This is a genomic window from Streptococcus sp. SG1 (genome assembly GCF_030439935.1).
Classification (GTDB): Bacteria; Bacillota; Bacilli; order Lactobacillales; family Streptococcaceae; genus Streptococcus; species Streptococcus gordonii.
Window position 1 is genome coordinate 57,672 of sequence record NZ_JAQFJC010000006.1, and the last position, 57,671, is coordinate 115,342.

The window sequence follows — 57,671 nt, forward strand, 5'->3', positions numbered from 1 at the left end:
TCTAGCGAAAGCTGATTGCCATCTTGTTTTTCGACAGAAAATTGGTAAACGTTCATAGTTTTGGACCTCCAATCAGTTGTTTTCTTTTATTCTAGCATAAGATTTTAGTGAATTGTGAAAAGGATATGGCTTTTTTTTCGTTGTGAAAAATGATATAATGTACAATGAAATTTTAGAAAATCTAGGTGAAGTATGAAGATTGACAAACGACACCTATTAAACTACTCTATCTTAATTCCCTATTTGATTTTATCAGTTTTAGGCTTGATTATTGTCTATTCAACAACCAGTGCGACCTTGGTTCAGTCAGGTGCTAATTCTTTTAAATCAGTTATAAGCCAAGGCATATTTTGGATTCTGAGTTTAATAGCAATTGTTTTTATATATAAGGTAAAGATCGATATTTTTAAGAAACAAGAGGTTTTGTTCGGTTTCATTTTAGTGGAAGTGATCCTGTTACTCTTATCGCGTTTTATAACTCGTGCAGTAAACGGAGCACATGGTTGGCTTTTTATTGGCGGGGTTAGTATTCAGCCTGCCGAATATCTGAAAATTCTGCTGGTCTGGTTCTTAGCACTGAGGTTTTCAAGAAAGCAGGAAGAGATTGAAATATATGATTATCAAGCTTTAACTTTTAACCGTTGGTTACCTAGAACGTTAAGTGATTGGCGTACTATCACAGGAATTTTGATAGGTATCGTTGTTATCATGCCGGACTTGGGGAATGCTACTATTTTAGCTTTGACTGTCCTGATAATGGTTTCTGTAAGTGGTATTGGACATCGATGGTTCTCAGCCATGCTAGGAATACTGGTAGGAACTTCGACCTTGATCCTATCCAGTATTTGGCTGCTTGGTGTAGAAAAAGTCTCCAAGGTTCCTTTGTTTGGATATGTTGCCAAGAGGTTTAGTGCCTTCTTTAATCCCTTTACAGATGTGTCAGGAGCAGGGCATCAGCTTGCGAATTCATATTATGCGATTGTAAACGGAGGCTGGTTTGGATTAGGACTTGGAAATTCAATTGAAAAACGAGGCTATTTACCCGAAGCGCAGACAGATTTTGTTTTTTCAATTGTTATCGAGGAATTGGGCTTTATTGGTGCTAGCTTAATTTTAGCCCTACTGTTTTTCCTAATCTTGCGAATCATTTTGGTAGGTATTCGAGCTAGGGACCCTTTTAATTCAATGGTGGCTTTGGGAATTGGAGGCATGATGCTGACCCAAACCTTTATAAATATTGGAGGGATCTCAGGATTGATTCCTTCAACAGGGGTGACTTTTCCATTCCTATCACAAGGTGGGAATAGTCTCTTAGTTCTGTCAGTTGGAATTGCCTTTGTACTCAATATTGATGCCAACGAAAAACGAAACAATATCAATCGTGTTTTAGAAGAAACTTTGTGAGACCGGCTGGTTGTTAGCTAGTCTTTGTCCTTAAATAGAAAGGTTCAGACCATGTCATTTAATAAGTTAGAAAGCTTTAGTAATAAAGATGTTATTCGAGAAGAAGTTTCCATTTTGACGGACTTACTTACTGATGTTACGCGTAAAATTCTTAGTCCTGAGACATTCGAAAAGATTGAAATGATGCAGGACTTAGCTGTTCACTCCAAATACCAGGAACTAAAGGGAATCGTAGAAGAACTAACAACAGAAGAAATGGTCTATATTTCTCGTTATTTTTCTATTCTGCCACTCTTGATTAATATTTCTGAAGACGTTGATCTAGCCTATGAAATCAACCATCAGAACAATATCGACCAAGATTATCTTGGAAAGCTGTCAACAACTATTGACTTGATTTCAACGCGGGAGAATGCAAAAGAAATTCTAGAGAATTTAAATGTTGTTCCGGTACTGACAGCTCACCCAACTCAGGTTCAAAGAAAGACAATGCTGGATCTGACAAATCATATTCACACCCTTTTACGTCAGCATCGAGATGTTAAGGCTGGTCTGGTTAATGAGAAGAAGTGGCTAGGCAACCTTCGTCGTTACATCGAGCTCATGATGCAGACAGATATGATTCGGGATAAGAAACTAAAAGTAACCAATGAGATTACCAATGTCATGGAATACTACAATAGCTCTTTTCTACAAGCCATTACCAACTTTATGGTCGAATACAAACGCTTGGCAGAAGAGCGGGGTATCAAGTTGGATAATCCTAAACCTATTACCATGGGAATGTGGATTGGTGGTGACCGGGATGGGAATCCTTTTGTAACGGCAGAAACTTTGAAACTATCAGCCACTCTCCAGAGTGAAGTCATTCTCAACTATTACATTGACAAGGTTTATACACTTTATCGTACTTTTTCTCTGTCAACAAATCTCTCAGAAACTAGTCAGGCAGTAGCAGAAATGGCTGCTTTGTCAACTGATAAATCTGTTTATCGTGAAAATGAACCTTACCGCCGTGCCTTCCACTATATTCAGTCCAAGCTGATTCAGACCTTGCTGTACCTGAAAGAAGGAAACTTTTCTAATGAAGGTCAGCGCTTGACTGATCGAGCTGAGAAAACATTATCTGCCAAGACAACTCCTTCTTTGAGTAATAAAGGACGGGAAATTATTCCAAACTATATTCAGTCTCGTATCAGTGAAACCTTAACTGAGTTGAAGAAGGAGGAAACACCTTCTTACAAAACTGCAAAAGAATTCAAAGAAGACTTACAGGTCATTTATGATTCTCTTATCGAACATCATGGTGAGGCTTTAGTGACAGGAGACCTGACAGAACTTTTACAAGCAGTGGATGTTTTTGGTTTCTTCTTAGCCAGCATTGATATGCGTCAGGATTCTAGTGTTCATGAAGCTTGTGTGGCTGAGCTCTTGGCATCAGCAAACATTGTAAAAGATTACAGCAGCTTATCTGAAGAAGAAAAATGTCAGGTACTACTTAAGCAATTGCTTGAGGATCCTCGCATTTTATCAGCTACTCATGAGCCCAAGTCCGAACTTTTGCAAAAAGAATTAGAAATTTTCAAGACTGCTCGACAGCTGAAAGATGCACTTGGTGAAGAAGTCATCAAGCAGAACATCATTTCTCACTCGACCAGTGTATCAGACCTACTGGAGTTGGCTATTATGTTGAAAGAAGTAGGGCTGATTGATGAAAATGGGACTCGAGTACAGATTGTTCCTCTTTTTGAGACAATTGAAGATTTGGACAATTCATGCGAAACAATGGAGAAGTATCTATCTTTGCCTATTGCTCAGAAATGGATTGCCTCTAAGAATAATTACCAAGAAATCATGTTGGGTTACTCAGACAGTAATAAAGATGGTGGTTACCTATCTTCTTGCTGGACTCTCTATAAGGCTCAGCAACAGCTGACTGCTATCGGTGATAAATTTGGTGTTAAAATTACCTTCTTCCATGGTCGTGGAGGTACAGTTGGCCGTGGTGGCGGTCCAACCTATGAAGCGATCACCTCACAACCCCTACGAAGTATCAACGACCGGATCCGCCTTACTGAGCAAGGGGAAGTTATTGGAAACAAATATGGTAATAAAGATGCAGCCTACTATAATTTGGAAATGCTCGTTTCTGCAGCAATCAATCGAATGGTAACACATAAGAAAAGTGATGCCCATACATCCAATAAATATGAGCGGATCATGGATCAAGTTGTCGAGCGAAGCTATCAGATTTATCGTGATTTAGTCTTTGGCGACGAACGCTTTTATGATTATTTCTTTGAATCTAGTCCAATCAAAGCGATTTCTAGCTTTAATATTGGCTCTCGTCCTGCAGCTCGTAAAACGATTACTGAAATCGGTGGTCTTCGAGCGATCCCATGGGTCTTCTCATGGTCTCAAAGTCGAGTGATGTTCCCTGGTTGGTACGGTGTTGGCTCGAGTTTCAAGGAATTTATTGATCAAGATCCAGAAAATAACCTTGCCTTTCTACAACTTATGTACAAGAGATGGCCATTCTTCAAATCTCTATTATCAAATGTAGACATGGTCCTTTCTAAGTCCAATATGAACATTGCTTTTGAATATGCTCAGTTATGCGAAGATCAGAATGTTCGGGATATTTTCAATATTATCTTGGATGAGTGGCAACTAACTAAGAATGTTATTCTTGAGATTGAAGGACACGATGAACTCTTGGCTGAAAATACTTATCTAAGAGACAGCTTGGACTATCGTATGCCTTACTTTAATGTTTTGAACTATATTCAACTAGAGCTGATTAAACGTCAACGCAATGGTCAGCTCACGCCTGATCAAGAGAAGCTGATTCACATCACTATTAATGGTATTGCGACTGGTTTGCGAAACTCAGGTTAATACGAAGAAAAATCGGAAATATTTCCGATTTTTTTTAATCGATTAAATCATTTTTGTAGTTTTCTTAGATCTTTCAAGGAAGTAAGAAGAGAAGCAGATGATGAGTTTTAGAATATACGCTAGCAGTTAACTTGTCTGATATAAGTTGAGCTTTCTATTAGAAAAGGTTAATTCACAAAAAATGTGTAAAAGGCTTGCAATTTCACTAGAATTTGATAAAATAGTAAGGAAAGTTAGACTGTATTGCCTACTGTCTATCTATAAAATATATTTTATTGGAGGCTTTTACTCAAATGGCAAAAGAAAAATACGATCGTAGTAAACCACACGTTAACATTGGTACTATCGGACACGTTGACCACGGTAAAACTACTTTGACAGCAGCTATCACAACTGTATTGGCACGTCGCTTGCCTTCAGCAGTTAACCAACCAAAAGACTATGCGTCTATCGATGCTGCTCCAGAAGAACGCGAACGCGGTATCACTATCAACACTGCGCACGTTGAGTATGAAACTGAAAAACGTCACTACGCTCACATCGACGCTCCAGGACACGCGGACTACGTTAAAAACATGATCACTGGTGCCGCTCAAATGGACGGAGCTATCCTTGTAGTAGCTTCAACTGATGGTCCTATGCCACAAACTCGTGAGCACATCCTTCTTTCTCGCCAAGTTGGTGTTAAACACTTGATCGTGTTCATGAACAAAGTTGACTTGGTTGACGACGAAGAATTGCTTGAATTGGTTGAAATGGAAATCCGTGACCTCTTGTCAGAATACGACTTCCCAGGTGACGATCTTCCAGTTATCCAAGGTTCAGCTCTTAAGGCTCTTGAAGGTGACTCTAAATACGAAGATATCATCATGGAATTGATGAACACTGTTGATGAGTACATTCCAGAACCAGAACGCGATACTGACAAACCATTGCTTCTTCCAGTCGAAGACGTATTCTCAATCACTGGACGTGGTACAGTTGCTTCAGGACGTATCGACCGTGGTATCGTTAAAGTCAACGACGAAATCGAAATCGTTGGTATCAAAGAAGAAATCCAAAAAGCAGTTGTTACTGGTGTTGAAATGTTCCGTAAACAGCTTGACGAAGGTCTTGCAGGGGACAACGTAGGTGTGCTTCTCCGTGGTATCCAACGTGATGAAATCGAACGTGGACAAGTTATTGCTAAACCAGGTTCAATCAACCCACACACTAAATTCAAAGGTGAAGTTTATATCCTTACTAAAGAAGAAGGTGGACGTCACACTCCATTCTTCAACAACTACCGTCCACAGTTCTACTTCCGTACAACTGACGTTACAGGTTCAATCGAACTTCCAGCAGGTACTGAAATGGTAATGCCTGGTGATAACGTAACTATCGAAGTTGAATTGATCCACCCAATCGCCGTTGAACAAGGTACTACTTTCTCTATCCGTGAAGGTGGACGTACTGTTGGTTCAGGTATGGTTACAGAAATCGAAGCTTAATTCAATTAAGTTACCAGATTAACAATTTAAGTCAGACACGAAACCCGCTTATGCGGGTTTTTTTATATTTTTTTGAAAGAAGGATTTGTTTACTAATATTCCTAACACCAATGTATTTAGCTTCATAATGGACATATAGCAAGGTCTTTTATAAAATAGAGAGCAGTATTTTAGCCGTTTCAATTTGATAAAAACTTAGCAAGCGCCTTTATTTATTGAGCCAACTGTGATACAATGGAACATGAAAATAAAATGAAAAAAGAGGTATGTGAAATGTCACGTAAACCATTTATCGCTGGTAACTGGAAAATGAACAAAAATCCAGAAGAAGCAAAAGCATTCGTTGAAGCCGTTGCATCAAAACTTCCTTCATCAGACCTTGTTGAAGCAGGTATCGCAGCTCCTGCAGTTGATTTGACAGCTGTTCTTGCTGCTGCTAAAGGTTCAAACCTTAGAGTTGCTGCTCAAAACTGCTACTTTGAAAATGCAGGTGCTTTTACTGGTGAAACTAGCCCACAAGTTTTGAAAGAAATTGGTACTGACTATGTAGTTATCGGTCACTCAGAACGTCGTGACTACTTCCATGAAACTGACGAAGATATCAACAAAAAAGCAAAAGCTATCTTTGCAAACGGTATGCTTCCAATCATCTGTTGTGGTGAGTCACTTGAAACTTACGAAGCTGGTAAAGCTGCTGAATTTGTAGGTGCTCAAGTATCTGCTGCATTGGCTGGATTGACAGCTGAACAAGTTGCTTCAACCGTTATCGCTTATGAGCCAATCTGGGCTATCGGTACTGGTAAATCAGCTTCACAAGACGATGCACAAAAAATGTGTAAAGTTGTTCGTGACGTTGTAGCTGCAGACTTCGGTCAAGAAGTTGCTGACAAAGTTCGTGTTCAATACGGTGGTTCTGTTAAACCTGAAAACGTTGCTTCATACATGGCTTGCCCTGACGTTGACGGTGCGCTTGTTGGTGGAGCTTCACTTGAAGCTGAAAGCTTCTTGGCATTGCTTGACTTTGTAAAATAATGATTAGATATAAGCTTGTTGCTGTTAGGCAACAAGCTTTTTTCTGTTAGAACTTGCTTCAAGAACAAGGCGAGAGGGGATAAGTAAAGGTCATTTCCCATTATTTAGTATTTTTGGTATAATAGGTCTATGATTCAAATAGTTTTTACGCTTAGCAGTCATTTACTATTTATTTTTTTGTCTCATCAGTTATTATCTAGTCTTGTTAACTGGGAGAGGCTCTTGAAAGTAAATGCTGATAATGCTTTAAAAATTCGCTTACTCATTCTATTCTTGAGTATTGCGCTTGGTTATCTGGTTAGTCTTTTTTTCCTAAGTATTTATCAAGTAAGTTTTGATATTTTGAATGGAAACGTAAAATAAGAGAGAAACTAGAAACAATGAATGAGTAAGGGAGTATATATGGATAAAATTATTATTCAAGGTGGAAATAATCGCTTAGTTGGAACAGTACAAATCGAGGGTGCAAAGAATGCAGTCTTGCCTCTTTTGGCTGCAACAGTTTTGGCAAGTAAAGGAAAAACGATTTTAACAAATGTACCTGTTCTATCAGACGTCTTTACCATGAACAATGTTGTTCGCGGTTTAAATACTACTGTAGACTTCAATCAGGATGAGCATGAGATTGTGGTCGATGCTAGTCAAGATATTACAGAAGAAGCGCCCTATAAGTATGTCAGCAAGATGAGGGCATCTATTGTTGTCCTAGGACCTATCTTGGCACGTAATGGACACGCTAAGGTATCAATGCCTGGTGGCTGTACGATTGGGAGTCGTCCGATCGATTTGCATCTGAAAGGCCTTGAAGCAATGGGGGCTGAGATTACTCAGACAGCCGGCTATATTGAAGCAAAAGCAGATAAGTTACATGGGGCCCATATTTATATGGATTTTCCAAGTGTAGGTGCGACTCAGAATATTATGATGGCTGCGACACTGGCTGAAGGGACAACTGTTATTGAAAATGCTGCTCGGGAACCAGAGATTGTTGATCTAGCTGTCTTGCTCAATAAAATGGGGGCAAAGATCCGTGGTGCAGGGACTGAAACATTAACCATTCTTGGAGTCAAAGAATTAACAGGAACCAAACATAGTGTTGTTCAGGATCGAATTGAAGCGGGAACATTTATGGTTGCTGCTGCTATGACAGGTGGTAATGTTCTGATTCAGGATGCAATCTGGGAACACAATCGTCCTTTGCTAGCTAAGCTTCAAGAAATGGGTGTATCCGTAACTGAAGAAGAAGAGGGAATCCGGATCCAATCAGATCTATCACGCTTAAAAGCTGTTAGTGTTAAAACCCTGCCTCACCCAGGTTTTCCAACGGATATGCAAGCTCAATTTACTGCCTTGATGACGGTAGTTCGTGGCGAATCAACTATGATTGAGACAGTCTTTGAAAATCGCTTCCAACATCTAGAAGAGATGCGTCGTATGGGCTTGCACTCTGAAATTATGCGGGATACAGCAAGAATTGTTGGTGGGCAGAAGCTTCAAGGAGCAGAGGTTATGTCTACTGACTTGAGAGCTAGCGCGGCCTTAATTTTGACGGGCCTTATTGCTAGTGGAGAAACCAAGGTTAGCAAATTAGAGCATTTAGATCGTGGTTACTATCTTTTCCATGAGAAATTGGCTGCTCTAGGAGCCAACATTAAGCGTGTGAAGGAAGATGACGATGAATGATGAGTTGAAATATGTAGCGAAACAAGTTGGGATTGTTTTCTTAGTGATTTTATTGGGGCTCCTTGTCTTTGCTATTGGTTTAGTTATTGGTTATGGTGTGATTGGTGGTGGCGATAATCCTTGGTCCATCTTATCACCTGATAAATGGCAGAGCATTATTAATAAGTTTACAGGTAAATAAGGAGTATAGGGCAGTTTGTCCGCTCCTATTTTTATGAGGAAAAAATGAAGAAGAAACAAGAAGAGAAACTTTTTCAAAGCATAGTAGGACTGATTCTGGCACTTGTTCTGATAGCTGGTGCTAATTATTTCTCAAACCATCAGAATCAGGATAACATAAAGTCTAATCCACAGGTTCAAAGAACAGGAAGAAGGGATATCTCAACTCCCGAGCAAGCACTATCTCAGAGTGTATTGACTGATTCTGTTCGCAAGCAATTAAAAGGCAACATAGAATGGAATCAGGCAGGTGCATTTATTATTAATGGCAACAAGACAGACCTAAATGCTGATATTGCCAGTCAGCCTTATGCACAAAACCAGACAAAGTCAGTTCAGGGACAGTTAGTACCAATAATTGGGAATGCTCTGCTTTCTAAACAGACTAGACAATACAAAAATCGAGAAGAAACCGGAAACGGAACGACAAGTTGGGTTCCTGCCGGCTGGCATCAAGTGAGAAATCTTACTGGAGATTTTAATCATGCTGTTGACCGAGGGCATTTATTAGCTTATTCTTTAGTCGGAGGCTTAAAGAACTTTGATGCTTCTACAAGTAACCCAGAGAATATCGCTGTTCAAACAGCTTGGGCAAATCAGGCAAACAGTTCTTCGTCTACTGGACAAAATTTTTATGAAAGCTTGATTCGGAAGGCTTTGGATAAAAAGAAGCGAGTCCGTTATCGAGTTACCTTGATTTATGCTAATCCTGATGACTTAATAGCAGCGGGCTCTCATTTAGAAGCAAAGTCTAGCGATGGAAGTCTTGAGTTTAATGTCTTCGTTCCAAATATTCAAACCGGGATTCGTATTAACTATAGAACTGGAGAAGTAACAGTAGAGTAGTTATATAGTAAAACAGAAAAAGCACCAATTTTACCAGACCCTAATCTTTAGATTATTTCAATCTAACTTTTAGGGTCGATAAATCTGGTGCTTTTTTATTTACTTTCTAAAATTAGAAGAGAGGAAGAAAGTTAGAAGCTATCTACTTTGATATGAATTAAAAGTGTTTCTCAATATAGTTCCTTGATTAGATTAAATTTTTTCAAGAAAGATAGTTAACTAGTTGTTTCTAAATTCCAGTATTGAACTAACCATTTTATAAAGGAATCATACCTTGATTGAAGAGCTTCATGATGTCCATAAGGGTCAAAGATGGAGCAGGTGGTAAGGATTTCTTTCTGAATCAAGCGATGAATTTCTTCAGCATAGAAAGGAGCCTTGGAAAGTCGGTTCGAGTGATTCGCACCTTCTGTCTTTCCATTCTGTAAATAGACTAGACAGTCCTTGTTTTTCAAGTCCTGTGTCTGGCAATAGTCGGTAAAACCTGGATACCAAAAGGAGCCGCAGATAGAAAAGACACAGGGGATCTTGCAGTCGCTATAGAGACTGTAAACAGCCGCGAGTCCACCAAGAGAGTAGCCACCATAGGCAATTCTCTTGTCATCCAGTAGGTAGTGCTGTCTGATTTCTGTTAATATACCGCTGAAGAGCTTTTGATGGTAACTATCTGCTTTGCCACCAAAATCAGGATTGCCAGGCTTTAGAGCATTGGCTTTCCAGGGTGTAAAATCGTCCAGCCTATTGTTCGGTATCAGTCCAATCAAGATTACCGATGGAGAAAGCTTGCTTAGGTAGTTTATCTGGCCATCATTTAGCAAGATTGCTGGATAAGGTCGTGATCCGTCATAATCTTGGGGCAGAGTAATATTGACAGTGATACCCTCCCAGACAAAGGCCTTATTTATTGATAAAGTCATTGATTTTCTCGAGTGAGTCGATTACAGCAGGACCATAATCCATAAACTCATCATAGGAGATGGTCATAATTTTCTGATTTTTGACCGCTGGGACATCTTCCAGAACTGGATTGGCTTTCATTAGATCAACTGCTTGCTCATCCATGGACTTGTTGCGGTCGCTGGTTACGTAGATGATGAGTTCTGGATCCATAGAAACCAGGTTTTCCAAGGTTAAGCCAGAGGTTCCAGTCGCTACATTGGTATAGCCGAGCTGGTTTAGCAGACTTTCTTGCAGAGCAGATTTATAAGCACCGAAAGTCTCATCGTTATATGCACACATGATGAGCGCTTTTTTCTTTTCTCCTTGGCTAGCCTTATTCGCCTTCTTGACAGTGTCAATTCTTGCCTGTAGCTGGTTGGCATACTGATTGGCCTTATCTTGAACGTTAAAGATGGTTCCTATATTCTTGACATCTTCAACGATATTGCCTAGATCTTGCTTGGTATTGGACAGGGAAGCCTTTTGTGTATAGACAGGGATTTTATTTTCATTCCAGGCACTAACTGTCCCCAGAGATTTTTCGGAAAACATCATGTTTCGTCCAAGAAGAGCGTCTGGCTCATAGGATAGCACAGTTTCTTGTGATACAGTTTTCTTGTCGCCGACCTGCGGAATGGTGGCAATATCAGCCTTGTATTTATCTGTGACATCATTGTCTGGATTGAGCATACCAGCAATCTTGTCTTTTAAGCCTAGTTCAATCAAGATTTCGGTCGTTGAAAGGTTATTGGTGATGACCTTTTCCGGTACCTTTTCAAAGATCTGATCAATCTCCTTGCCTTCGGCATCGTAGGTTTTGATTGTCACTGGATATTTTGTCTCTGCTGTGCTCTTTTTCGCGCTTTGTGTTTTTGAGGAAGATTGCGAAGTTGAGCTTTCTTTCGTACTTTCCTTAGATGAAGAATTGCAGGCTACCATTGTCAGTGCAGCTGTTGTGACGAGTAAGATACTGAGAGTTTTTTTCATATACATTTCCTTTCATGTGTTGAGAATATAGCTAGATTAGGCTAAGGTTTTCAAAAAGTGGCTACCCAAAAGTTTCCATTAATTATAAGAAAGTCACATTGGAAACAATTTTTTCTTCAACTATTCATCTCTGAAAATAGTTTCTTAGAGATACTGAATCATTGCTTGTTGATCGCTGGTCCAAGCGACCTTGCTTTGAACACCATAAATGGCTTGCAGTGATTCTTGACAAATTACTTCTTCAGGGCTGCCCTGGTATAGGATTTCACCTCCTTTCATAAGATACAGATAATCTGAGTAGCGACAGGCTAATTGAATATCGTGTAGAACAGCCAATACGTTGATATCTAAGTCTTTAACAATACTTAGAATATCCAGCTGGTATTTGATATCCAGATGATTGGTAGGCTCGTCTAGGAGTAGCAAGCTTGGTTGCTGGGCTAGAGCTCTAGCCAACAAGACTCTTTGCTTTTCTCCTCCAGATAGGGAGGAGTAGGAGCGTTTGGCTTTGTCAGCCATGTCTACTTTAAGTAAAGATTGGTGAACCAAGTCATAATCTTCTTCTTGTTCCCTCTGTAAAAAAGATAGGTGGGGGATTCGCCCCAGTAACACGATTTCCTCAACAGTGGTGTCAAATTGCAACTGGTTAAATTGACTGAGAACTGCCATGCCTTTAGCGGTAGATTTTAAACTCAAATTTTTTAATGGACTTCCGTTTAAAAAAATCCTACCACTGTCTGGTTTAATTTGACGATATATAGTCTTCAATAGGGTTGTTTTACCGCAGCCGTTGGGTCCAAGAATAGTGTGGAATTTTCTCCCTTCGACTTTTAGAGAAATGCCATTTAAAATTTTTTTCTGGCCAATTGAATAGTGAATATCTTCGCAAATTAGATCCATCTCAACTAAGCATCTCCTTTCGACTTTTAGCAACCATATAGATAAAAAAGGGAGCTCCTACTAAAGCGGTAAAAATACCAATCGGAAGTTCAGAGTTTTTTATTAAAATCCTGGAAAAAACATCGGCCCAAAGAATAAAGAGGGCTCCAAGAAGGCTGGCTATGGGTAAGATTTCTTTATAATTGCTTCCTATTAGGGCTCTGGCTAAATGAGGAGTGATCAATCCTACAAAACCAATAATTCCACAAGACGCTACTAGCATAGCAGTGATAATCGCGACAATAGTGATATAAAGATACCAATAAAAGCGTAAGGGCACACCCAATGTTAAAGCAATTTCTTCCCCCATCGTCATGGCGTTAAAAATTCGATATTGAGACCAAAAGAACAAAAGGGAAAGACTGACAATGAAAGCAGGAAAAGTTAGATTCGACCAAGATGCCCCTGCCAGAGAACCCATAGTCCAAAATTTGATAGTCAAGGCGCTATCAGCATTGGCGCCAAGAGAAATGATAAAATTAGCAAAGGCGATAAAGAGGGCGTTAACTACTGTACCGGAAAGAATCAGACTGGATGTTGTCGACTTTCCTTGTATAGTCGCAATTAGTAAAACAGCAGCGGTTGCTAGAAGTGCTCCCGTAAAAGCAGCAACTCCAGTGAAGGCTTTAAGGCCTAAAATGATACTGAGTGTAGCTCCAAAAGTAGCTCCTGAAGAAATCCCCAGAATGTAAGGTTCAGCAATGGGGTTGTTGACAGTGGACTGCATCACACACCCGCAGATAGAAAGTCCAGCTCCTGCAATAATGGCAAGGAGTACTCTTGGGACTCGCATATTCCAAACGATTGCAATACTTGATTTGGAAAGGTATCTTATATTTGAGAACCAACCTAACTTACTAAATACAATCCGGTAGGTATCTAACAAATTGATTTTAACAGCTCCTAAAGAAACAGATAAAAACAATGAAAAAAGTAAAAATATGATGAGAAAAAGTAAGAGAACAAGATAGCTAAGGTAGCCTCTCCCTCTGCCTTTCTTGAAGGACATAGATGTCTCCTTAAAACAAAAATATATTAGAATATTCTGATAATTTAATAAAATTATATCATTTTAAAAAAAGAAGGGCAAGGGAAGACCTGATTTGAAAAGTTAATCATTTATACATATAAGAATTTCACGAACTAGTTACAGACTGTTTTTCAGGATCCTTAAGTTTTTAGGAAAAAACAAGCCTGAACAATAGAGTTCAGACTTGTAATTAAGGACAAGAGGATCTAAGAAAGTGACAAGAATCTCCGTCCAATAACGAATAGAAGCAAAGAAAGGAGTAATCTTTCGTCTGGAAACCAAATCAAGCGATGGAAGTCTCGAGTTTAATACTTTCATACCGAATATTCAAACCGGGATTTGTATTACCTATAGAACAGGAGAAGTAACAGTTGACTAAGTAGATTTCAAACTAGCAAAAAAGCACCGCAATGGGTGCTTTTGGCTATTCTAATCAAAGTAGAGCAAGTCCTTGCTAGTCTCAGTGAAGAGTTCAAATCCGTTTTTAGTGACATACCCACAATCTTCAATGCGGACACCGACCTTGCCAGGAATATAAATACCTGGTTCAACAGAGAAGCACATACCTTCTTCAATAACCATCTCGTTACCTTCCATGATAGACGGAAATTCATGAACATCCATACCGATACCATGACCAAGACGGTGGTTGAAATACTCACCATAACCAGCTTTTTCGATAACTTGTCGAGCAGCCCGGTCTACTTCATGGGCTGTTACACCTGGTTTGATAAAGTCAAGTGCAGCTTGCTGGGCTTCTAGAGTTAGATGGTAGATATCTTTTTTGAACTGGTCAGGTTGGCCAACAGCAACAGTCCGCGTCATATCACTAGCATAGCCATTAACCATACAGCCTAAGTCAAAGAGTAGGAGGGCATTGTTTTCAATTTTGTTTGCTCCTGGGATACCATGAGGGTTGGCCGCATTATTTCCAGTTAGGACCATGGTTTCAAAGCTCATTTCATATCCTTCTTGCTTGATGGCAAAGTCAATTTGAGCAATGATATCAGTTTCAGTTTTATTCAAAGAAATATTGTCAAAACCAATGTTAACAGCCTTATCGGCATATTGGCCTGCTACAAGCATTTTTTGGATTTCATCAGCAGACTTAATGAGTCGCATCCGTTGAATAAATGGTGTAAGGTTTGTAAAGTCAGCCTGCTCAAAAACAGTTTTCAAACCGTGGTATTTAGTTAAAATTAAGTTGTCAAATTCAACAGCCACAGTTTTAACCCCTTTGACTGGTAGGGAAGCCTTAATTTTGTTCCAAGGGTTTTCAGAATCTACATAACCTACTACAGAAAAAGAAACGGTGCTAGAAGCGCGCTCTACTTCTAAAGCAGGAACAAAGAGTAGAGGTTCTTGATCTGTGAAGACAAAGAGAAACATTTGACGCTCATGAGGGTCGCTATAAAATCCGGTTAAATAATGAATAGTGACTGGATCTGAAATGATTGCAGCGTCTTTTTTCTCGTTTTCAAGAAAATTACGAATTTGATTCAATTTTGTCATAATGAAACCTTCTTTCTATGCTTCTATTTTGGCAAAAAATGACTAAAAAAGCAAGAGTTTTCAAATAAACTCATCAAAATGCTTGAAAGTGTTTCCAAGAAGTGATAAAATGTTCTTGGTAGGAATATGAAAACGTTATTTTCAACTTTAAGAAAGGAAGCAATATGAACACAGACGATACAGTAACCATTTATGATGTCGCCCGTGAAGCAGGGGTTTCTATGGCGACAGTTAGTCGTGTAGTTAATGGAAACAAGAATGTAAAAGAAAACACTCGGAAAAAAGTTTTGGAAGTAATTGATCGCCTTGATTATCGTCCAAATGCAGTGGCTCGTGGTTTGGCTAGCAAGAAGACTACGACAGTTGGTGTTGTGATTCCAAGTATTACAAATAGTTATTTCTCAACACTCGCCAAGGGAATTGATGATATTGCTGAGATGTATAAATACAATATCGTCCTAGCAAACAGCGATGAGGATGATGATAAGGAAGTTTCAGTTGTAAACACTCTCTTTTCGAAACAAGTAGATGGTATTATCTTTATGGGTTACCACCTTACTGAAAAGATTCGTTCAGAATTTTCACGCTCACGCACGCCAGTTGTCTTGGCTGGAACTATTGATGTGGAGCACCAATTGCCAAGTGTTAATATAGATTATAAACAGGCTACAATTGATGCTATCACATTCCTTGCTAAGCGCAATAAAAAAATTGCTTTTGTGTGCGGACCTTTAGTTGATGATATCAATGGAAAAGTACGCTTATCCGGTTATAAAACGGCTCTTAAGAGCAAAAAGCTGTCATACAGCGAAGGTCTTGTTTTTGAGTCTAAGTATGGCTATGATGATGGCTATAATTTAGCTGAACGAGTAATTGCTTCTAAAGCAACGGCTGCTTTTGTTACAGGTGATGAGCTGGCAGCTGGTCTTTTAAACGGACTAGCTGATCGCGGAGTAAAAATTCCAGAGGATTTTGAAATTATTACTAGCGATGATTCACAAATATCTCGCTATACACGTCCAAATTTGTCGACTATCAGCCAGCCTTTATATGATTTAGGTGCTATTAGTATGCGTATGCTGACTAAAATTATGCACAAGGAAGAGTTGGAAGAACGCGAAGTTGTTTTATCTCATGGTATTTACGAACGGGACTCAACTAGAAAATAAAAGTTAAAGTCACCATTTGGTGGCTTTTTTGTATGCAGTTTGAGGATACTTATTGGCAAGAAAAGCAATAGGATTGAGAGATCCATACCTGCTTTTGCCATTTAAAGTTTAATTTTTTTCTGCTTTCAGGTATAATAGTATTTATGAAAGTTTTATTGTATTTAGAAGGAAAATCAGTGCTAGAAAAATCTGGTATTGGTCGAGCTTTGCAACACCAAATGCATGCCTTGGACCTGGCTGGTATTCCGTATACGACAGATATTTTAGGTGATTATGATGTAGTCCATATTAATACTTATGGACCAAGAAGTTTGCTCCTCTTACATGCCGCCAAGAGACATGGGAAGAAGGTTATTATGCATGGCCATTCTACCAAGGAGGATTTTCAGAATTCTTTTATTGGGTCGAATTTCTTTGCACCTTTATTTGGTAAATATCTTGCACATATGTATCAAAAGGCTGACTTTGTTATTACACCATCAGAGTATTCTAAAAAGCTTATTGCAGGCTACGGGGTAACGACACCGATTATTGCTGTGTCAAATGGTATAGATCTTGAGAAATACCAAGCGGACCCTAAAAAGGAAAAGGTTTTTAGAGAACATTTTCAAGTTAAGGAAGGCCAAAAGGTTGTTGTCTGTGCAGGTCTCTATTTTAAGCGAAAAGGAATAGAAGACTTTGTTGAAGTGGCTAGAAGGATGCCAGATGTTCGTTTTATCTGGCTAGGCTCGATCAATAAGTGGTTGATCCCAGCTTCGATTCGTAGATTAGTAGAAAAAGATCATCCTTCTAATGTGGAGTTCCCTGGCTATTTTAAGGGAGCTGTTTTTCAAGGAGCTATGTCAGGAAGTGATGCATTCTTTTTCCCATCATATGAAGAGACAGAAGGTATTGTGGTCTTGGAAGCCCTAGCTAGCAAGCAACATGTCATTCTTCGAGATATTCCTGTGTATGAGGGATGGATTAGCGAAGAGTCTGCTGAGCTTTGTCATAATGTTGATGAATTTGTTGAGTCACTTCGAAAGGTTCTAGACGGTCAAGTTGATAAACGTGAAGCTGGTTATCGAGTGGCTCAAAGCCGTTCAATTGATGATGTAGCCTATCAGCTAGTAGAAGCCTATCGAAAAGTATTGGAGATGTAATATGCGAGTTGGTCTTTTTACAGATACCTATTTCCCTCAGGTCTCGGGTGTGGCGACGAGTATTCGGACTTTGAAGACGGAACTTGAAAAGCAAGGACATACAGTTTTTATCTTTACGACAACTGATAAAGACGTGAATCGTTATGAGGATTGGCAGATTATTCGGATACCGAGTGTACCCTTTTTTGCCTTTAAAGATCGTCGGGTTGCATACCGAGGTTTTTCTAAGGCTTTAGAGATTGCTCGCCAGTATCAGCTTGATATCATTCACACACAGACTGAATTTTCATTGGGATTGTTAGGAGTCTGGATTGCTAAGGAATTAAAGATTCCTGTCCTGCATACCTATCATACTCAATATGAAGATTACGTCCGCTATATTGCAAATGGAATGCTGATTCGGCCTAGTATGGTTAAGTATATCGTCCGTGGTTTTTTGAATGATATGGATGGTGTGATTTGTCCTAGTGAGATCGTCTATGATTTGTTAACACGCTACAAGGTTACAACTGAAAAGAGGGTCATTCCTACAGGGATTGATTTGGCTAAGTTTGAACGACCTGAAATCACCAAAGATCATATTGAAGATTTACGAAAGAAACTGGCAATCGATGACTCAGAAACTATGTTGCTCAGTTTGTCTCGAGTTTCTTATGAGAAAAATATTCAAGCAGTTATTGCAGCTTTACCAGATGTCTTAAAAGAAAATGCTACTGTAAAATTGGTAGTGGCAGGAGACGGCCCTTATTTGTCGGACTTGAAGGAACAGGCTGAGAGTTTAGGTATTACTGATTCTATTATTTTCACAGGCATGATACCTCCAAATGAAACTGCCCTTTACTATAAGGCGGCTGATTTCTTTATCTCTGCCTCAACTAGTGAGACGCAGGGACTAACATATTTGGAAAGTATTGCCAGTGGTACACCGATTATTGCCCACGGCAATCCTTATCTAGATAATGTTGTGACGGATAAAATGTTTGGGACACTTTATTATGAGGATAACGACCTATCTGGTGCTATTTTAGAAGCAGTTATGACAACGCCTAAAATGGACGAAGAGAGATTGGCAGATAAACTCTATGAAATTTCAGCAGAAAATTTTGGGCGCCGTGTCTATGAATTCTATCTGGATTTAGGGATTTCTAAAGATTTTCAAAATGAAATTAGGCCGGATGAAACAAGAACAAAGCGCTTTGCAAAATCAATGATAAAACTGCCAGGTAAAATTATCCTTCTTCCGGTAAATGGTTCAACTCGGATGATTAAAGCTTCAAGAAAACAAATCAGAAAAATTCGCAAATACCTAGAATAAGTTTATTCTTTGAAAGGTGAAAAGGAGATGAGGGGATGAGAGACTGAAAAAATGAATTTCTTTTCTTACTTCCCCTTGTTTTTTTCTATTTAATATTTGATATTTTGCTAATATATTTGCCACTTGATTCAATGGTAAGTAAAAACCTTGTGGTTGGAAACATTCTTATCTTTTCACCTCTTGTCACTCTATTAGTATCCTTGCTATATGCAGTAATTTATGGATTTTCATTGCATTTTTCTATTTTAGTTGGCCTTCTGTTTTTGCTGACAATTTTTATCTTTGGAGAATGGATTCCTCTCTATCACTTGGTTTATTTTCTTTCTTCACTGGCTGGTAATGGATTAGGCCATTTGTTTTATCATTTGAGAAAGAAAAAAAGCGAAGCTAGAAAAATGTAAAAGTTCTTGCAAATTTTTTCAATCGTGCTATAATGTTTCCTAGAGACATATCACCTGCAGGAAATCTTTTAGAGAGCGCGTGGAGCTGGAAATCGCGTAGAGGATGCAGTTGGGACTACTCTACTGGATTTTATGAAAACATAAAACGGTGGCTACGTTAGAGCCAATCAGAGGTGTCCCTCTTTTTTGAGGAACATAAATGAAGGTGGAACCACGTTGCGACGTCCTTTCGAGGATGTCGCTTTTTGTATGGAGAATAGTTACGACAAAGTTAAAATGAAATTTAGCTAAGAGCTGAATGAGGTAATAGATTTGAAGAAATATTTATCTTGGATGATGACTTGTACCTTCCTTATAGTCTATGTATGGCTAATGAAAACTCTCAGCCTATGGGGTTTAGAGTATATTGTCGTCTTTTCATTTTTTCTACTCATTCCTCTCTTGCCCTTCCTTGCCCCCTTTCTTGGTATCTTAATGTTTTTCAACAACAAGAAACTCATTATAACGGGATATCTTTTAAGTTTGACAGCTGCTATCTATTTGGTCAATGCGATAAAAAGCTATCCGATAAGGATATACATGGAAGGTGAGATGACTGATGAGCAATACTTGTCTTTAATCCTTTCTTTGGTATGCTATCTATTTATTTCTACAGCTTTCTTTTTCTTTAGAATGAGAAAGTTAAACTATCATTTGCTTAGATAATCAATTGATATCATTCATTGTAAATAGCTAGTTTCCCCATTCCTTCAAACCTCAGTTATAAAAATACGATAATTTTTTAAAGGAGAAAACCATGATTAAGATTACTTTCCCAGATGGCGCTGTTCGTGAATTCGAATCTGGCGTTACAACTTTTGAAATTGCACAAAGCATTAGCAATTCCCTAGCGAAAAAAGCCTTGGCAGGTAAATTCAACGGCAAACTCATCGACACGACTCGTGCTATCACCGAAGATGGTTCCATCGAAATCGTGACACCTGATCACGAAGATGCCCTTCCAATCTTGCGCCATTCAGCTGCTCACTTGTTTGCTCAAGCAGCTCGTCGTCTTTTCCCAGATATTCACTTGGGGGTTGGTCCAGCTATCGAAGATGGTTTCTACTACGATACGGACAACACAGCTGGTCAAATCTCTAACGAAGACCTTCCTCGTATCGAAGAAGAAATGAAGAAGATCGTCAAGGAAAACTTCCCATCTATTCGCGAGGAAGTTACCAAAGACGAGGCACGTGAAATCTTTAAGAACGACCCTTACAAGTTGGAATTGATCGAAGAACACTCTGAAGACGAAGGTGGTTTGACTATCTACCGTCAGGGTGAATACGTGGACCTCTGCCGTGGACCTCACGTCCCATCAACTGGTCGCATCCAAATCTTCCACCTTCTCCATGTAGCAGGTGCTTACTGGCGTGGAAATAGCGACAACGCTATGATGCAACGGATCTATGGTACAGCTTGGTTTGACAAGAAAGACTTGAAGAACTACCTTCAAATGCGTGAAGAAGCCAAAGAACGTGACCACCGTAAACTTGGTAAAGAACTTGACCTCTTCATGATTTCACAAGAGGTTGGACAAGGTCTGCCATTCTGGTTGCCAAACGGTGCGACTATCCGTCGTGAATTGGAACGCTACATTGTCGACAAGGAAATCGCTGCAGGCTACCAACATGTTTACACTCCACCACTTGCATCAGTAGAGCTTTATAAAACTTCTGGTCACTGGGATCACTACCGTGAAGATATGTTCCCAACTATGGACATGGGAGACGGTGAAGAGTTTGTCCTTCGTCCAATGAACTGCCCACACCACATCCAAGTCTTCAAACACCATGTTCATTCTTACCGTGAATTGCCAATCCGTATCGCTGAAATCGGTATGATGCACCGCTACGAGAAATCTGGTGCCCTCACTGGTCTTCAACGTGTGCGTGAAATGTCTCTTAATGACGGTCACCTCTTTGTTACTCCTGAACAAATCCAAGAAGAATTCCAACGTGCCCTTCAGTTGATTATCGATGTTTACGAAGACTTCAACTTGACTGAGTACCGCTTCCGTCTCTCTCTTCGTGACCCTCAAGATACTCACAAGTACTTTGACAACGATGAAATGTGGGAAAATGCCCAAACCATGCTTCGTGCAGCCCTTGATGAAATGGGTGTTGACTACTTTGAAGCTGAAGGTGAAGCAGCCTTCTATGGACCAAAACTCGATATCCAAGTTAAGACGGCCCTTGGAAAAGAAGAGACCCTTTCGACTATCCAACTCGACTTTTTGCTTCCAGAACGCTTTGACCTCAAATACATCGGAGCTGATGGTGAAGAGCACCGTCCAGTTATGATCCACCGTGGGGTTATCTCAACTATGGAACGCTTCACAGCTATCTTGATTGAGAACTACAAGGGTGCATTCCCAACATGGCTTGCACCACATCAAGTGACCCTCATCCCCGTTTCTAACGAAAAACACGTGGACTACGCATGGGAAGTGGCTAAGAAACTCCGTGACCGCGGTGTCCGTGCAGACGTAGATGAGCGCAATGAAAAAATGCAGTTCAAGATTCGTGCTTCACAAACCAGCAAGATCCCTTACCAATTGATCGTTGGGGACAAGGAAATGGAAGATGGAACTGTCAACGTTCGTCGCTACGGACAAAAAGAAACACATACGGTAGTGGTAGACGAATTTGTTGAAGCTATCCTAGCTGATATCGCTAACAAATCACGCGTCGAAAAATAATGATCAAGAACTCGCTTTGCGGGTTCTTTTTGTAATCTCATTTTTTGACAGTTTATTTTTAGATTTTTTATGAGCTAATTTTTTTACAGCATTGTCACGAATGTCTTTAAATTGTAAGATAAAGAATAGTATTTTTAATTGGGGAAATTAGTCTATTTTAAGAAAGTTTGTTATAATAAAAGAGACAGAAAAAAAGGTGAAAGATATGAAGAAAATATTAGTTGTAGATGACGAAAAACCAATTTCAGATATTATAAAATTTAATATGGTAAAAGAGGGCTATGAAGTTGTTACGGCTTTTGATGGTCGTGAAGCTCTTGAGATGTTTGAAGCTGAAAATCCTGATATTTTGATTTTGGATTTGATGTTGCCAGAATTGGACGGGCTAGAAGTAGCACGCACCATTCGGAAGACCAGTAATGTTCCAATTATTGTCCTATCGGCTAAAGATAGTGAGTTTGATAAAGTTATCGGCCTTGAGATCGGAGCAGACGACTATGTGACTAAGCCTTTCTCTAACCGTGAGCTCCAAGCTCGCGTCAAGGCTATTTTGCGACGTTCAGAATTTGCTGTAGATACCCAAGAAAATGAAAAGGGCTCAAATGAGTTGACAGTGGGTGAATTGCAAATTTTACCCGATGCTTTTGTTGCCAAGAAACATGGTGAAGAGCTAGAATTAACCCATCGTGAGTTTGAATTACTCTACCATTTGGCTAGTCATGTTGGTCAAGTAATGACACGCGAACATCTACTAGAGACAGTTTGGGGTTATGATTATTTTGGTGATGTACGCACTGTTGATGTGACGATTCGCCGTCTACGTGAAAAGATTGAAGATACGCCAAGCCGACCAGAGTATATTTTAACTCGTCGTGGTGTTGGCTATTATATGAGAAACAATGATTGAAAATATTAGACAATTTGTGTTTTCTGTAGATTTTGTTTTTGTTTTAATTGTTTTAGGTTTTATTTTGGTTGTTGCCCTGCTCTTTTTAGAGAATCGAAGGGATAATCGCCAACTTCGTCTGCTCAATCAAAAGATCAAAGATTTAATCGCAGGAGACTATTCCGAGGTTCTGGATATGCAAGGCAGTCCAGAAATTACGGATATGACCAATAGTATAAATGATTTGTCTGAGGTGACTAGATTAACACAAGAAAATCTGGAGCAAGAAACCAAACGTTTGACTAGTATCCTGTCCTACATGACAGATGGGGTTTTGGCAACCAACCGTAGGGGTCAGATTATCATGATTAATGATATGGCTTCTAAGCAACTAGGTGTTGATCCAGAGGAAGTCCAAAATACAAGTATTTTAGACTTGTTAGATATTGCGGATGAATATGATCTGCGGGATTTAATTACCAAGATGCCGGAATTGACGATTGATTCACAGGATGAAAATGGAGAATATCTAAGTCTGCGTGTTCGTTTTGCCTTGGTTCGTAGGGAATCTGGTTTTATCTCTGGTTTGGTAGCTGTTTTGCACGATACGACAGAACAGGAAAAAGAGGAACGGGAGCGTCGGCTTTTTGTATCAAACGTAAGTCATGAGCTCCGGACCCCTTTAACAAGTGTTAAGTCTTACCTAGAAGCTTTGGACGAGGGCGCTCTTTCTGAGCCAGTTGCTCCTGAATTTGTTAAAGTTTCTCTTACTGAAACGAACCGAATGATGCGGATGGTTTCTGATTTGCTTAGCTTATCAAGGATTGATAATGATAGTAGTCATTTGGATGTAGAATTAACTAATTTTACAGCTTTTATCACTTTTATTTTGAATCGTTTTGATAAGATTAAAAGTCAGGATGAAACCAAAAAATATGAGATTGTACGAGATTATCCAATCACACCTATTTGGGTTGAAATTGATACTGATAAAATGACGCAGGTCATTGATAATATCATGAATAATGCTATCAAGTATTCTCCAGATGGTGGAAAGATTACCGTAGGGATGAAAACGACGGAAGATCAGCTGATTATTTCAATTTCTGATGAAGGATTGGGAATTCCCAAAAAAGACTTGCCTAAGATCTTTGACCGTTTTTATCGAGTGGATAAGGCTCGAAGCCGTGCGCAAGGTGGAACGGGCTTAGGACTTGCGATTGCAAAAGAAATCATCAAGCAGCACCATGGCTTTATCTGGGCCAAGAGTGAGTATGAAGTCGGATCAACTTTTACAATTGTCCTGCCGTATGATAAGGATGCTGTTTTGGATGATGACTGGGAAAGTGAAGAAGTAGAAAGTAAAGATGACTAAGGAAGGTTTTAAGTATAGCATTTTAGCATCTGGATCTAGTGGTAATTGTTTTTATTTAGAAACAACCCAAAAGAAGATTTTAGTGGATGCGGGACTATCTGGTAAAAAAATCACTAGTCTCCTAAGTGAAATTAATCGTAAACCAGAAGATTTAGATGCTATTTTAGTAACTCATGAACATAAGGATCACATTCATGGTGTTGGGGTCTTAGCCCGCAAGTATAATTTAGATATCTATGCTAATGAAGATACTTGGAAAGCTATGGATAGTGCCTTAGGGAAAATTGATATCAGCCAAAAGCATATTTTTGAAATGGGTAAGGTTATGACTTTTGGTGATATAGATATTGAAAGTTTTGGTGTTAGCCATGATGCGGCGGCACCACAATTTTATCGGTTTATGAAAGACGATAAAAGCTTTGTCATGCTGACGGATACGGGCTATGTGAGTGACCGTATGGCTGGAGTAGTTGAAAATGCTGATGGTTACTTGATTGAGAGTAATCATGATGTAGAAATTTTGCGTAGTGGAGCTTACCCTTGGAGTCTTAAGCAACGTATTTTATCCGATAAAGGCCACTTATCTAATGAAGATGGTGCTGATACGATGATTCGAACCTTGGGGAACCGTACCAAAAAGATTTATCTAGGTCACTTGAGTAAGGAGAATAATATCAAGGAGCTTGCTCATATGACTATGGTTAATCAGCTGGCTCAAGCTGACTTGGCAGTCAATCATGACTTTCAAGTTTTGGATACTTCGCCAGATACAGCTACGCCTCTGACATCAATTTAATCATGTTGAAAATAAAAAATAACCAGGAGATTTTATGCGTCCCATTTATTTTCTTGTTGGACTAGTGTCCTTGGGGCTGGGAGTTGTTGGAATTCTTCTTCCTATCTTGCCTACAACGCCTTTTTTGCTCTTGTCCATAGCTTGCTTCTCTCGGAGTTCCAAACGTTTTGAAAATTGGCTCTATCATACAAAAATGTATCAGATTTATGTGGCGGATTTTCGGGAGACAGGATCGATTGCCAAGGAGCGTAAGAAAAAGATTATTGTATCCATCTACATTTTGATGGGCATTTCTATATTTTTTGCTCCTCTTCTACTTGTAAAGATCGGTCTATTTGCTCTGACAATTTTTATCACCTACTACTTATTTAAGGTCATTCCTGATAAGTAATAACTATAGAAAAGACAATTGTTATAATTGTCTTTTTTCCTTTGCCTAAAGCAAGAAAAAGAGGGCAGGAAAATTTAATTTTTGGTATAATAGTAGCTGTGCAGTCTTCTTTCTAATAGAAGATTTAAACAGCAGTAGAACTTACTTTTACCATTTGTTAAGAGTGTCTTTCTACTCTAATTTGCTATAAAGATAGAAAGGATTGGACTTGTGTTTATCAGTTTGAACACAGGTAGAGGTTTATGAAAAAATTAGAAAACCTTTTGTTTGATAGATTTGGCTTGGTTTTTAAGGATGTTTCATTGCTAGAAACAGCTTTTACTCATACAAGCTATGCCAACGAACACCGCCTCTTAAAAATTTCACACAATGAACGCCTGGAATTTTTAGGAGACGCTGTTCTGCAACTAATTATCTCTGAGTATTTATTTGAAAAATATCCCAAGAGACCTGAGGGAGATCTGACTAAGCTTCGTTCAACGATTGTTCGTGAAGAAAGTTTGGCAGGTTTTAGTCGTGACTGTCAGTTTGATCGCTTCATCAAGCTGGGTAAGGGAGAAGAAAAATCTGGGGGCCGTGAGCGCGAAACGATTTTAGGTGACTTGTTTGAAGCTTTCTTAGGAGCTTTGTTACTTGATAAAGGCTTGGAAGTTGTGAAGAACTTTATTTATCAAGTCATGATTCCTAAGGTGGAGGCAGGAGATTTTGAGCAAGTGACAGACTATAAGACAAAATTGCAAGAGTTGCTTCAGTCTAATGGAGATGTAGAAATTCTTTATCAAGTCGTGTCTGAATCTGGGCCAGCTCATGCCAAAAATTTTGAGGTTAGCGTTTCGGTTGACGGCCGTTTAGTAGGAAAAGGCCAAGGGCGTTCTAAAAAGCTGGCAGAACAAGAGGCTGCTAAGAATGCCTTTGAAAAGGAAAATCATTCATGTATTTAAAAGAAATTGAAATCCAGGGTTTTAAATCTTTTGCGGATAAAACAAAGGTAGTTTTTGACCAAGGGGTAACAGCAGTTGTCGGCCCCAATGGTTCAGGTAAGTCCAATATTACAGAAAGTCTGCGCTGGGCTTTGGGAGAATCCAGTGTTAAGAGTTTGCGTGGTGGTAAGATGCCCGATGTCATTTTTGCAGGGACAGAAACACGCAAGCCCCTTAATTATGCGTCTGTAGTAGTGGTTCTTGATAATAGCGACCAATTTATCAAGAATGTAGCTAAGGAGATTAGAGTAGAGCGTCATATTTATCGCAGTGGTGATAGTGAGTACAAAATAGATGGTAAAAAGGTTCGTTTGCGTGATGTTCATGATCTCTTTATGGACACTGGGCTTGGACGGGATTCCTTCTCTATTATTTCCCAAGGTAAGGTAGAAGAAATCTTTAACAGTAAGCCGGAGGAGCGACGTGCTATTTTTGAAGAAGCTGCGGGCGTACTGAAATATAAGACTCGTCGTAAGGAAACCGAGAGTAAATTGGCTCAAACCCAAGACAATTTGGACCGCTTGGAAGATATTATTTACGAATTGGATGGGCAAATCAAACCTTTAGAGAAACAAGCACAAACTGCTAAACGCTTTTTGGAGTTAGATCAAGAAAGGCGGGAACTTTACCTAGATGTCTTAGTTGCTCAAATGATCGCCAATAAGGAAAAGCTGAACCAGGCAGAGGAGGATTTGGCCAAGATTCAGGAAGAGCTGTCAGCCTATTATAGCAAACGCGATGAATTGGAATTGGAGAACCAAGATCTCAAATCCAAGCGTCATGAGCTTAACCAGACCTTGGCAGCTGATCAAGCTAAGCTACTGGAATTAACTCGTCTGATTAGTGACTTGGAGCGACAAATTGACCTCTCTAAGCTCGAATCGAGTCAGGCGGCTAGTAGCCGTAAAGAGAATGAGGCTCGTATGGCTGTATTGGCAGAGAAGTTGGAGCAAACGGAGAAAGATTGTCAGGCTAAGACTGAAAATCTGAGTCTTATTTCAGAAAAATTGGACAAGAATCAGCAGGAAATGGCTGAGTTAGAAAAAGAGATTGCCGATTTTTCTGAGGATCCTGATCAATTGATTGAGCATTTACGTGATCAATACGTCAAACTCATGAAAGAAGAGGCTGATTTATCCAATGATTTGACTGCTTTGGAAAGCCGTCAGGCTAATCAGTTGAAACTAAACGAGAGTAAACAAGCAGATTTTGAAAAAATTAAAAGGGACTTGTTAGAAAGCCAAAATGCTGAAACAGCCCATATAGAAGAGTTGGAAACAGCTCGGAAGAATCTAAAAGACTTGTTGAATGCTTACCAGGCACAAGTGGAAAAAGTACAAGAACTGCAGACAAGTTACCAAAATCAGCAGAAAAGCATGTTTGATTTGTTGGATGATTTGAAAAATAAGAAGGCTCGTTCTGCAAGTTTGGAAGCTATTCTTAAAAATCATAGTAACTTCTACGCTGGTGTAAAAAGTGTCTTGCAAGAGTCTGAACGCTTAGGTGGGATTGTTGGTGCTGTTAGCGAAAAATTAAGTTTTGATCCGCATTATCAGACAGCTCTTGAGATCGCTTTAGGGGCTAGCAGTCAGAATATTATTGTCGAAGATGAAGCAGCTGCTACAAGAGCAATTGATTTCTTGAAGAAAAATCGAGCTGGTCGGGCAACTTTCTTGCCACTGACAACGATTAAACCCCGTCAGCTAGCTGATCATCATCGAACAAGTATTGAGTCAAGTAAAGGTTTTCTTGGCCTTGCTTCTTCCCTTGTCACTTATGATGCCAGCTTGGATACTATCTTCCAAAATCTGCTGGGAACAACAGCCATTTTTGATACGGTAGACAATGCTCGTGCAGCAGCCCGTCAGGTTCGTTACCAAGTCAGAATAGTCACTCTAGACGGGACTGAACTGCGAACAGGTGGTTCCTACGCTGGTGGAGCAAATAAAAACAACAATACGATCTTTATCAAACCGGAATTAGATGCTCTTTTGTCTGATATAAAGGAAAAAGATCTGCAACTGAAGGAAAAAGAAGAGGCTGTCCAAGTCCTACACAATCAGCTGAGTCAAGCTAAGCATGTCTTAGATCAAATCAAGGAAGATGGCGAAAGTGCCCGTTTGGCAGAACAAAAAGCTAGTTTAGCTTATGAGCAAATTGCAAAGCGAGTGGAAGAGCTGACGAATCTGAAAGATATGCAAGAGCAAGAATTGGCAAGGTTGTCTGGCTTTGATATTTCTGGTGAACAAGCCAAATTGCAGGCTCGTTTAGTAGAAATTGAACAGGCTAAATTGGATGTGACACAGGAAATTGAGCAGGTTAAATCGAATAAAGATGCTGTTCAAGAACGTTTTGATAAACTTTCCAATAAATTGTCAGACTTAAAACTATCTCGGACTGAGCTGACCTCTCTCCAACGTTTTGAGAAAAATGACTTAGAACGTTTGGAAGAAGAAAAAATAGCTTTAGTCAAAGAACAGTCTACTCTAGAACTCTTAATGGAACAAAAAGAATCCAGTCTCCAAAAGGTGGACATTGCAGTTCTAGAAGATCAGTTGAAGACTGCAAATCAAGAAAAGACAGACTTAAACCAAGGACTGATTCGCCTGAAATTTGAATTGGAAGATTTGGAAGGTCAGTCTGAAGACATCCTCAGTCATTTGGATCAGGCACGTAAGCAAAATGAAGAATTGATACGTAATCAGGCCAAGGCTGAGGCTGAAAAAGAAAAGATTACTGATGTTTTGCGTCGTCTCTTAACCAGTCTGACGGAAGAATATCAAATGAGCTTTGACGAAGCCAATCAGAAGGCTCGTCCTCTCGAAAACTTAGCAGTATCTGAAGGGCAAGTCAAAGACTTGGAACGATCTATACGTGCGCTCGGTCCAGTAAACCTGGATGCTGTTGAACAATTTGATGAAGTGAAAAATCGTTTGGACTTCCTCAATACTCAACGAGATGATGTCTTATCTGCTAAGAATCTGCTCTTGACAACTATCGAAGAAATGAACGATGAAGTCAAAGAGCGTTTCAAATCAACTTTTGAGGCCATTCGTGAAAGCTTTAAAATGACCTTCAAACAAATGTTTGGTGGAGGATCTGCAGACCTAATTTTAACAGAAGGCGATCTTTTGACAGCTGGAGTTGAAATTTCGGTGCAGCCACCTGGCAAGAAGATCCAGTCCCTCAATCTCATGAGTGGTGGGGAAAAGGCCTTGTCAGCTCTCGCTTTGCTCTTCTCCATTATTCGAGTGAAGACCATTCCTTTTGTTATTTTGGATGAAGTTGAAGCTGCCTTGGATGAAGCCAATGTTAAACGTTTTGGGGACTACCTCAACCGCTTTGACAAGGAGAGTCAGTTTATCGTTGTTACCCACCGAAAAGGGACCATGTCAGCAGCTGACTCTATTTATGGAGTGACCATGCAGGAGTCCGGTGTGTCGAAGATTGTTTCGGTGAAATTAAAAGATTTAGAAGGTATGTAAAATGGATATTAAACTAGTTGCAACCGATATGGATGGTACCTTTTTAGATGGTCAAGGGCAATTTGACATGGAGCGTCTGAAAAGTCTTTTAGTCAAATTCAAAGAGAAAGGTCTCTATTTTGCGGTAGCCAGTGGCCGAGGGATTCTGTCTCTGGAGAAGCTGTTTGCCGAAGTTCGTAATGAGATTATTTTCATCGCCGAAAATGGCAGTCTGGTTGAATTCCATGGACAGGATTTATATGAGGCTACGATGAGCCGAGATTTTTACTTAGATACTTTTGAAAAGTTAAAGGAGTCTCCATATGTAAATACTGGTAAGCTCTTGCTAACAGGTAAAAAAGCTTGCTATGTTTTAGACAGTGTAGATCCGACCTATCTACATTTTTCAGCTCACTACAATGAAAATATTGTAAAGGTGGCTAGTTTAGCTGATATTGATGATGAGATTTTCAAATTCACGACTAATTTCACACCTGAAACTATAGCTGAAGGAGAAGCTTGGGTCAATGAAAATGTTCCTGGAGTCAAAGCGATGACAACTGGTTATGAATCCATTGATATTGTTCTTGATTACGTGGATAAGGGGGTTGCGATTGTCGAATTAGCCAAGAAACTTGGTTTAGATATGAACCAAGTCATGGCTTTTGGAGACAATCTTAATGACCTCCATATGATGCAGGTAGTTGGCCATCCAATTGCACCAGAGAATGCCCGTCCAGAGATTTTAGAATTAGCAACTGAGGTGATTGGCTCTCACAAAGATCAGTCTGTAATTGCCTATATGGAGAAGTTAGTATGACAGCTATTAAACTGATTGCGCTTGATTTAGATGGAACCCTGTTGACTTCTGACAAGAAAATTTCTCAGAGGAATCTAAAGGCTCTAGCGGCTGCCAGGGCAAAGGGAGTAAAAGTTGTATTGACGACAGGTCGGCCACTCAAAGCTATGGAATTTTTACTAGATGAGTTGGGAACAGCAGGTTTAGAGGATGAATATACCATTACATTTAACGGTGGTTTGGTTCAGCGAAATACTGGTGAAATTATAGATAAAACTGTCTTTTCCCATGCTGATGTAGTTCGCATTTTTGAAGAAACTCAAAAGCTTGCTTTACCACTCGATGCTATTAGTGAGGGAGTTGTGTATCAGCTGCAGTCAGAACAGAAATCCCTCTATGCCCAAGCCAATCCTTATCTCCAGTTTGAACACGTATCGCTAAACGATTTATCTGAGGGGCTGACATACAATAAATGTGTCTCAGCCTTTGATCCATCCAGCATTGATAAGGCTTTACCACAGATTTCACGTGAATTACTTGAGCGATATGAAATTTTTAAATCTCGGGATATGCTGTTAGAGTGGTCTCCGAAAAATGTTCATAAAGCAACTGGTTTAGCAAAATTAAGCCAGCATCTTGGTTTAGATTCCAGTCAGATCATGGCTTGCGGTGATGAAGCAAACGACCGCTCCATGATTGAATGGGCTGGACTTGGTGTGGCCATGGGGAATGCAACGGAAGAAATCAAAGCAGTAGCCAAGGTAGTTGCCCCGCTGACCAACGATGAAGACGCAGTCGCTTGGGCGATTGAAAACTATATTTTATAGAGAAAAGGAGGACAGACCATGGGCTTATTTGACCGCCTTTTTGGCAGAAAAAAAGAAAAAAAAGAAGACATCCGAGAAGAGGAGTCTGTTCAGACGGAAGTTTCTGAAACAGAGGACGCAATAGAAGAACTAGAAAACGAAAATCAGTCTCAAGTAGAAACTGCTGCTGAAGTAAGTTTACAAGAGGAGAGTCAACCTTTTGAAGAAGAGGAAAAGCAGGAATTTTACGAAGAGTTAGAAGAACGCTTATCAGAAGATCAGGTCTTGAATGAAGTTATAGAAGACAAGACTCAAAATAGATTCGTGGAGCAAGAATCGGATGAACTCCAGCAAGAAGAGACTGAAGAGAGCGCCAGCATTGCGGAAAAGTCTGAAGAAGATCAAATAGACAATTCAAGTGAAGAAGAGCTTGCTGAAGAATCAGTCCCAGTCCAAGAGGAGTCTGAGGAAAAACAATCAGAACTTGACTCAGAAACACCAGCAATTGAAGATATCAAGTTAGAAAACCAAGGACCTCTAACTGTCGATGAACCAAGTCAGGCTGATGAAGATGCGAAAGACTCAAATCAAGCAGAAATCCAAGCAGAAGCTGTTGAGGAAGAGAAGCAAGATTTACCAGATGAAGCGAAGCAAGGTACAAGTGTAAGCGAAGAGGCTAAAGTTACAAAGTCAGACCAGGAAGAAGGTCATACTGAAACTGTTCAAGAAAAGTATGACCGTAGTTTGAAAAAAACTCGGACAGGCTTTGGAGCGAAGCTCAATGCTTTCTTTGCTAATTTCCGGACTGTCGACGAAGACTTTTTTGAAGATTTGGAAGAGCTTTTGATTACCAGCGACGTTGGCGTGCAAGTGGCCTCTAATTTGGCAGAAGAGCTACGATATGAGGCTAGATTAGAAAATGCCAAGAAACCTGATGCTTTACGAAAGGTTATCATCGAAAAGCTAGTTGATATCTACGAAAAAGATGGTCGTTACAATGAGAAAATTAATTTCCAAGATGGTTTGACAGTCATGCTTTTTGTCGGTGTCAATGGTGTTGGGAAAACTACGTCTATCGGTAAGTTGGCCTACAAGTACAAGCAAGAAGGCAAGAAGGTTATGTTGGTAGCAGCAGACACCTTCCGGGCTGGAGCAGTAGCCCAGTTAGCTGAGTGGGGGAAACGTGTTGATGTACCTGTTGTGACTGGTCCTGAAAAGTGTGATCCAGCCAGTGTTGTTTTTGACGGTATGGAGCGCGCTCAAGCTGAAAATGTAGATATTCTGATGATCGATACTGCTGGCCGCTTGCAAAATAAAGATAATCTCATGGCTGAATTGGAAAAGATTGGCCGGATTATTAAGCGAGTCAATCCAGATGCTCCTCACGAGACTTTCCTAGCTTTAGATGCTTCAACAGGACAAAATGCCCTCGTTCAAGCCAAGGAATTTTCAAAGATTACTCCAGTTACAGGAATTGTTCTAACGAAGATTGATGGAACAGCGCGTGGAGGTGTTGTTCTTGCTATTCGTCAGGAATTGGATATTCCAGTTAAATTGATTGGATTTGGTGAGAAGATCGATGATATTGGAGATTTCAATTCAGAGAACTTTATGCGTGGTCTTTTAGAGGGACTGATATAAACAAAAAAGAAATCCATATTCCTTGGATTTCTTTTTGTATCTTTAATTTTAGGGGTTCCATTGCCACTCGGCTCCAAACTGAGCCAATAATTCTGCTGACGCAGCTGGTCCCATTGTTCCAACTGCATATTCATGAAGTGGCGCTTGATTGTTTCTCCAGAGCTCTTCAATTTGATCAATTAATTTCCAGCTGGCCTTTACTTCTTCCCAGTGACTAAAGTTAGTTGAGTCATTGTTAAGTACATCAAAAATTAATTTTTCGTAAGGTTCAGGTGAAGCTCCAGAAGCAGTCGCATCTGTACGATAATCTAAAGAAATAGGGGATAAACTGAAGAGTTCACCGACTTCTTTACCATTAACACTGAGGGAGAAACCTTCTGTTGGTTGGATAAAAATGGTCAGAACATTCGGTGCTAGTTTTTCACCAAAAATGGAATCCATTTGTTTGAAGACGATGTTAACATGGGTCCCTTTTTCTGTTAGACGTTTACCTGTGCGGAAAAAGAAAGGAACATCACGGAAGCGGTCACTGTCAACAAAGAAGGCACCTGAAACAAAAGTTTCAGTCATAGATTCTGGATTTACATTGGGTTCACTTCTATAAGAAATATATTTCTTACCATTGACTTTTCCAGACTTGTATTGGCCACGAATGAAATATTTTTTCAAATCTTCTTGGCTCGGTTGTGTCAAACGTTCAAAAACCTTGATTTTCTCTGCACGGATCTCATCTTTTGTAAAGCTGTTGGGCTTATCCATGGCAAGAAGAGACAGCAATTGCAAGGTATGGTTTTGGACCATATCTCTTAGGGCACCGGATTCATCGTAATATCCGCCTCGTTCTTCTACACCCAGTTTTTCGGCAAAGGTGATTTGGACATTGTCAATGTGGTCGCGGTTCCAAATATTCTCAAAAAGTGAGTTGGCAAAACGAATAGCAAAGATGCTTTGGATCATTTCCTTGCCCAGATAATGGTCAATTCGGAAGATTTGCTCTTCATCAAAAGTTGCTAACAAGTCGTTGTTAAGTTGGCTAGCTGTTTCCAAGTCTGTTCCAAAAGGTTTTTCGACGATCAAACGCTCAAAGCCTTTGCCATCGACAATGTTTTCAGATTTGAGATGTTTAGCGATAGTTCCGAAAAACTGCGGAGCCATGGATAGGAAGAAGAGTTTATTGTGTTCTGCTTGATATTCTTCATTGAGTCGGTTTTGAAGCTTGCGTAGCTCAATGTAGTGTTCGGTATCCTGAACATCATGACTTTGATAGTAGAAGTGGCTGGCAAATTCCTGTGCTTGCTCAGGACTATCAGCTAAATCAGCGATAGACTCAACGACAACTGATTCAAAGTACTCCTTGCTCCATGGCCTGCGAGCTGTTCCGATAACAGCAAAATGCTTAGAAAGGTTGCCAGACTTATATAATCTAAAAAGTGAAGGATAGAGCTTACGTTTAGCCAAATCTCCACTAGCTCCAAAAATTGTAACAATAACTTTAGATGACATCCTAATATCCTTTTTTTCTAAAATGATGTATCTATTTTATCACAAATGCCTCAAAAATGGTAAATGATGCTACGAATAGAATATATTTTGTCTGAGGTTAAGAAAAGAGTTAGATTACTCGTCTAACTCTTCTAAAATACACGATAAACATAAGGATTGGCTGGTTTTTCTACCTTTTCAAAACTGGAGACCTTTAAGATAGGCAGACTCTGTCCTAAATTCTTATGGTATTGTACAGCAATCTTTCCTTTGGCATGGATCCAGGTATTGTTCTCAAAATGCTGGGTATTTCCAGTTGTCAAGAGGCCATAGACTCCTGAGTCAGCAATACAGTGGATGATACCAAAGCGAAAGAGAAATTGACTTTTCTGATCGCTCGGGTCATTGTAGACAAAACCGGTAAATTCAAGCGTTTTACCAACAAATTCATCTGGATAATCATAGATAACTTCCATAACTTCCATGTAATTTTCAGTCGTGACCTGAATGGTACTTTTATTGATATATTTCTTGGCAGCTGCCCGCATTTCTTTTTCATAAGCCCCTTTGGTAAAGTAGGTACTGGTGTCCGGTTTCAAGTATTGGCTGGTTGTTCCTTCGTCCTGCTGAATAGCAGTTGAAGTTCCCTCAGCCAGTGGAAAATGAAATCCTTTAGCAGAAACTGTGGTCGAATCCAAGGTAACAGTTGGAAAGAAAATTCCTACAAATAGTGGGATGATAAGGAGCAGCACGCTACCTAGTTTGGCCCAGAGAGTGCTCAAATGACTGTGGACCTCCATCTTCTTCATCCAGATAATAAGCTGCACAACTGCTAGGATAAAGGACAGAATCATAGACAAGTAAGCCAGATAGGAGTAATGAAGGTTGATATATTGATTAAGCTTGCCTGTCAGCTGCAGATACATGGTGATCTCAAAGTAGCCGACTAAGATTAGAAATCGAATCATAGCACTACCCCCACAAGCCAAGAGTAAAGAAAGACGACGACAGTAACTAGACTGATAAATTGCCAGATAAAGCGTGTCTTAAAGTAATTTTTCATCATCAGTAGATTCTTGACATCTAGCATAGGCCCAATGACCAAGAAAGCTAGGACTGGCGATAAGCCAAAGCTAGCAATCAAGGAGCTCCCGATAAAAGCATCAGCTTCGCTGCAAAGTGAGAGCAGGAAGGACAGTAGCATGAGGAGAAGAATAGCAACAGCTGGTGTCGAGCTAATTGAGGTCAGGATTCTGGTTGGCACATAGACTTGGACCAGGCTAGCAAAGAGACAGCCAAAGACTAAATAGCGACCTGTATCGAAAAATTCGTCAATGGCCTGCACAAAGACCTGAAAAAACTTTTGTCCTTTGCTGAGATGTGAAAAGTCATGCTCATGAACAGCCTTGCGGTTTTCTTTTTGAATATTGCTGTCTGCAAAGAAACCTAAAAAGATCCCTAAAACGATAGCCACTACCATAGAACCTAAGGCACGAAGCAGAGCCATTCGGAAGGAATTTCCAAAGGCTGAGTAGGTAGCAAAAAGCACGATAGGATTGATAACAGGTGCTGTCACTAGAAAAGGAACAGCAGTGTAGCTGGGCACTTTCTTTTCTAAGAAGCGGTTAATAATGGGAACAATCCCGCACTCACAGGAGGGAAAGACAATACCGATCAAGCTTCCAAAGAAAATCCGAGCCCATTTATTTTTGGGTAAGAAGTGATAAACCTTTTCTGGCGTGACATAAACCTCAATAAAGCCAGAAATAATACTTCCAATCAAAACAAAAGGTAGGGCCTCGATGATGATGGAGAGAAAGATAGCGCCAGCCTGTAAAACACTAGCAGGTAGATTTGAAAAGAGACTCATGCTTTTTTAGCCTTTTCTTCTGTTTCTTTTTTCTTTTTATCATCAGGGAATTCTACTTTTTCTAGCTTAGGAAGGGTTGCAAATTCCTCGAACATCTTATCTAAATCATCTGTTCTATTATATTTTACAGCCATAGGGCCACCTCATTTCTAAAATAATAATTCTATTATACTACCAAAAAGGAAAAAATGATATTTTGAGACATAGGAACTAGTTTCTAATGAGAACTTAGAGTTATAAAAGAATAATAGAAGTTTGACTTTCTGAATTTTTAAGATCAATCTTGTGGTATAATAGAAACGTTATGGAAAATATAAATATTGAAAAAATTGCTCAGAAATTGGGCCTTAAAGAAAGCCAAGTATTACAGGTCCTAGATCTGACTGCTGAGGGAAATACGATTCCTTTTATTGCTCGTTACCGTAAGGAAATGACAGGAAATCTGGATGAGGTCGAGATTAAGGCAATCATTGACTTAGATAAGAGTATGACTGCTTTGGCAGAGCGTAAAGCGACGGTCTTAGCTAAGATTGAGGAGCAGGGCAAGCTAACGGATGCTCTGCGCTCTGAGATTGAGGTTGCTGAAAAGCTGGCTGATGTGGAAGAACTTTATCTTCCTTATAAGGAGAAACGCCGTACCAAGGCTACTATTGCCCGTGAAGCAGGTCTCTTTCCTTTGGCCCGCCTCATCCTACAGGATGCGGCTAACTTGCAAGAAGAAGCTGAGAAACTGACTAGTGAAGCCTTTCCGACAGCAGAAGCTGCTCTTGCTGGAGCAGTGGATATTCTGACTGAGGCGATTTCTGAAGATACCAAGCTGCGGGCTTGGACCTACCACGAGATGCAGACCAATTCTTCTATCGTGTCCAGTCTCAAAGACGGTGATTTGGATGAAAAGCAGGTCTTCCAGATCTATTATGATTTTTCCGAAAAAGTAGCGACCATGCAAGGCTACCGTACTCTGGCTCTTAACCGTGGTGAAAAGCTAGGTATTCTCAAGGTTGGTTTTGAGAACAATCTTGAGAAGATCCTGCGCTTCTTTGAAGTTCGTTTCAAGGTGAAAAATGCCTATATTATCGAAGCTGTCCAGCAAGCTGTTAAAAAGAAAATCATTCCAGCCATGGAGCGCCGTATTCGGACCGAGCTGACTGAAGCTGCTGAGGATGGTGCGATTCAGCTCTTCTCAGAAAATCTCCGTCATCTCCTTCTGATTGCTCCTCTCAAAGGCCGCGTAGTACTGGGCTTTGATCCAGCCTTTCGGACAGGGGCTAAGCTGGCTGTTGTGGACGAGACAGGTAAGATGCTGACGACCCATGTCATCTATCCAGTTCCACCAGCAAAGCCAGCTCAGATTGAAGCTTCTAAGAAGGAGTTGTCAGAGCTGATTGAGCAGTTTGGCGTGGAAATCATCGCCATCGGAAACGGAACGGCCAGCCGAGAAAGCGAAGCCTTTGTAGCGGAAGTCTTGAAATCCCATCCAACTGTCAGCTATGTCATCGTCAATGAGAGCGGAGCATCTGTCTACTCTGCTAGTGAACTGGCTCGTCATGAGTTTCCAGATTTGACTGTTGAAAAGCGCTCAGCTATTTCCATTGCCCGCCGTCTGCAAGATCCTTTAGCTGAGCTGGTCAAGATTGATCCTAAGTCTATCGGGGTTGGTCAGTACCAGCATGATGTCAGCCAGAAAAAGCTGTCTGAAAGTCTGGACTTTGTCGTGGATACCGTGGTTAACCAAGTCGGAGTCAATATCAACACCGCAAGTCCTGCACTGCTGGCCCATGTAGCTGGTCTCAATAAGACTATTTCAGAAAATATCGTCAAGTATCGAGAAACAGAAGGTTTGATTCGGTCTCGTGAGGCCATCAAGAAAGTGCCACGACTAGGTGCAAAGGCTTTTGAACAGGCAGCTGGCTTCCTACGTATTCCTGAAAGTGATAACTTGCTAGATAATACAGGCGTTCACCCAGAGTCTTATCAGGCAGTGGAAGAGCTCTTTAAGCGTCTGGAAATCAGCAGTTTGGATGAAGTGGCTCAAGCTAAATTAAAGGCTGTTCAGACTGCTAGTTTGGCTGCAGAGCTAGGCTTGGGAGAAGAAACCCTCAAAGATATTATTGCGGATCTGCTCAAACCTGGTAGGGATTTGCGTGATTCCTTTGATGCGCCAGTTCTGCGACAGGATGTCTTAGATATTAAGGATCTACGCATCGGTCAAAAGCTGGAAGGTGTCGTCCGCAATGTCGTCGATTTCGGAGCTTTTGTGGATATCGGTATCCACGAAGACGGTCTCATCCATATTTCTAAGATCAGTAAAAACTTTGTTAAGCATCCCAGTCAAGTCCTGTCTGTTGGTGATTTGGTCACTGTCTGGGTGGATAAACTGGATGTGGAGCGGGAGAAGGTCAACCTTTCTCTGATAGAGCCAAATGAATCTAAATGAGTATGTCAAGCAGGTTTCGCTGGAAGATTTCGGATGGGAATTCCGCCATCAAGCTTTTTGGAATAAGCGTCTTCGGACGACTGGTGGGCGCTTCTTTCCCAAAGACGGTCATCTGGATTTCAACCCAAAAATATATGAAGCTTTTGGGCTGGAAACCTTACGAAAAATTGTCCGCCATGAGCTAGTTCATTATCATCTCTATTATCAAGGCAAGGGGTATCGGCATAAAGATAGTGATTTTAAGGAACTGCTTAAACAGGTAGGAGGCTTGCGCTATACACCCAGTATTTCTAGTCCAGAAGGCAAGTTACATTACCAATGCCAGCAATGTCATGCAGATTTTTATAGGCAACGCAGGATTGATCTCAAGAGATACCGCTGTAGTCACTGTAAAGGAAAACTACGATTATTAAAGCAAGAAAGATAGAAATTCTATCTTTTTTGTTTGCAGTAGACTAACCTCATTTTTGAAAAAAGAGTGAAAAAGTTGTATAATATAGAGGATATGCAGCGAAAGTTGCAAGACTGTCATTCGACTTGGATTCCAAGGACCGTTAGTAATAAAATATAAATGTATGGAAGGATACAAAATTAATGAGTAAAGTGAAAATCATCGCTTTAGGTGGTGTCAGAGAGAATGGTAAAAATCTCTATATCGCCGAGGTGGATGAATCAATTTTTGTTTTGGACGCAGGTCTAAAATATCCAGAAAATGAGCAGTTAGGTGTCGATGTGGTGATTCCTAACATGGATTACCTTTTTGAGAACAGCGACAGAATTGCGGGTGTCTTCCTGACCCATGGTCACGCGGATGCTATTGGAGCTTTGCCTTATCTTTTAGCTGAAACCAAGGTGCCTGTATTCGGTTCAGAATTGACTATTGAGCTGGCTAAACTTTTTGTTAAAAATAATGATGTTGTCAAGAAATTTAATGACTTCCATGTGATTGATGAAAATACAGAAATTGAGTTTGGAAATGTGGTTGTTTCCTTCTTTAGAACGACTCACTCGATACCAGAGAGCTTGGGTATTGTGATAAAGACTGATGAAGGAAATATTGTTTACACAGGCGATTTCAAGTTCGACCAATCAGCTAGCCAGTCTTATGCGACTGATTTTGGCCGCTTGGCTGAGATTGGACGGGAAGGTGTATTAGCTCTCCTCAGTGATTCTGCCAACGCAGACAGCAATGTTCAAGTAGCAAGTGAGAGTGAAGTGGGCGATGAAATTATGCACACCATTGGCGACTGGGACGGCCGTGTGATTGTGGCTGCAGTAGCCAGCAACCTCTCTCGGATTCAGCAGGTCTTTGATGCTGCAGCTGATACTGGACGCCGTGTTGTCTTGACAGGTTTTGATGTTGAGAACATTGTTCGTACAGCCATTCGTTTGAAGAAGCTTTCTTTGGCAGATGAACGTCTCTTGATCAAGCCAAAAGAAATGTCTAAGTTCGAAGACCATGAGCTGATTATCTTAGAGACAGGTCGGATGGGTGAACCTATCAACGGCTTACGTAAAATGTCAATTGGTCGTCACCGTTATGTGGAAATCAAAGAGGGTGACCTAGTTTATATTGTAACGACACCATCTATTGCTAAAGAAGCAGTTGTTGCCCGAGTAGAAAATATGATCTACCAGGCAGGCGGAATCGTGAAATTGATTACCCAGCATTTACGTGTATCTGGTCATGGAAATGCTCGTGATTTACAATTGTTGCTCAATCTTTTGAAGCCTCAATTCCTTTTCCCAATTCAAGGGGAATACCGAGAACTGGATGCTCATGCTCGAGCTGCTATGGAAATTGGTATCTTACCTGAGCGGATTTTCATTCCAAAACGCGGAACCATTATGGAATATGACCGTGGAGATTTTGTCCCTGCAGGGTCAGTGTCAGCAGGAGATGTTCTTATTGATGGAAATGCTATTGGTGATGTTGGCAACATTGTCCTCAGAGACCGCAAGGTCTTATCAGAAGACGGGATCTTTATCGTTGCAATCAGTGTGAATCGTCGGGAGAAAAAAATTATTTCCAAGGCTAAAGTTCATACTCGTGGCTTTATTTATATCAAAAAGAGCCGTGATATTTTGATAGAAAGTGCCGAATTAATTAATAAAACAGTTGAAGACTACCTTGCAAAAGATGAATTTGATTGGAGTGAACTAAAAGGAAACGTTCGCGATGTACTTTCAAAATATCTCTTCGAACAGACCAAACGTCGCCCGGCTATTTTACCAGTAGTGATGGAAGTAAAATAAATGAAAAACAGCCTGAAGGCTGTTTTTAAATCATAGAATAGGAGACTAAGATGGCTTTTCTTGAAATTGAATATAATTCCAAAGTTTTAGAAATGGAAAGACATGTCAATGTTATCTATCCAGATGCCAGTGAGATTGATCCAGCTCTAGTAGAAGATAAAGATATTCCAGTTTTATATCTTCTGCATGGGATGGGGGGAAATGAAAATTCCTGGCGTAAGAGAACCAATATTGAACGTTTGTTGAGACACACGAATTTGATTGTTGCGATGCCCTCGACTGACTTGGCCTGGTATACAAATACAAACTACGGGCACCGTTATTATGACGCCATAGTTAAAGAGCTACCAGAGGTCTTACAACGTTTCTTTCCAAATATGAGCCGTAAGCGGGAGAAAACTTTTATTGCGGGGCTTTCGATGGGAGGATACGGCGCCTATAAAATTGCTTTGAAAACCAATCGTTTTTCTTATGCAGCTTCCTTTTCTGGTGCTCTTGGTTTAGGAATTGATGGGACTAGTCTTGATGATCTTCCTGGTGACAATCGTGCTTACTGGGAAGGGGTCTTTGGCGACTTGGATTCTCCTGATATGAAGCAACACTTTTTAACAAGTATGGTAGCAGAGTCAGACAAGAAAACTAAGTTTTATGCTTGGTGTGGAGAGCAAGATTTTCTTTATAAGGCTAACCAAGTAGCTGTCAAAGAGTTGAAGAAACTTGGCTTAAAACTGGATTACAAACAGAGTCCTGGTAAGCATGAGTGGTATTATTGGGAAAAACAGCTGGAATATCTCTTAGAGTGGTTGCCTATTGACTATAAGTCAGAAGAGCGTTTGTCACAAAATTAGAGACGAATAGAAAGTGGGTAGAAGTCGTTGATTTATCTAGTGAAACCACTTTCTTCTATTTGTATCTTTAGAAAACTTTAAGCAAGGTCTTTTATAATCTGTTTTTATCTAGGAGAGAGAGGAGGCGAGAATGAGATTCCTTTTAAACCTTTTTCGTTTCATATGGCGAATGTTCTGGCGCCTTGTATGGGCAGGAATCGTAGCCTTTATTATCTTAGTGAGCGTTCTCTATTTAACGAATCCTAGTCAAACTGGACTACCGGCTATAAGACAGGCTGTACAGACAGCGGTTAATCAGTTAGATACTTTTTTAGATCAACAAGGTATTCACACTGGACTTGGTCAAAATGTTCAGAATCTAGGAGAGCATTTAACTGATGAACATGTAGCGAGTTCGGATGGAGCACGTTGGGAAACTGCTAGAGCGACAGTTTATATTGAGACGGAAAATCCTACTTTTCGAGCAGCTTATCAGGAGGCGATGAAGTCTTGGAATGCAACAGGAGCCTTTACTTTTCAACTTGTAGAGGATAAAAGCCAAGCTAACATCATCGCTACTGAAATGAATGATAGTACTATTACGGCAGCTGGAGAAGCTGAGTCTCAGACAAATGTCTTGACCAAGCGTTTTACTAAAGTAACTGTTCGTTTGAATGCTTATTATCTTTTGAACAGCTACTACGGATATTCTCATGAAAGGATTGTGAACACAGCAGCTCATGAGTTGGGCCATGCCATTGGACTGGATCACAATGAGTCAGCATCCGTCATGCAGTCTGCAGGATCTTTCTATAGTATCCAGCCAATAGATATCCAAGCTGTTAAGGAATTGTACCAAGACTAAAGACAGAATTATTAAAGTTCAGAAGAATTTTCATTCCCCTCTCCTTTCAATGGAGAGGGGCTTTTAAATGTGAAGACTTGAGTTTAAAATCCATTTTTTTCTTTTAGCTAGATATCAGATTAGGCAACTTTCATTTCTTTCTAAGAAAACTATTTTATCTCTGGAGAAATTGGATTGGATGGTAGAGGAAAGGCCAGCTAGTTAACAAAAATTGTAAGTAGTCATGATAGATTCGTGACGTATACAGATTTGATTGTTCTTTTATTTAGAGTTGTAGAGTAGAAGAAGAGTTAGTAGCTTTTATAGTGTAGAAGATTTAAGAAGCTGAAAGACCGATGATAAAACAATCCTCAGTATAATTTTTCCATGAGGGGGATTTTTATTTTTGTTAAAAAATACCTATTTTTCCTTGTTAATTGAAAGTCTGAGTGCTACAATATAGGCAAAATAGAAGAAAGACAGGTTCTCTGTTCAGGTGAAGAAAATGAAGGAACGAATAGCTGATATATTTCAAAAAAGTATGGCCATTAAAAGCTTTACTCACACTGCTTTTGAACGAGATATAGAAAATTTTTTGATGAACTATATAGGACAAATTCCTTATTTTCAAACTCATCCAGATCTTTTTGGTTCTTATCCGATTCCTGAGGATAGTCTGGGACGTAGTGTTAATTGGGCCTTGGTGCGTCGTGATTCGGCTGATACAGTCATTCTTTTCCATCATCACGATACAGTGGATACGGAAGACTTTGGTTCATTGAAAGAATTGGCTTTTGATAATCAGGCACTGAAAGAAAAGTTAAAAGAAGAGTCTATACGTCAAGATGTCCTGGCTGACATTTCTTCAGGAGATTGGCAATTTGGTAGAGGTTCCTGTGATATGAAGGCAGCCCTAGCCCTGCAGTTGGGGGTCTTAGAGGAATACTCGTCTGTCTCCACTGGCCAAGCAAACTTGCTTTATTTGTCTGTTGGCGATGAGGAAGCGTATTCTCAAGGGATGAGGGCATCCGTTGGCTTGCTCTATGATTTAAAAGAGCGCTTTGATCTTAATTACATTCTTGCTATTGATTCGGAACCTTTTGAAAGTACATCTGAATCAGAAAAGGTCCTGCATGTTGGGACAGTTGGGAAATTGATGCCCTTGATCGTGACCCAGGGTTTGCTTTCTCATATGAAAGAACCATTAAAAGGTGTGAATGCGATTTCTCTTTTAGCTAAAATTGTTGAAAAAATAGACTTAAATCCTTTGCTATCTGATGCAGCTTATGGAGAACAGTCCCCCTTGCCTTCTTGGTCATTTATGAGAGACCTAAAAGAGCAGTATGATGTGTCAACGGTCCTACGTGCAGCTGGATATTTTAGTCTTCTGTATCTGGATAAAAGTCCTCAAGACTTGTTGAATCTGATCCAAGGACTGATGCAAGAAGCTCTAGATGAATTTTATGATAAGTATACCAAATTGCAGGATCAATATCAGGAAAGCAAATCAATAGCTAAACCACGGGCGCTAACCTATCAAGACTTGTTAGAAGAATGCCAAAAGAAGGCTGGTTTTAAAGACTTTATGGAAGGGGTCAATCAAGAAGCTAAAGCAGAATTACAAAAGGGCTTGTCTTATCAAGAAGTTACACTGTCCAATGTTCAAAAAGTTCTTGATTTTTACGATAAAAAAGAAGCTTTGGCTGTACTTGCCGTTGCTCCGCCTTATTACCCAACAATGAATAGCAGACGACTTCAAGAACAGGATCTTGACATGGATCGATTCATTTCTTTCTATCAGAATTATTTAGCAAATAAGGGGAGTTACCAGTTGAAAGTTGAAGAGTTTTTTATGGGCATTTGTGACATGAGTTACTGTGCTTTGGAGAAGCCTTTAAGTGACTATCAAGCTCTTCTGAACAGTATGGCAGTCTCAAAAGAGATTTACCCGCTTGATTTGGAAAAAATTGCTAGTATTAATGTAGCTGCTGTAAATTTGGGGCCTTGGGGCAAGGACTTACACCAGTTGACAGAACGGGTCTATGAGGAAGATGTGTTAGATACCATACCAGCTTTCTTTCTCTACCTTTTAGAACACCTTGACGAAGTCAAAAGGAACTAATTTAGCTTTTCTATTGTGTAATAGAGGAAAAAACGAACATTATCGTTATAAGAGAGACAAACAATTTTAAAAGATATATAATAAATATATTATAAATAAGAGCGGAGGAACTCTGATGATTGAATTGAAAAATGTAACCAAAGATTATGATGGCCATCTGGCCCTTAGGAATCTAAACTTGACCATTCAAAATGGTGAAATTGTCGGTCTGATTGGTCATAATGGTGCAGGAAAATCAACGACAATCAAGTCACTAGTCAGTGTCATTAATCCAACGAGTGGTCAAATCATTGTTGACGGACAAGAGTTGTCTGCTAATCGACTGGCTATCAAGAAAAAAATTGGTTATGTAGCTGACTCACCAGATCTCTTTCTTCGTCTAACAGCTAATGAATTCTGGGAGTTGGTAGCCACATCTTACGATATGAATGAAGCTGACTGTGAGGAACGCTTGCAGTATTTGTTGGAAACTTTTGACTTTGCAGATCATCGATATGAGGTCATCGAATCCTTCTCACATGGTATGCGTCAAAAAGTTTTTGTCATTGGTGCTCTACTTTCTGACCCGGATATCTGGGTTTTGGACGAGCCCTTGACAGGTTTGGATCCTCAAGCAGCATTTGATCTTAAGAACATGATGCGGGAGCATGCAGATAAGGGAAATACTGTTATCTTTTCAACCCATGTCCTAGAAGTGGCTGAGCAGCTCTGTGATCGATTGGCCATCTTGAAAAAAGGAGAGTTAATTTTTTATGGAACGATCGAAGAACTCAAGTCCCAGCACCCTGAGCAAAGTTTAGAGACTATTTATTTAGGCTTGGCTGGACGGAAAGAAGAGGTGGTCCACGATGCGCTTTAAAGTCTTAAAAAGTTTAATTCGGACGAATATTATCTATACAACACCTCCGTCAAGTCTAACACGCTTTCGTCAGAAGCAAGCCAAAAAGCCAGATAAGAAAATCAATGTTTCTAGACAGTTGATTATGACCCACTTGTTTACAAGTTTACTTTATCTTCTTATCTTTGGAGTGATGAGTGCCTTTTATCCTTTAGTAGACCATCCGGGTATCTTTACCAATATGGTATCTATTTTTAGTCTGATGGTTCTATCACAGGGATTCTTATCTTTCTACAACGTTTTCTATGAAAGTAAGGACTTGCAGTCTTATCGGCCCTATGCTTTTAGTGAAGCAGAAATCATGATTGGTAAGAGTATCTCTGTTGTTCTGACGGTTTTGCTTGGAGCTCTTCCAATTTTAGCTTATTTCATAAATCTTCAGATTCAAAGTGGGAATCCTTTTTGGCTGGCTATTCCAATCGTTCTGATTTCGCTAGTGGTTTTGGGATCTGTTCTGGCTTTTGGGATTTTGACTGCTGTTCATTTTATTACTAAAACTTCTGTTTTCCGTCAGCATAAGCAAGTAGCCTCTAATATTCTTTTGGGAGTGACCAATCTCTTGATTTTTGGATCAATTATTTTGGTCAATACTCAAAATAGAGAATTACTTCTTAAAGATACTGGTAGCTATTTGCCACCGATGGAAGCCTTTTATTATTTTGGTGTTACTCCTTTTGCGCCCCAATCTCTTATTGGAATTGGCGCTTGGGCCTTGGTTGCCGTGCTTCTGTTTTCAATCGTAAAATGGAAGGTTCTACCAGAGTTTTATGAAGCGGCTTTGAAAACTTCTGAGACTGTTAATAAGAAACAACGTGTTCGTAAATTTCAACTTGGAAATCAGAAGTCATTCCCTCGCTTTGTTTGGAGCTATCAGCTTAGCTTGATCAGTGACGGTTCTGTCTTTCTTCAATCAGTCTTTATGTCTAGTGTTATGCCTTATCTCTTCATACTTCCTGGACTAATGGGCTTTATTCAGGGAGGAGGATTTGAGCTTAGCCCGTACTTAACACCGAAGTTTCTGTTACCATTGATGTTGATCACGGTGTTCATTGCTACTTTTAATGCAGGTTCGACCAACTTAACTATGATTGGTATTTCCTTGGAGCGAGAGAATTTTTCCTATTTGAAAGTACTTCCCTTTGATATGAAAGCATATCTTCGCTTAAAATTCTGGTATCTTTTCTTGATACAGTCAATCTTGCCTCTCTTGATATTTGTAGTGGTCAACCTATTATTGGGCACCCATTGGTTATCTCTTTTGGTTATGGTCCTTGTCTGGATCAGTAATTGTTTAGCGTGGAGTATCTGGGGCTTCCAACGGGACAATCGTCTCTTGGTTACCAACTGGTCTAATGTCACAGAATTATTCAACCGATCTAACAATACTCTAAAGACAATTATTGCTTTTCTAATCTTATTTGTTTTTATTGCCGCAATTGGTGGTTCCTATGCCTTGATATTCTACCTAAAAGAAGCAATAGTCTATGGTATTACCTTAGGATTTTTCCTTATTATCATGGTCCTTTCTGGTCTTCTCTATTTTCACTATGCGAATAAATTTAAAAAGGCTCTTGAATGAGAGCCTTTTTTGTTATGGTCTTTAATTTGCTATCTCATCTAGGAGACTCTGTGCAGTGGTCGTTGGATTGACACGAACACGATTGAGTGATAGAAGTCCGTCTGAGAGAGAAGCCAAGCCATTATTGGTCGTCAACCCCATTTTATATCCTAACTTTTCTGCAAGCTGAAGAGTTGTCTCACTGTAACGGCCAGAAGGATAAGCCACGGTAGTGGTTGTCTGAGAAAGATTACGATCTAAATACTCTTTTGAATCTTGTAATTCTGAATTTTGAGTATCAGCACTTGATACGGATAAATCTGGATGGTTCACGGTATGATCTTCAAAGGACATGCCATTTTTCTTCATTTCTTTGATCTCATCAAGTGTTAGAATATCTTCGCGACCTGCTTGAACAAAACCTGTAATGACATTGTTAGTAGCCTTCATTTGGTATTTTTGTAGGATAGGATAGGCTTGAGTATAGAAGTCCTTGAGACTATCATCAAAAGTTAACCAAACGACCTTCTTATTCTCTGGGAGGACATTTTCAGTTAAGGCCTTATAAGCTTCAGCAGGAGAAAGAGTGTAGTATCCTGCTTCTTTCAAAGCTTTTAAGTGGCTTTCAAAAGTTTCAGGATCAACAATTAGTCCAGAGTTAGCGGCTTCAGATGGGTCCATGACATGGATAGCATGATACATCAAGATGGGCAATTTAACAGGCTTATCTTGCTTGACCCATTTGATTTCCTCTTTCTTTTGACTAGTAGATGAGGGCTGGCTTGCCTCTTTTGAAGGGCTTGCTTTACTAACTTGGCTAGCTTCAGGCTTGCTGGCTTCTTGCTGACTATTACTGTATTCTTTCCAAAGGAAAATACCACCAGTAACGATAAAGATGAGAAGAATGAGGTTCAACAGAAGTAAGATATCTCTTTTCTTTCGAGCCTTTTTTTCTGCTGAACGATTGCGATTAGGATAAGTCATAATTTCTCCTTGGCTAGATATTTGCTTTTATTATATCAGATCTAGAGAAGAATAGTATGAATTTTGTGCTAAATTCTGATATAATAGACTTTATACAGAAAAAATTTGAGGAGTGCTTCATGTCTATTAAAATAGCTTTACTTGGTTTTGGAACAGTGGCCAGTGGTGTGCCATTTCTACTGAAGGAAAACGGAGAGAAAATCGTTCAAGCTGCCCATTCAGAGATTGAGGTTGCTAAAGTCTTGGTTAAGGATGATGCTGAAAAAGAGCGTCTTTTGGCAGCAGGAAATGACTTTAACTTTGTCACAAATGTCGAAGAAATTTTGAAGGATTCTGAGATTACAATCGTTGTCGAATTGATGGGACGGATTGAGCCGGCGAAAACTTTCATCACTCGTGCTCTTGAAGCTGGCAAGCATGTGGTAACGGCCAATAAGGACTTGCTGGCTGTTCATGGCGCAGAGCTACTGGAAATTGCTCAAAAGCAAAATGTAGCTCTCTACTATGAAGCAGCAGTTGCTGGCGGTATTCCGATCCTACGTACCTTGGTCAATTCATTGGCTTCTGACAAAATCACTCGTATCCTGGGTGTGGTCAACGGAACCTCTAACTTTATGATGACTAAGATGGTAGAAGAGGGTTGGTCTTATGAAGATGCTCTTGCTGAGGCTCAGAAACTTGGATATGCTGAAAGTGATCCGACCAATGACGTAGATGGTATTGATGCGGCTTACAAGATGGTTATTCTAAGCCAGTTTGCCTTTGGTATGAATGTTAAGTTTGAAGACGTGGGTCATCAAGGAATTCGAAATATCACGCCAGAAGATGTAGCTGTTGCTCAGGAGTTGGGCTATGTAGTTAAACTAGTTGGGTCTATCGAAGAGACGCCATCAGGTATTGCAGCAGAAGTAGCTCCAACATTCCTTCCTAAAGCGCATCCACTGGCTAGTGTCAATGGGGTGATGAACGCTGTCTTTGTTGAGTCGATCGGTATCGGAGAGTCTATGTACTACGGACCAGGGGCTGGTCAAAAACCAACTGCAACTAGTGTCGTGGCAGACATTGTTCGGATTAGTCGTCGTTTGAATGAAGGAACAGTTGGAAAGGCATTTAATGAATTTAACCGTGAGTTGGTCTTGGCTAAGCCAGAAGATGTGAAGAGTAGCTATTACTTCTCTATCTTAGCGCCTGATTCTAAAGGCCAAGTTCTGCATTTGGCTGAGATTTTTAATGCTGAGGATGTTTCCTTTAAGCAGATTCTGCAAGAAGGTACAGACGGTGAGAAGGCTCGTGTGGTGATTATTACCCATGCTGTCAGCAAGACACAGCTAGAAAATGTCACTGCTAAGCTCAAAGAAGTTGCTGAGTTCGACTTGCTCAATACCTTCAAAGTATTAGGAGATTAAGATGAAGATTATTGTACCCGCTACCAGTGCTAACATTGGTCCCGGCTTTGATTCAGTCGGTGTGGCTGTCAGTAAATATTTGACCATTGAGGTTCTGGAAGAACGCGATGAGTGGCTAATCGAACATGACTTAAATCCAAGAATTCCCAAGGATAAACGAAACTTGCTAATCAAAGTAGCCTTGCAACTGGCACCAAACCTTCAGCCTTACCGTCTGAAGATGACTAGTGATATTCCTTTGGCACGTGGTTTGGGTTCATCTAGCTCAGTTATCGTAGCTGGGATTGAATTGGCTAACCAATTAGGAAAACTGGATTTAACGGATGATGAAAAGCTGGATTGGGCAAACAAGATTGAAGGTCATCCAGACAATGTAGCTCCAGCTATCTTTGGAAATCTAGTCATATCTAGTGTTTTTAAAGGGGCTGTTTCCTCTGTTAGGGCAGACTTTCCAGAGTGTTCTTTCATTGCTTATGTTCCTAAGTACGAACTGAAGACACGTGATAGTCGCAGTGTTTTGCCATTTAAATTTTCTTATAAGGAAGCAGTAGCAGCTAGTTCTATTGCCAATGTCGCCATTGCAGCTCTTCTCAAGGGAGACCTTGTCAAGGCAGGCCGAGCCATTGAATCGGATCGCTTCCATGAGCGTTTTCGCCAAAAACTCGTCAGAGAATTTCCTAACATTAAGAAATTGGCTAAAAAACATGGAGCTTATGCTACTTATTTATCTGGAGCAGGTCCAACAATTATGATTTTAGCTCCAAAAGATAGGGCCAAATTAATTCAAACACGGATTGAGGGATGCAAGTATAATGGAGAAGTCTTTATACTAGATGTTGACAGAGATGGTGTTCGAGTGGAATTTTAAATGCTTTAAAATAGACGAAGAGACTGTCTATTCCTATCAAAAAAATTATGATATAATCAAATGAATATCCAACTAGGAGGTTTTACACGAATGGATAAACTTGAATGGCAGGATCTTGCTAGCCAGCTAGGACTTGAGTACGATGAAGATACGAAAATTATTTTCGGTCAGAAAGATGGGTACACTCTTTTTATTGAAGATGCTGGTGAAAAAATCTACCGAATTTGCTTTTCAGTTAAAGGTGATGAAGCACTTTCCATTTCGGAAGATCTGAAAGAATTGAAAAAATCCACTAAGGGTATGACAAATGCTCAGCTTACGCGTTACAAGCTTGTTGTTACTGTTAAAGGCGGAATGACTAAGGGTAGAACCAAAGAAACAATTGCTGAATGTTTGGAAGCTAGTGTCACCTTCTTAAAAGAGCATGGGTTAATCAATGTTTGTGAGCACACTGGAGAAGCAGAGCCAACAGCAGTCTATCAAGTAGGAACAAACTTGTTGATTTTATCGGCTGATAGCTTCCAACAGTTGAGCTCTAATCTTGCAATTGAGAATCAAAGCTATGATCAGCAAAATGAAAATGTGATTGGCGGAATCGTCGGAGCCTTTGTTGGGTGTTTGATCGGTGGAGCAGTTACATTGGGAATTGCTCAATTGGGTTATGTCTCTTTTGTATCTGGTTTGGTTATGGGGGTTTGTACCATTAAGGGTTATGAACTTTTAGGAAAGAAATTATCTAAACTTGGAATTGGTATCAGTATTTTCTTTATGCTTGTGATGATTTTATTTGTTCACCAGCTTGACTGGGCTTTATTAGTTTCAAGAGAAGTAGGTACGGATGTCTTTACAGCTTTCTCTTATTTCACAAATTATCTCTTATCTGGTGGAGAAGTTCATTATACCTACTGGCTTAACCTTGGATTGCTCTATCTCTTTACAGGAATTGGTGCCTACTCTATGGTACACAATGCTTTAGGTAATCATACCTTGAAGTATGTCACTCGGAAATTATAAAAGAAAACTGGCTGAGACCAGTTTTTTTGTATTTTTATCGAAAATGCCGATTAATTTTGATATAATAGAATCAATTTGTGATAAGAAAGAGAAATCATGGTGAATATAGAATTATTAAAGTCGGAATTAGCGGGAATTGATATCCGTTTTGATGAACCACTGAAGAAATACACTTACACAAAAGTTGGTGGTCCGGCTGATTATTTAGCTTTTCCTCGTAACCGATACGAATTAGTTCGACTGGTCAAGTTTGCTAATAGAGAGCAGATTCCATGGATGGTTCTGGGGAATGCTAGTAATATCATTGTTCGTGATGGTGGTATTCGTGGCTTTGTGATTATGTTTGACCAGTTACATACCATTATGGTAAACGGCTATACGATTGAAGCCGAAGCCGGGGCTAAATTAATCGACACGACTCATGTGGCCTTGCATCATAGCTTGACAGGTTTTGAGTTTGCATGTGGAATTCCAGGAAGTGTAGGTGGAGCTGTCTTCATGAATGCTGGCGCCTATGGTGGCGAAATCGCTCATGTCCTAGTATCTTGTAAGGTCCTGACTCCAGAAGGAGAAATCAAGACGATTTCAGCAGAGGAAATGAAGTTTGGCTATCGCTCTTCGGTAATTCAGGAAACGGGTGATATTGTCATTTCTGCTAAATTCGCCCTTTCTCCAGGAAATTACACAGCCATCCAGCAGGAAATGAAACGTCTGACACACCTGCGTGAACTTAAGCAACCGCTAGAATATCCATCGTGTGGTTCGGTCTTTAAACGTCCTTTAGGCCATTTTGCTGGCCAGTTGATTAGTGAAGCTGGTCTCAAGGGACATCGGATTGGTGGCGTTGAGGTTTCAACCAAACACGCTGGTTTTATGGTCAATATTGCAGATGGAAATGCTCAGAACTATGAAGATTTGATTGCTCACGTGATTCAAACTGTTGAAAATGAATCTGGTATAAGGTTGGAGCGTGAAGTCCGGATTATTGGAGAGACTTTACAGTAAAATTTTACTGAGATTGAAATGTTAGATAAGAAGGTTAGTCGTTGTCTAGTAATGAACGACTTTCTGCTTTTTTCTGACCGCTACGTTTTAGTTGAGGGGGTGACGCCTATCGATATCGCAAGTATGCAGGGCACTAGTTGCCCTCGAGAAGCAGTAGCGGCTTGACAGAGCCTCAATCTGTTAATACATGAAAAAGAAGGAATTTATGTGAATTGAAAAAACCAATTATCGAATTCAAAAATGTTTCTAAGGTTTTTGAGGATAACAATACTGTTGTTTTAAAAGACATTAACTTTGAGCTAGAAGAAGGAAAATTTTATACTCTTCTGGGGGCTTCAGGGTCTGGTAAATCTACTATTTTAAATATTATCGCAGGCCTCCTAGATGCCTCTACAGGAGATGTCTTTTTGGATGGGGTACGGATCAATGATGTACCTACCAATAAACGTGATGTACACACTGTCTTTCAGTCTTATGCCCTTTTTCCACATATGAATGTCTTTGAAAACGTGGCCTTTCCGCTACGTTTGCGTAAGGTTGAGAAGAAGGAAATTGAACGTCGTGTCAAAGAAGTGTTGAAAATGGTTCAGCTGGAAGGTTTTGATCGCCGTTCTATTCGAAAATTATCAGGTGGTCAGCGACAACGGGTAGCCATTGCTCGAGCAATCATTAATGAACCTCGAGTGGTCCTCTTAGATGAACCACTATCAGCTCTTGATTTGAAATTGCGGACGGACATGCAGTATGAACTTCGTGAGTTGCAACAGCGCCTAGGCATTACCTTTGTCTTTGTTACTCACGACCAGGAAGAAGCTCTAGCAATGAGCGATTGGATCTTTGTCATGAATGACGGAGAGATTGTCCAGTCTGGTACACCGGTTGATATCTATGATGAGCCGATTAATCATTTTGTTGCGACTTTCATTGGAGAGTCTAACATCCTTCCGGGTAAGATGATTGAAGACTATTTGGTTGAGTTCAATGGTAAACGCTTTGAAGCGGTGGACGGTGGTATGCGTCCAAATGAGTCTGTTGAAGTTGTTATTCGACCAGAAGATCTGCGCATCACTCTGCCAGAGGAAGGAAAACTGCAGGTTAAGGTTGATACTCAGCTTTTCCGTGGAGTCCACTATGAAATCATCGCCTATGACGAACTGGGAAATGAATGGATGATTCACTCGACCCGCAAAGCCATTGTTGGTGAAGTCATTGGTCTTCAGTTTGAACCAGAAGATATCCATATCATGCGTCTCAATGAAACAGAAGAAGAATTTGATGCTCGTATCGAAGAATATGTTGAAATTGAAGAACAAGAAGCTGGTCTGATTAACGCAATCGAGGAGGAAAGAGATGAAGAAAACAACCTCTAACCTCTTTATCGTTCCATATTTTTTATGGATTGTGCTTTTTGTACTAGCACCAGTGGCTATGATTATCTGGAATTCCTTCTTTAATATTGAAGGAGGATTCACCTTAGAAAACTACCGGACTTATTTTGCCTCTCAGAATCTGACCTATTTAAAAATGAGTTTCAATTCGATTTTTTACGCAGGAATTGTAACTTTGGTCACCTTATTGGTCAGTTATCCAACGGCATTTTTCTTGACTCAGCTCAAGCACAAGCAACTCTGGCTTATGCTGATCATCCTACCGACTTGGATTAATCTTTTGCTGAAGGCCTATGCTTTTATCGGAATCTTCGGTCAGGATGGCTCTATCAACCAATTCCTTAGTTTTATCGGAGTTGGTCCTCAGCAAATTCTTTTTACCGATTTTTCTTTCATTTTTGTTGCTAGTTACATTGAGCTTCCCTTCATGATTTTGCCAATCTTTAATGTATTGGATGATTTGGATCCAAATCTCATTAACGCCAGTCGTGATTTGGGAGCCAATCGTTGGGATACTTTCCGTCGCGTGATATTCCCACTTTCGATGAATGGAGTGCGCTCAGGAGTTCAGTCAGTTTTCATTCCCAGTCTCAGCCTCTTCATGCTGACTCGTCTGATTGGCGGAAATCGAGTTATTACCCTAGGGACAGCGATTGAGCAACACTTTCTAACGACGCAAAACTGGGGGATGGGTTCAACCATCGGAGTGGTTCTGATTATTGCTATGCTCCTGATTATGTGGGCAACCAAAGAAAGGAGAGATCGATGAAGAAACTATCCAGTATCTATCTAGCTTTTGTCTTTCTGATTCTTTATCTGCCAATCTTCTATCTGATTGGTTATGCCCTCAATGCTGGTGACGATATGAATCAATTTACCGGCTTTAGCTTGACTCACTTTGAGAACCTCTTTGGTGACAAGCGTTTGATGCTGATTTTGGCTCAAACCTTCTTTCTGGCCTTTCTTTCTGCTTTAATTGCGACAATCATTGGGACTTTTGGAGCAATCTATATCTATCAAGCCAAGAAAAAATACCAGGAAGCTTTCCTTTCTGTCAACAATGTCTTGATGGTAGCACCAGATGTAATGATTGGTGCCAGTTTCTTGATTCTCTTCACCAATATGAAATTCCAGCTGGGCTTTATCTCAGTTCTGGCTAGCCACGTGGCCTTCTCTATTCCGATCGTTGTTCTGATGATTCTGCCAAGGCTTAAAGAAATGAACGACGATATGATTAAGGCGGCTTATGACTTAGGTGCCAGCCAGTTACAAATGCTGAAAGAAATCATGTTGCCTTATCTGACACCAGCTATTATAGCAGGGTATTTTATGGCCTTTACCTACTCTTTGGATGATTTTGCAGTGACCTTCTTTGTAACGGGGAATGGGTTTACTACCTTATCAGTGGAAATTTATTCTCGTGCCCGTCAGGGGATTTCTTTGGAAATCAATGCCCTATCTGCTTTAGTCTTTCTCTTTAGTATTTTACTGGTGATTGGCTATTACTTCATTTCACGAGAGAAGGAGGAGCAGGCATGAAAAGACTCTATTCCTTTCTAATCGGTATTGTTGCCATTGTCGCTGTCTTATGGCTAGTTAGTGTTCAGCTTGAAAATCAAACCAAAACTAGTGGTGGAGATAAACTGGTCATCTATAACTGGGGTGACTATATTGACCCAGAATTGCTAGAAGAATTCACCAAAGAAACGGGAGTTCAAATCCAGTACGATACCTTTGATTCAAATGAATCAATGTACACTAAAATCAAGCAGGGAGGTACGACCTATGACATTGCCATCCCTAGTGAATACATGATTGCCAAGATGATCAAAGAGAATTTGGTAGAAAAGCTAGATCATAGCCAGATCAAGGGGATGGAGAATATCGGTTCAGATTTCTTAGACCAGCCTTTTGATCCAGGGAACCAATATTCTGTTCCTTATTTCTGGGGAACCCTGGGCATTGTTTATAATAGCAAGTTGGTTGACAAGGCTCCAGAACATTGGGATGACCTTTGGCGCCCAGAATACAAAAACTCTATCATGTTGATTGATGGAGCGCGTGAGGTTATGGGCTTAGGTCTCAATTCTCTTGGCTATGGATTAAATGACAAAAATGCGGATCATTTGCAGGAAGCTGTGGACAAGCTCTACAAGCTTACACCAAATATCAAAGCTATTGTAGCAGATGAGATGAAGGGCTACATGATCCAAAACAATGCAGCAATTGGTGTAACTTTCTCTGGAGAAGCTAGGCAGATGCTAGAGAAGAACGAAGACTTGCGTTACGTAGTTCCTAGTGAAGCCAGCAACCTTTGGTTTGATAACATTGTCATTCCAAAAACGGTTAAAAATAAAAAAGCAGCTTATCAATTTATTAACTTCATGCTGCGTCCAGAAAATGCCTACAAGAATGCGCTTTATGTTGGCTATGCAACACCCATTCCAAAAGCCAAGGCTCTTTTACCAAAAGAAGTCCAAGATGATGAAGCTTTCTATCCAACGGCAGAAACGATGAAACACTTAGAAGTCTATAAACAAATTGGACCAAAGTGGTTAGGGATTTATAATGACCTCTATTTACAGGTTAAGATGTATAGAAAATAAAAAAATGAGCTGGAACAGATGTTCTGGCTCATTTTATTGTTGATTTTCCTGCTCGCTACTACTAGCACTTGTCTCAGCCTGGCTAGAAGAAGTAGTGTCATTACTTGAAGAACTTGAACTGGTCTCCGTACTAGTTGCAACTGAACTCTCTTGTGTGGAGGTCTCAGTGGCCTCAGAAGTAGATGCAGTAGTCGTCTCTTTTTCGACTTCCTTGATGATAGTAGTCGTTTGAGCAGAAGAACTGGTCTCTGATTTCTTTTGATCATTGGACTTCATTGCATTCATAATAGTAATAGTCGCTGTGATAATACCCAGAACACTACCAATCAAGGTTAAGGTTTTCTGAAAAGCAGATAGGCCTTTTTTGATATGGCGCCCAGCTTTTCCAGTTTCCTGATTATCTTTATTTGTTTTCTTATTTTGACGAGAATAGTTGGTCATAATGTTTTTCAAACTCCTTTGCAAAAACTAAATATGAATTCAAGTTCATTTCATATTTTCCATTATACGTCTTTTATTTTAAAATGTCTTAAAAAAATAAAAATTTTATATTTGAAAACGCAGTCAGTAGGTTTTTTCTTTCATCTCTAGTCGAGAAGTTTTATGATAAGAGATGTCTGGGTAAACTTTCAAAATAATAAAAGAAATCCTGCTTAGGGAAACGTGGCTTTTATCATAAAGTGAGGCTGGGAATTCTTTGTCCCAGCCTCTTTTAAATACCCATAAAGAATTTTAATTTTTTCCCTCTTGTAGAACAGCTTGCGCAACGGCAAGTCTAGCTGCAGGGACCCTATAAGGCGAACAGGAAACGTAGGTAACCTCGATATCCTGGAAGAAAGAAATAGAAGCAGGATCTCCGCCAACCTCACCACAAATACCAATGGATAGATTTGGTTTTACTTGGCGAGCCTTGCTGACTGCAATTCTCATTAACTCTCCAACACCATCCTTATCAATATTTTGGAATGGATCGGATGAGAGAATGCCCTTCTTTTTATAATGGCCAATAAATTTTCCTATATCATCCCGAGAGAAACCAAAGGTCATTTGAGTCAAGTCGTTGGTTCCAAAACTAAAGAAATCAGCTTCCTGAGCCAGCTTGTCTGCGGTCAGACAAGCGCGTGGTAATTCAATCATAGTACCAATTTCATATGGGAAGGGCTTTTGTTCATACTCATTGAAGAGACACTGGATATGTTCATTTAGATATGATTTAACAAAG

At 40.0% G+C, this 57,671-nt stretch carries 52 protein-coding genes and 1 pseudogene (2 of these 53 cut by a window edge); 40 read left to right on the forward strand and 13 right to left on the reverse strand.

Translation table 11 applies throughout. The features are described from left to right. On the reverse strand, nt 1-56 hold the 5' end (the start) of the coding sequence (locus tag PCY06_RS06295; RefSeq protein WP_060970298.1) for a glutathione peroxidase. The gene continues 421 nt to the left of window position 1, outside the view; 56 of the gene's 477 nt are visible here — the first part of the coding sequence; it begins with the start codon at nt 54-56; its stop codon lies beyond the left edge, outside the window. 136 nt (nt 57-192) lie between these two features. Here PCY06_RS06295 and PCY06_RS06300 point away from each other — a divergent pair, with 136 nt between their 5' ends. From PCY06_RS06300 to PCY06_RS06335, 8 genes are all read left to right on the forward strand, one after another. Then, a complete protein-coding gene (locus PCY06_RS06300) occupies nt 193-1,404 on the forward strand; it encodes an FtsW/RodA/SpoVE family cell cycle protein (protein WP_008809024.1) in 1,212 nt (403 codons plus the stop codon). Between the two features lie 51 nt (nt 1,405-1,455). Then, the gene (gene ppc / locus PCY06_RS06305; RefSeq protein ID WP_060970299.1) at nt 1,456-4,302 is read left to right on the forward strand and encodes a phosphoenolpyruvate carboxylase; all 2,847 of its coding nucleotides are present in this window, start codon (nt 1,456-1,458) and stop codon (nt 4,300-4,302) included. 293 nt (nt 4,303-4,595) lie between these two features. Beyond that, nucleotides 4,596-5,792, forward strand: coding sequence for an elongation factor Tu (tuf, locus tag PCY06_RS06310; protein ID WP_020992675.1), 1,197 nt, complete (start codon nt 4,596-4,598; stop codon nt 5,790-5,792). A 273-nt stretch (nt 5,793-6,065) separates the two neighbouring features. Further along, nucleotides 6,066-6,824: a triose-phosphate isomerase gene (gene tpiA / locus PCY06_RS06315; protein WP_082307770.1), complete on the forward strand. Its 759-nt coding sequence runs from the start codon at nt 6,066-6,068 to the stop codon at nt 6,822-6,824. Nucleotides 6,825-6,953: 129 nt separating this feature from the next. Further along, complete coding sequence (locus tag PCY06_RS06320; protein WP_037622338.1) at nt 6,954-7,187, forward strand: DUF1146 family protein; 234 nt, start codon at nt 6,954-6,956, stop codon at nt 7,185-7,187. A gap of 39 nt (nt 7,188-7,226) precedes the next feature. Next, nucleotides 7,227-8,507 (forward strand): UDP-N-acetylglucosamine 1-carboxyvinyltransferase, encoded by a 1,281-nt coding sequence (gene murA, locus PCY06_RS06325; RefSeq protein WP_082307769.1) that lies wholly within the window; start codon nt 7,227-7,229, stop codon nt 8,505-8,507. Further along, nucleotides 8,500-8,688 (forward strand): DNA-directed RNA polymerase subunit beta, encoded by a 189-nt coding sequence (locus tag PCY06_RS06330; protein WP_060970300.1) that lies wholly within the window; start codon nt 8,500-8,502, stop codon nt 8,686-8,688. The genes murA and PCY06_RS06330 overlap by 8 nt, the downstream gene beginning before the upstream one ends. Before the next feature lie 44 nt (nt 8,689-8,732). Beyond that, nucleotides 8,733-9,572 carry a DNA/RNA non-specific endonuclease gene (locus PCY06_RS06335; RefSeq protein ID WP_061598655.1) on the forward strand — a complete coding sequence of 280 codons (840 nt, stop codon included), beginning with the start codon at nt 8,733-8,735 and terminating at the stop codon, nt 9,570-9,572. A 215-nt stretch (nt 9,573-9,787) separates the two neighbouring features. On the opposite strand, the gene PCY06_RS06340 is transcribed toward PCY06_RS06335, so the two are convergent. From PCY06_RS06340 to PCY06_RS06355, 4 genes are all read right to left on the reverse strand, one after another. Then, nucleotides 9,788-10,489 (reverse strand): alpha/beta hydrolase-fold protein, encoded by a 702-nt coding sequence (locus PCY06_RS06340; protein ID WP_061598657.1) that lies wholly within the window; start codon nt 10,487-10,489, stop codon nt 9,788-9,790. Continuing rightward, nucleotides 10,470-11,498, reverse strand: coding sequence for an ABC transporter substrate-binding protein (locus PCY06_RS06345; protein WP_061601745.1), 1,029 nt, complete (start codon nt 11,496-11,498; stop codon nt 10,470-10,472). The genes PCY06_RS06340 and PCY06_RS06345 overlap by 20 nt, the downstream gene beginning before the upstream one ends. A gap of 144 nt (nt 11,499-11,642) precedes the next feature. Next, on the reverse strand, nt 11,643-12,398 hold the full coding sequence (locus PCY06_RS06350) for an ABC transporter ATP-binding protein (RefSeq protein WP_105165157.1): 756 nt from the start codon (nt 12,396-12,398) through the stop codon (nt 11,643-11,645). A 1-nt stretch (nt 12,399) separates the two neighbouring features. Beyond that, nucleotides 12,400-13,446 carry an iron ABC transporter permease gene (locus PCY06_RS06355; RefSeq protein ID WP_105165156.1) on the reverse strand — a complete coding sequence of 349 codons (1,047 nt, stop codon included), beginning with the start codon at nt 13,444-13,446 and terminating at the stop codon, nt 12,400-12,402. 292 nt (nt 13,447-13,738) lie between these two features. Here PCY06_RS06355 and PCY06_RS06360 point away from each other — a divergent pair. After that, nucleotides 13,739-13,846 (forward strand): annotated as a pseudogene (locus tag PCY06_RS06360) (DNA-entry nuclease); the annotation flags it as partial. 50 nt (nt 13,847-13,896) lie between these two features. Here PCY06_RS06360 and PCY06_RS06365 read toward each other — a convergent pair. After that, nucleotides 13,897-14,979 carry a Xaa-Pro peptidase family protein gene (locus PCY06_RS06365; protein ID WP_048778530.1) on the reverse strand — a complete coding sequence of 361 codons (1,083 nt, stop codon included), beginning with the start codon at nt 14,977-14,979 and terminating at the stop codon, nt 13,897-13,899. A gap of 164 nt (nt 14,980-15,143) precedes the next feature. Here PCY06_RS06365 and ccpA point away from each other — a divergent pair, with 164 nt between their 5' ends. The 14 genes from ccpA to ftsY all read left to right on the forward strand — a co-directional run bounded on the left by ccpA (nt 15,144) and on the right by ftsY (nt 32,884). Beyond that, nucleotides 15,144-16,148 (forward strand): catabolite control protein A, encoded by a 1,005-nt coding sequence (ccpA, locus tag PCY06_RS06370; protein WP_082307767.1) that lies wholly within the window; start codon nt 15,144-15,146, stop codon nt 16,146-16,148. A 143-nt stretch (nt 16,149-16,291) separates the two neighbouring features. Continuing rightward, a complete protein-coding gene (locus PCY06_RS06375; protein ID WP_041789613.1) occupies nt 16,292-17,290 on the forward strand; it encodes a glycosyltransferase family 4 protein in 999 nt (332 codons plus the stop codon). Between the two features lies 1 nt (nt 17,291). Then, entirely contained in the window at nt 17,292-18,605 is a 1,314-nt protein-coding gene (locus PCY06_RS06380) for a glycosyltransferase family 4 protein (RefSeq protein ID WP_048778536.1), read from the forward strand. A gap of 734 nt (nt 18,606-19,339) precedes the next feature. After that, nucleotides 19,340-19,711, forward strand: coding sequence for a hypothetical protein (locus PCY06_RS06385; protein ID WP_045773786.1), 372 nt, complete (start codon nt 19,340-19,342; stop codon nt 19,709-19,711). A gap of 91 nt (nt 19,712-19,802) precedes the next feature. Beyond that, the gene (gene thrS, locus PCY06_RS06390) at nt 19,803-21,746 is read left to right on the forward strand and encodes a threonine--tRNA ligase (RefSeq protein WP_061598663.1); all 1,944 of its coding nucleotides are present in this window, start codon (nt 19,803-19,805) and stop codon (nt 21,744-21,746) included. Between the two features lie 205 nt (nt 21,747-21,951). Next, nucleotides 21,952-22,653 carry a response regulator YycF gene (gene yycF / locus PCY06_RS06395; RefSeq protein WP_012000241.1) on the forward strand — a complete coding sequence of 234 codons (702 nt, stop codon included), beginning with the start codon at nt 21,952-21,954 and terminating at the stop codon, nt 22,651-22,653. After that, complete coding sequence (gene vicK, locus PCY06_RS06400) at nt 22,646-24,007, forward strand: cell wall metabolism sensor histidine kinase VicK (protein WP_082307766.1); 1,362 nt, start codon at nt 22,646-22,648, stop codon at nt 24,005-24,007. The genes yycF and vicK overlap by 8 nt, the downstream gene beginning before the upstream one ends. Beyond that, nucleotides 24,000-24,803, forward strand: coding sequence for an MBL fold metallo-hydrolase (locus PCY06_RS06405; protein ID WP_048775089.1), 804 nt, complete (start codon nt 24,000-24,002; stop codon nt 24,801-24,803). The genes vicK and PCY06_RS06405 overlap by 8 nt, the downstream gene beginning before the upstream one ends. A gap of 34 nt (nt 24,804-24,837) precedes the next feature. Beyond that, a complete protein-coding gene (locus PCY06_RS06410) occupies nt 24,838-25,194 on the forward strand; it encodes a YbaN family protein (protein ID WP_008809001.1) in 357 nt (118 codons plus the stop codon). 242 nt (nt 25,195-25,436) lie between these two features. Then, complete coding sequence (gene rnc / locus PCY06_RS06415; RefSeq protein WP_012000242.1) at nt 25,437-26,135, forward strand: ribonuclease III; 699 nt, start codon at nt 25,437-25,439, stop codon at nt 26,133-26,135. Beyond that, nucleotides 26,126-29,659: a chromosome segregation protein SMC gene (gene smc, locus PCY06_RS06420; RefSeq protein ID WP_082307765.1), complete on the forward strand. Its 3,534-nt coding sequence runs from the start codon at nt 26,126-26,128 to the stop codon at nt 29,657-29,659. Before rnc ends, smc begins: the two co-directional genes overlap by 10 nt. 1 nt (nt 29,660) lies before the next feature. After that, nucleotides 29,661-30,458, forward strand: a complete 798-nt coding sequence (locus PCY06_RS06425; protein WP_048778544.1) for a Cof-type HAD-IIB family hydrolase — start codon at nt 29,661-29,663, stop codon at nt 30,456-30,458. Next, nucleotides 30,455-31,264, forward strand: coding sequence for a Cof-type HAD-IIB family hydrolase (locus tag PCY06_RS06430; protein ID WP_082307764.1), 810 nt, complete (start codon nt 30,455-30,457; stop codon nt 31,262-31,264). The genes PCY06_RS06425 and PCY06_RS06430 overlap by 4 nt, the downstream gene beginning before the upstream one ends. Before the next feature lie 18 nt (nt 31,265-31,282). Next, nucleotides 31,283-32,884, forward strand: coding sequence for a signal recognition particle-docking protein FtsY (ftsY, locus tag PCY06_RS06435; protein WP_301389637.1), 1,602 nt, complete (start codon nt 31,283-31,285; stop codon nt 32,882-32,884). 48 nt (nt 32,885-32,932) lie between these two features. On the opposite strand, the gene zwf is transcribed toward ftsY, so the two are convergent. From zwf to PCY06_RS06455, 4 genes are all read right to left on the reverse strand, one after another. Further along, complete coding sequence (gene zwf / locus PCY06_RS06440) at nt 32,933-34,387, reverse strand: glucose-6-phosphate dehydrogenase (protein WP_105165154.1); 1,455 nt, start codon at nt 34,385-34,387, stop codon at nt 32,933-32,935. Nucleotides 34,388-34,518: 131 nt separating this feature from the next. Then, nucleotides 34,519-35,334 carry a TIGR03943 family protein gene (locus tag PCY06_RS06445; protein ID WP_082307763.1) on the reverse strand — a complete coding sequence of 272 codons (816 nt, stop codon included), beginning with the start codon at nt 35,332-35,334 and terminating at the stop codon, nt 34,519-34,521. After that, a complete protein-coding gene (locus PCY06_RS06450; RefSeq protein WP_008808993.1) occupies nt 35,331-36,236 on the reverse strand; it encodes a permease in 906 nt (301 codons plus the stop codon). Before PCY06_RS06450 ends, PCY06_RS06445 begins: the two co-directional genes overlap by 4 nt. Then, nucleotides 36,233-36,370: an SPJ_0845 family protein gene (locus PCY06_RS06455; protein WP_020992669.1), complete on the reverse strand. Its 138-nt coding sequence runs from the start codon at nt 36,368-36,370 to the stop codon at nt 36,233-36,235. Before PCY06_RS06455 ends, PCY06_RS06450 begins: the two co-directional genes overlap by 4 nt. Nucleotides 36,371-36,540: 170 nt before the next feature. On the opposite strand from PCY06_RS06455, the gene PCY06_RS06460 reads away from it, so the two are divergent. From PCY06_RS06460 to PCY06_RS06495, 8 genes are all read left to right on the forward strand, one after another. Beyond that, nucleotides 36,541-38,673 (forward strand): Tex family protein, encoded by a 2,133-nt coding sequence (locus PCY06_RS06460; RefSeq protein ID WP_082307762.1) that lies wholly within the window; start codon nt 36,541-36,543, stop codon nt 38,671-38,673. Further along, nucleotides 38,660-39,100 (forward strand): SprT family protein, encoded by a 441-nt coding sequence (locus PCY06_RS06465; protein ID WP_082307761.1) that lies wholly within the window; start codon nt 38,660-38,662, stop codon nt 39,098-39,100. Before PCY06_RS06460 ends, PCY06_RS06465 begins: the two co-directional genes overlap by 14 nt. 167 nt (nt 39,101-39,267) lie before the next feature. After that, the gene (locus PCY06_RS06470; RefSeq protein ID WP_008808990.1) at nt 39,268-40,929 is read left to right on the forward strand and encodes a ribonuclease J; all 1,662 of its coding nucleotides are present in this window, start codon (nt 39,268-39,270) and stop codon (nt 40,927-40,929) included. A 50-nt stretch (nt 40,930-40,979) separates the two neighbouring features. Further along, nucleotides 40,980-41,777 carry an alpha/beta hydrolase family protein gene (locus PCY06_RS06475; RefSeq protein WP_082307760.1) on the forward strand — a complete coding sequence of 266 codons (798 nt, stop codon included), beginning with the start codon at nt 40,980-40,982 and terminating at the stop codon, nt 41,775-41,777. Nucleotides 41,778-41,907: 130 nt separating this feature from the next. Further along, a complete protein-coding gene (locus PCY06_RS06480; protein WP_082307759.1) occupies nt 41,908-42,621 on the forward strand; it encodes a M57 family metalloprotease in 714 nt (237 codons plus the stop codon). A 484-nt stretch (nt 42,622-43,105) separates the two neighbouring features. After that, the gene (locus PCY06_RS06485) at nt 43,106-44,722 is read left to right on the forward strand and encodes a M20/M25/M40 family metallo-hydrolase (protein ID WP_125399933.1); all 1,617 of its coding nucleotides are present in this window, start codon (nt 43,106-43,108) and stop codon (nt 44,720-44,722) included. Between the two features lie 115 nt (nt 44,723-44,837). Then, complete coding sequence (locus tag PCY06_RS06490) at nt 44,838-45,581, forward strand: ABC transporter ATP-binding protein (protein WP_012000257.1); 744 nt, start codon at nt 44,838-44,840, stop codon at nt 45,579-45,581. Beyond that, nucleotides 45,571-47,199 (forward strand): hypothetical protein, encoded by a 1,629-nt coding sequence (locus PCY06_RS06495; RefSeq protein WP_082307757.1) that lies wholly within the window; start codon nt 45,571-45,573, stop codon nt 47,197-47,199. Before PCY06_RS06490 ends, PCY06_RS06495 begins: the two co-directional genes overlap by 11 nt. Before the next feature lie 21 nt (nt 47,200-47,220). On the opposite strand, the gene PCY06_RS06500 is transcribed toward PCY06_RS06495, so the two are convergent. After that, nucleotides 47,221-48,162 carry a polysaccharide deacetylase family protein gene (locus tag PCY06_RS06500; protein WP_060553977.1) on the reverse strand — a complete coding sequence of 314 codons (942 nt, stop codon included), beginning with the start codon at nt 48,160-48,162 and terminating at the stop codon, nt 47,221-47,223. Between the two features lie 119 nt (nt 48,163-48,281). Here PCY06_RS06500 and PCY06_RS06505 point away from each other — a divergent pair, with 119 nt between their 5' ends. The 9 genes from PCY06_RS06505 to PCY06_RS06545 all read left to right on the forward strand — a co-directional run bounded on the left by PCY06_RS06505 (nt 48,282) and on the right by PCY06_RS06545 (nt 56,449). Beyond that, on the forward strand, nt 48,282-49,568 hold the full coding sequence (locus PCY06_RS06505) for a homoserine dehydrogenase (RefSeq protein ID WP_045502193.1): 1,287 nt from the start codon (nt 48,282-48,284) through the stop codon (nt 49,566-49,568). A 1-nt stretch (nt 49,569) separates the two neighbouring features. Continuing rightward, complete coding sequence (thrB, locus tag PCY06_RS06510; protein ID WP_082307756.1) at nt 49,570-50,436, forward strand: homoserine kinase; 867 nt, start codon at nt 49,570-49,572, stop codon at nt 50,434-50,436. Between the two features lie 90 nt (nt 50,437-50,526). Continuing rightward, on the forward strand, nt 50,527-51,450 hold the full coding sequence (locus tag PCY06_RS06515) for a hypothetical protein (protein WP_082307755.1): 924 nt from the start codon (nt 50,527-50,529) through the stop codon (nt 51,448-51,450). A 96-nt stretch (nt 51,451-51,546) separates the two neighbouring features. Further along, nucleotides 51,547-52,455, forward strand: a complete 909-nt coding sequence (murB, locus tag PCY06_RS06520; protein ID WP_045502202.1) for a UDP-N-acetylmuramate dehydrogenase — start codon at nt 51,547-51,549, stop codon at nt 52,453-52,455. Nucleotides 52,456-52,473: 18 nt separating this feature from the next. Continuing rightward, entirely contained in the window at nt 52,474-52,620 is a 147-nt protein-coding gene (locus PCY06_RS06525; RefSeq protein WP_155718594.1) for a hypothetical protein, read from the forward strand. A 47-nt stretch (nt 52,621-52,667) separates the two neighbouring features. Continuing rightward, nucleotides 52,668-53,825 carry an ABC transporter ATP-binding protein gene (locus tag PCY06_RS06530; RefSeq protein ID WP_045502205.1) on the forward strand — a complete coding sequence of 386 codons (1,158 nt, stop codon included), beginning with the start codon at nt 52,668-52,670 and terminating at the stop codon, nt 53,823-53,825. Next, nucleotides 53,806-54,612 (forward strand): ABC transporter permease, encoded by an 807-nt coding sequence (locus PCY06_RS06535; RefSeq protein ID WP_045773764.1) that lies wholly within the window; start codon nt 53,806-53,808, stop codon nt 54,610-54,612. The genes PCY06_RS06530 and PCY06_RS06535 overlap by 20 nt, the downstream gene beginning before the upstream one ends. Beyond that, the gene (locus PCY06_RS06540) at nt 54,609-55,382 is read left to right on the forward strand and encodes an ABC transporter permease (protein ID WP_008808976.1); all 774 of its coding nucleotides are present in this window, start codon (nt 54,609-54,611) and stop codon (nt 55,380-55,382) included. Before PCY06_RS06535 ends, PCY06_RS06540 begins: the two co-directional genes overlap by 4 nt. Next, entirely contained in the window at nt 55,379-56,449 is a 1,071-nt protein-coding gene (locus PCY06_RS06545) for an ABC transporter substrate-binding protein (protein ID WP_045502211.1), read from the forward strand. Before PCY06_RS06540 ends, PCY06_RS06545 begins: the two co-directional genes overlap by 4 nt. A gap of 33 nt (nt 56,450-56,482) precedes the next feature. Here the strand turns inward: PCY06_RS06545 and PCY06_RS06550 are convergent, their stop codons facing one another. Both PCY06_RS06550 and ppdK read right to left on the reverse strand, forming a co-directional pair. Next, the gene (locus PCY06_RS06550; RefSeq protein WP_082307754.1) at nt 56,483-56,890 is read right to left on the reverse strand and encodes a DUF6556 family protein; all 408 of its coding nucleotides are present in this window, start codon (nt 56,888-56,890) and stop codon (nt 56,483-56,485) included. Between the two features lie 291 nt (nt 56,891-57,181). Next, nucleotides 57,182-57,671 carry the final stretch of a pyruvate, phosphate dikinase gene (gene ppdK, locus PCY06_RS06555; RefSeq protein WP_082307753.1) on the reverse strand. 2,132 nt of this gene lie beyond the right edge of the window, so 490 of the gene's 2,622 nt are visible here — the last part of the coding sequence; its start codon lies off the right edge, out of view; the stop codon is at nt 57,182-57,184.

Bases quoted from the DNA above. Each gene is read 5' to 3' on its own strand.
- PCY06_RS06300 (WP_008809024.1), top strand. From the start codon at position 193: ATGAAGATTGACAAACGACACCTATTAAACTACTCTATCTTAATTCCC.
- ppc (WP_060970299.1), top strand. From the start codon at position 1,456: ATGTCATTTAATAAGTTAGAAAGCTTTAGTAATAAAGATGTTATTCGA.
- tuf (WP_020992675.1), top strand. From the start codon at position 4,596: ATGGCAAAAGAAAAATACGATCGTAGTAAACCACACGTTAACATTGGT.
- tpiA (WP_082307770.1), top strand. From the start codon at position 6,066: ATGTCACGTAAACCATTTATCGCTGGTAACTGGAAAATGAACAAAAAT.
- PCY06_RS06320 (WP_037622338.1), top strand. From the start codon at position 6,954: ATGATTCAAATAGTTTTTACGCTTAGCAGTCATTTACTATTTATTTTT.
- murA (WP_082307769.1), top strand. From the start codon at position 7,227: ATGGATAAAATTATTATTCAAGGTGGAAATAATCGCTTAGTTGGAACA.
- PCY06_RS06330 (WP_060970300.1), top strand. From the start codon at position 8,500: ATGAATGATGAGTTGAAATATGTAGCGAAACAAGTTGGGATTGTTTTC.
- PCY06_RS06335 (WP_061598655.1), top strand. From the start codon at position 8,733: ATGAAGAAGAAACAAGAAGAGAAACTTTTTCAAAGCATAGTAGGACTG.
- PCY06_RS06340 (WP_061598657.1), bottom strand. From the start codon at position 10,489: ATGACTTTATCAATAAATAAGGCCTTTGTCTGGGAGGGTATCACTGTC.
- PCY06_RS06345 (WP_061601745.1), bottom strand. From the start codon at position 11,498: ATGAAAAAAACTCTCAGTATCTTACTCGTCACAACAGCTGCACTGACA.
- PCY06_RS06350 (WP_105165157.1), bottom strand. From the start codon at position 12,398: ATGGATCTAATTTGCGAAGATATTCACTATTCAATTGGCCAGAAAAAA.
- PCY06_RS06355 (WP_105165156.1), bottom strand. From the start codon at position 13,446: ATGTCCTTCAAGAAAGGCAGAGGGAGAGGCTACCTTAGCTATCTTGTT.
- PCY06_RS06365 (WP_048778530.1), bottom strand. From the start codon at position 14,979: ATGACAAAATTGAATCAAATTCGTAATTTTCTTGAAAACGAGAAAAAA.
- ccpA (WP_082307767.1), top strand. From the start codon at position 15,144: ATGAACACAGACGATACAGTAACCATTTATGATGTCGCCCGTGAAGCA.
- PCY06_RS06375 (WP_041789613.1), top strand. From the start codon at position 16,292: ATGAAAGTTTTATTGTATTTAGAAGGAAAATCAGTGCTAGAAAAATCT.
- PCY06_RS06380 (WP_048778536.1), top strand. From the start codon at position 17,292: ATGCGAGTTGGTCTTTTTACAGATACCTATTTCCCTCAGGTCTCGGGT.
- PCY06_RS06385 (WP_045773786.1), top strand. From the start codon at position 19,340: ATGATGACTTGTACCTTCCTTATAGTCTATGTATGGCTAATGAAAACT.
- thrS (WP_061598663.1), top strand. From the start codon at position 19,803: ATGATTAAGATTACTTTCCCAGATGGCGCTGTTCGTGAATTCGAATCT.
- yycF (WP_012000241.1), top strand. From the start codon at position 21,952: ATGAAGAAAATATTAGTTGTAGATGACGAAAAACCAATTTCAGATATT.
- vicK (WP_082307766.1), top strand. From the start codon at position 22,646: ATGATTGAAAATATTAGACAATTTGTGTTTTCTGTAGATTTTGTTTTT.
- PCY06_RS06405 (WP_048775089.1), top strand. From the start codon at position 24,000: ATGACTAAGGAAGGTTTTAAGTATAGCATTTTAGCATCTGGATCTAGT.
- PCY06_RS06410 (WP_008809001.1), top strand. From the start codon at position 24,838: ATGCGTCCCATTTATTTTCTTGTTGGACTAGTGTCCTTGGGGCTGGGA.
- rnc (WP_012000242.1), top strand. From the start codon at position 25,437: ATGAAAAAATTAGAAAACCTTTTGTTTGATAGATTTGGCTTGGTTTTT.
- smc (WP_082307765.1), top strand. From the start codon at position 26,126: ATGTATTTAAAAGAAATTGAAATCCAGGGTTTTAAATCTTTTGCGGAT.
- PCY06_RS06425 (WP_048778544.1), top strand. From the start codon at position 29,661: ATGGATATTAAACTAGTTGCAACCGATATGGATGGTACCTTTTTAGAT.
- PCY06_RS06430 (WP_082307764.1), top strand. From the start codon at position 30,455: ATGACAGCTATTAAACTGATTGCGCTTGATTTAGATGGAACCCTGTTG.
- ftsY (WP_301389637.1), top strand. From the start codon at position 31,283: ATGGGCTTATTTGACCGCCTTTTTGGCAGAAAAAAAGAAAAAAAAGAA.
- zwf (WP_105165154.1), bottom strand. From the start codon at position 34,387: ATGTCATCTAAAGTTATTGTTACAATTTTTGGAGCTAGTGGAGATTTG.
- PCY06_RS06445 (WP_082307763.1), bottom strand. From the start codon at position 35,334: ATGATTCGATTTCTAATCTTAGTCGGCTACTTTGAGATCACCATGTAT.
- PCY06_RS06450 (WP_008808993.1), bottom strand. From the start codon at position 36,236: ATGAGTCTCTTTTCAAATCTACCTGCTAGTGTTTTACAGGCTGGCGCT.
- PCY06_RS06455 (WP_020992669.1), bottom strand. From the start codon at position 36,370: ATGGCTGTAAAATATAATAGAACAGATGATTTAGATAAGATGTTCGAG.
- PCY06_RS06460 (WP_082307762.1), top strand. From the start codon at position 36,541: ATGGAAAATATAAATATTGAAAAAATTGCTCAGAAATTGGGCCTTAAA.
- PCY06_RS06465 (WP_082307761.1), top strand. From the start codon at position 38,660: ATGAATCTAAATGAGTATGTCAAGCAGGTTTCGCTGGAAGATTTCGGA.
- PCY06_RS06470 (WP_008808990.1), top strand. From the start codon at position 39,268: ATGAGTAAAGTGAAAATCATCGCTTTAGGTGGTGTCAGAGAGAATGGT.
- PCY06_RS06475 (WP_082307760.1), top strand. From the start codon at position 40,980: ATGGCTTTTCTTGAAATTGAATATAATTCCAAAGTTTTAGAAATGGAA.
- PCY06_RS06480 (WP_082307759.1), top strand. From the start codon at position 41,908: ATGAGATTCCTTTTAAACCTTTTTCGTTTCATATGGCGAATGTTCTGG.
- PCY06_RS06485 (WP_125399933.1), top strand. From the start codon at position 43,106: ATGAAGGAACGAATAGCTGATATATTTCAAAAAAGTATGGCCATTAAA.
- PCY06_RS06490 (WP_012000257.1), top strand. From the start codon at position 44,838: ATGATTGAATTGAAAAATGTAACCAAAGATTATGATGGCCATCTGGCC.
- PCY06_RS06495 (WP_082307757.1), top strand. From the start codon at position 45,571: ATGCGCTTTAAAGTCTTAAAAAGTTTAATTCGGACGAATATTATCTAT.
- PCY06_RS06500 (WP_060553977.1), bottom strand. From the start codon at position 48,162: ATGACTTATCCTAATCGCAATCGTTCAGCAGAAAAAAAGGCTCGAAAG.
- PCY06_RS06505 (WP_045502193.1), top strand. From the start codon at position 48,282: ATGTCTATTAAAATAGCTTTACTTGGTTTTGGAACAGTGGCCAGTGGT.
- thrB (WP_082307756.1), top strand. From the start codon at position 49,570: ATGAAGATTATTGTACCCGCTACCAGTGCTAACATTGGTCCCGGCTTT.
- PCY06_RS06515 (WP_082307755.1), top strand. From the start codon at position 50,527: ATGGATAAACTTGAATGGCAGGATCTTGCTAGCCAGCTAGGACTTGAG.
- murB (WP_045502202.1), top strand. From the start codon at position 51,547: ATGGTGAATATAGAATTATTAAAGTCGGAATTAGCGGGAATTGATATC.
- PCY06_RS06525 (WP_155718594.1), top strand. From the start codon at position 52,474: ATGTTAGATAAGAAGGTTAGTCGTTGTCTAGTAATGAACGACTTTCTG.
- PCY06_RS06535 (WP_045773764.1), top strand. From the start codon at position 53,806: ATGAAGAAAACAACCTCTAACCTCTTTATCGTTCCATATTTTTTATGG.
- PCY06_RS06540 (WP_008808976.1), top strand. From the start codon at position 54,609: ATGAAGAAACTATCCAGTATCTATCTAGCTTTTGTCTTTCTGATTCTT.
- PCY06_RS06545 (WP_045502211.1), top strand. From the start codon at position 55,379: ATGAAAAGACTCTATTCCTTTCTAATCGGTATTGTTGCCATTGTCGCT.
- PCY06_RS06550 (WP_082307754.1), bottom strand. From the start codon at position 56,890: ATGACCAACTATTCTCGTCAAAATAAGAAAACAAATAAAGATAATCAG.